The sequence below is a fragment of the Algoriphagus faecimaris genome, assembly GCF_900101705.1.
GTDB classification, from domain to species: Bacteria; Bacteroidota; Bacteroidia; order Cytophagales; family Cyclobacteriaceae; genus Algoriphagus; species Algoriphagus faecimaris.
Map to the genome: position 1 here is coordinate 1 of NZ_FNAC01000005.1, position 57,671 is coordinate 57,671.

The following is a 57,671-nucleotide window of genomic DNA, read 5'->3' on the forward strand; positions in this document are numbered from 1 at the left end:
CTTGGAGGCGAAAACCGCACAGCATTTAATCAAGGATTACATTGATTCAAACGCTGTGCTTCAAACAGATAAAAGTACCACCTTCTCAGACCTGAGTGATTGTATTGATGTTCATGTCAGAGAAATCTCTGGTACACAAGAAGGCAATTTTAACCTCAAATGGGTTCATATTGCCATCAGTAACTTAAAGAAACACCTGCAGACATACCATATGATCAGCGAACGAATGATGCAGAACTATCTGGATGAGTTTTGTTACAAGCTAAACAGAAGATACTTCGGTCAAAAACTCTTTGACAGACTCATTATTGCTTCAATTTACCCATACTGGCATGATTGCGGATAATCATATTTTTAAAAATCAATACCCATTTCTGGGTATTTTTTGAGGGTTTTCGTACTGGCTTGGATTCTGTACCTTTGTCCCATTCCTTAAAACTCTGCCATGAACCAATCCGAGCTTTTCTCCCAAATTCAACAAAAATCCTCCTTTCTCTGTGTGGGTCTTGATCCTGATTTGGAAAAAATCCCACGGCATTTGCTTTCCGAGAAGGATCCGATTTTTAGCTTTTGCAAAGCCATTATCGAAGAAACAGCAGATTTTGCGGTGGCTTACAAACCTAATATTGCCTTTTTTGAGGCTTTGGGGGCGAAAGGCTGGGAAACACTGGCCAAAGTATCAGAGCTCATTCCCAAGGATATTTTTACCATTGCAGATGCTAAGCGGGGAGATATCGGAAATACGTCCAAACTCTACGCAAAGGCTTTTTTTGAATCCATGGATTTTGACTCGGTAACGGTGGCGCCGTACATGGGTAAAGATTCGGTTTCTCCTTTCTTGGAATTTGAAAACAAATGGGTAATTCTGCTGGCTCTGACTTCCAATCCCGGTTCTATGGATTTTCAGTTGATCGAGGACAAAGCCGGAAAGCCTCTTTATCAATCTGTTTTGGAAAAAAGTCAAGAATGGGGCAGTCCCCAAAACCTGATGTACGTGGTGGGGGCAACACGTGGTGAATTGATCGGAGAGGTTCGTAAAATCGCCCCAGATCATTTCTTCTTAGTACCTGGAGTAGGAGCGCAAGGGGGCAGCTTGTCAGAAGTAGCCAAATTTGGGATGAATTCCTCCTGCGGACTATTGGTCAATTCTAGTCGAGGAATCATCTATGCTTCCTCGGAAAGGGACTTTGCCCAAGTGGCTAGAAAGGAAGCCGAAAAACTCCAACTGGAAATGAGGGAGTTGTTGGAAAAGTATTTGTGAATGCAGCACTCTACCCTCTAAAGGCTAAAAGTTCCTTGGAGGGTTTTTATTTTTTCGCCTACTTGAGGGGCATCACTCACGTTTTTCAAGGAGCGGATTGGATGATTCTTTTTAGACGTTAGGACTGGAGGATTTCTGTTCAATTTTGAATTTTTTGAATAGGTTGTGAGTGCAGACCTTCCTTCGGAAAAGGCAGGCACTCACAACGGCATAAGCACTTTCTTTAAGGAATATTTGCGTCCTTAGTTTGAAATATTTATATTCATAAGCTTTTAGTATTTAAGGAGTAAAAGTATAGCTGATGAATTTTAAGGAAGACTTTTTACAACTCGTTTGGAAGTATCAATATTTTGACCGAAAAAACCTCCAAACTTCCGATGGGCAGGATATTCAAATTTTGAAAGTAGGCTTCCATAATCAAACCGAAGGTCCGGATTTCAAGGATGCTACCATTGTCCTGGATGGAGTGACATTTCATGGGCATGTGGAGGTACATCGCTTAGCTTCTGAGTGGAAGCATCATGCGCATCATTCAGACCCTGCTTACAATTCAGTGATCCTGCATGTAGTTTGGAAAAATGACCGCGAGGTGGAGCGGAATGACGATACGTCAATGCCTACTTTAGAACTCGACGGGAAAATATTTTTAGAAATCTGGCGCAATTATGAGCGAATGCTTGACTATAATCAGGATTTGCCTTGTGCACATGGTCTGGAGAAGGTTCCGGAGATCATCCGTTTTTCCACTTTAGAAAAGGCTCTTGTAGAGCGGCTTCAGGAAAAATCTCAGCTTATCTTAGAGGTACTAGAACAAACCAAAGGCGATTGGGAAGAGAGCGCCTACCGATGGTTGTTCACTTGTTTTGGGTTCAAGGTGAATGCCCAAGCCATGGGACAGTTGGCAGGATTAGTTCCCTATAAGATTTTACAAAAACATAGAAATCAATTACCGGTATTGGAAGCAATGCTTTTCGGAAGAGCGGGTTTATTACCAGGACATTCAGAGGAGCCGTATGTACAGCACCTGATTCGGGAGTATGATTTTTATCAGAAAAAATTTGGTTGGAAAAATGAGCTGACCCGTCAGCATTGGAACTTTATGGGTGTGCGCCCCAGTAATTTTCCCACCCTGAGAATTGCGCAGCTTGCCGCGATTTTAGCTCAGGCCCCCAATCTTCTTCAGTCCGTGATGGAAGACAGCCGAGATTTTTCGGGATTCAAAAAACTACTTCAAGTCAAGCCCTCGGACTATTGGCGCTATAATTATTCCTTTGGTCAAAACTCTTCAAAAATGGCCTCCAAGGGTGTTTCGAGTACGGTTTTGCAACTATTGATTATCAATTTTGTGATTCCCCTGTGGTTTGCTTATGGAAGATATTTTCAAAATCCTGATTGGCAGGAGCGATGTTTTGATCTACTCCAGGAAGTGAGCGCGGAGAATAATTTTATCATCCGGAAATATTCGGAGTACGGCTGGAAAGCTCAGAATGCCTTTGACAGTCAGGGGATGATAGGGCTCTTTAAAAACTATTGTCAGCCTAAAAAATGCCTGCAATGCAAAATCGCACAAAGTCTAATCAAAGCCGAAAGCAAATGATTTTTGGCTAAGCCCGTGAATTCCCGTAATTTTGCGCACTGAATTCAGATTCATTATGGACAAACCAGTTATTATATTGGGCGCAAAGGGAATAGCCCATCCCGCTTTGGAGATTTTCAACAGTAATCAAGTCATCGTTTATGGCTTTTTGGATGAGGATGAAAGTCTGCATGGAACCGAGATCAATACAGTTTCGGTCTTGGGGCATCCCGAGGATGACGGCTTTCTCAAACTAATCGGAAAAAAGACAGAGGCATTCGTTGCCGTTGATGATAATAAATACAGACGCTTTTTGGTAGAATTGCTCAATGAGCGTAGAAAGGTGCAGCCGATCAATGCTATTCATGAATCGGCCTATATTTCTACTGATGCTCACTTAGGACACGGAAATTTTATCAATGCTCAAGTCACTATCGGAGCGGCAGCAGAGATCGGACATCATTGCATCTTGAATACCGGAGCGATTATCGACCATAAAGCAAAGTTGGGAGATTTTGTGCAAATCGGTGCGGGGACTATCATCAATTCTGAGGTGACGGTAGAGGAAGGAGCCTTTATCGGTTCGGGAGTGACAATCGTATCTGGCTTGACCATCGGGAAAAATGCCCGAATCGGAGCAGGTTCTGTGGTGATTTCCTCCGTAGGAGATAATGAAACCGTATTCGGAAACCCTGCTTCGAAAGTGAAGTAAGAAAAGATTGAAACCGTTTTCTTTCTCAAGTAAATTTTATACACCAAGAAATATCGAATGCTGAATGTCGAATACCGAATAATGAAGTGATTCATCGGACATCCAGCATCGGACATCAAACAGAAAACCAAACACCCTGCCGAAACAGGGCTTCAGTTATGGAACAAAACAAAGACTACCAAATCCTCCTCTACTATTGCTACGCAAAAATTGATAATCCTGAAGAATACAGAGAGCAGCATCACCTTTTCTGTGTGGAGAATAATATCCGGGGAAGAATTATCATTTCGGACGAAGGCTTAAATGGAACAGTTTCCGGTCTCAAGGAAGACTGCGAAAAGTACATGGCTTACATTCATGCCGATCCTCGATTTGCAAAGACTGAATTTAAAATTGATGCGCATGAAGCCCATGCCTTTACCAAAATTCACGTACGCTACAAGCCAGAGATTGTGCACTCTTCCCTGAGGCATCTCGATCCCAATGTCCGTACAGGAAAACATCTTGAGCCGGAGGAATTTAAAAAGCTAAAAGACCAAGAGGACGTGGTCATTCTCGACGTTCGGTCAAACTATGAGCACGAACTCGGTCGTTTTAAGAATGCTTTGACCCTGGATATTGACAATTTCAGAGACTTTCCAGAAAAGGTCAAAGAACTCGAGCATCTGAAAAACAAAAAAGTACTCACCTACTGTACTGGTGGGATCAAATGTGAAAAAGCTTCTGCTTTCTTGCTTGAGCAAGGTTTTCAGGATGTGTATCAGCTTCACGGAGGAATCATCAAGTACGGAATGGAAGCCGGAGGGGAAGATTTTGAGGGGAAATGCTACGTATTTGATAATCGAATCGCGGTCGAGGTCAATAAGGTAAATCCAACCATCGTGTCTCGCTGTCATATCTGCGACACTCCGTCAGATCGCATGGTCAATTGTGCCAATCCAACCTGCAATATCCACGTGCCCATTTGTGAGAAATGCGGCTGGGAAATGGAAGGAGCCTGCTCCGTGGAATGCAAAGACGACCCGGAGAAAAGACCCTATGACGGTACGGGCTACTACCAAAAAAAGACCAATGGGTATAACCCTTACAAGGGTTTGCAGCGTAAACCAAACAAAGAACAGATCCAAAAACTCCATGGAGAATCCAATCATTCCTGCATCTGAATTAATTATTAATTCTGACGGAAGTATTTACCATTTACACTTGAAGCCAGAGCACCTGGCTTCACTTGTTTTTACAGTGGGAGATCCCGACCGAGTCCCTATGGTCTCGGGTTATTTTGATGAGGTAGAAATCAAGATGCAAAAGCGGGAATTTGTCACCCATACCGGCTGGCTTCGAGGTCAGCGAGTCACGGTGATGAGTACCGGGATGGGTACGGATAATATTGAGATCCTGATGACAGAATTGGATGCTTTGGTCAACGTGGACTTGGAAAGCAGACAGATCAAAAAGGACAAGCAGCGCCTGAAGATTATTCGGTTGGGGACCTCTGGAAGCATGCAAGAAGATCTTCCTGTAGGTTCTTTGTTGGCTTCTATCTCAGGAATTGGCTTGGATACCTTAATGGAATTTTATCCTGCTCTTGGTGGAGATTCCAAATTAGCAGAAGCCGTAAAAGGTGAGTTGGGACTATCTTTTATGCCTTATCAAGCCGCCGCTTCTGCCCAATTATTGCATCAATTAGATAATCGATTTTTGAAAGGAAATACCATGACTTGCCCAGGCTTTTATGCGCCTCAAGGAAGGGAAGTAAGGCTAAAGCCAAAATTTGACAGAATGATTGAAAGATTGGCGGGGATAGCGCTTGGGGGGAATCGTCTTACCAATTTTGAAATGGAGACGGCAGGGTATTATGCTTTGGGAGAACTCCTCGGGCATGATATGTTGAGTTTAAATGCGATTGTCGCCAATCGACCGCTGAAAAAGTTTGATGAAAAAGCTGAAAAAACCGTGGATAATCTTATCCGCGCAGCTTTAGATTGTTTCGTTGCTAAAAATTGATCACCCTTACGCTAAATATCGGTTGTCTTTGAATACGTTTTCCATTCGAAAATCTTCCCATTCGTGGTAGTCAATGTGTTTGAGAATATTGGTCAGAAACTCTGCACATTCTTGTTTGCAAAGGTAAATACCAAAAAGGCCTTCGTTTTTGTTGACCAAAAAGGCTCTGCTACTGTCAAAGAGTTTCACAAGATCTTGCCAACAACCGAGAACAAGTAGTTCATCTCTGTTTTTGAGTGTTTGGATAATTTTAAAATCCCCTAAAGCACTTGAAATTTTCATGGTAGAAAAAATTTTAAATGATTGATGCTATAAAAGTATCCCAAGATTGAGCTTGAGGCAATACGTACAAATACGTATTTTTCATCTTTGTGAATTCAAAAATGCTTTTGATTAGATGATGTCTTTGTTTTTTTGCGCCCACACAAGTAGTGCATTGTGTTTTTTCTCCAAGTTGAGTTTTGAAATGATATTGGAGCGATGCTTTTCTACTGTTCGTTCTGAGATAAAGAGTTTTTTAGCAATATCTTTCGTAGGCAAACCCTCTGCTATCCATTTTAAAATCTTTTTTTCGGAAGGAGTGAGTGAGTTGTCCTCGGGCTTTTGGGCTGATACTTTTTGGACATGATCAAAGATTTCTTCACTAAAAAATTGTTCGTCATTGAGTACTTTTGATATCGCCTTGGAAAGATCTTTTAATGCAAATTCTTTCAGGATGTATCCCGATAGATTGAGCTCTTTGGCCTGTTGGTAGAGGTATAGCTCCTTGTGTAGTGTAAGTAAAATTATTTTGGTAGGAATATTTTCTTTTAGGCAGGCTTTGGCCACCTCAATCCCCGTGTATTCCGGCATTTCCAAGTCCAGTATTGCTAGATCAGGCACATAAGTACGGATGGCATTGAGGGCTGCCCCGCCCGTTGGGCATTCGCAGAGTATAGTTAAATCCATGTCACGCAAAAAGTCACCCAATCCTTTCAATAAAATGGGATGATCATCGGCAATAATCACACTAGTGTTTTTCTTAGACATAAATGATAAAATCCAGTTTGGCACCTTTTTCCTTCTCACTACTTACCTTCATACTACCTTGGATTGCTGCTGTACGTTCTTTGAGTGTTTTTAAACCTAGGCTTTGAAAATCCTGATATTTTTCTGAAAAATCAAAGCCCTTCCCATTGTCCTCAATACTCAGTATGACCTGGTTTGTTTCTTTTTTCAACAGTACTCTAAGTGCATCTGCTTCCGAATGTTTCAGGACATTATTAATGGCTTCTTGGGTAATTCGATAAAGCTGAAGTTCTTTCTCTTTGGGCAGTGCTGAGGTGATGTCCTCGATATCAGAGCTGACGAATATCTCTGTCTCTTGATCGATCTGATCGAGCATTTGCTCCAAAGCTTTCGAAAGTCCCAGTTTTTCGAGCTGCATGGGATGAAGCGAGCGGGCAATAGAGCGGAGTTCGCTTATCGCGGTATCCAGCATCTCGCCTGCATTTTCAGACTGATTGAGTGCTACTTTGTTTTTGATCAGGAGGAGACTTTGTCCCAAGCCATCGTGAAGGTCTTTGGAGATGCGTTTTCGCTCTTCCTCCTGCATCTTCAATAATTGCTGAGAAAATTCCTGCTCCAATCGCTTTTGTTTCCTCAGGTTGCGTAAGCGGTAATTGAAAAAAATCACGGTTGCCACTAAAGTCACTAGTAAAATTATTCCCAGCAAGATTTGTGTTCTCAGTCTTGAAGCGGCTTTGGTTTCCTCTAGCTCCACGGATTTTCGGAGAATTTCTCTTTCCTTTTTCTCAGTCTCATAGCGTGTCTGATAGTAGGCAAAAGAAGTAGCTTGATTCACTTCAAAAATAGAATCTCGATAGGACATGAGGTTTTGATTGGCTTTAAGGGCGGAGGAGTAGTCCCCTAGTTTTTCAGCACTTTCTGAGAGCAATTGATAAGCATTGATTTGATGTTCTAGATTCTCTTTTTCTTGTGAGTTTTGAAGTAGTTGTTCGGCCACCTGCCGAGCTTCCCTAGGATTTGCCTGATCCAAAAGAAGACGGGCTTTGGTCATTAGGTAAGCTCCATTTTCTTCATTGATTTGGGGGACGGTCTTTCTGACTTTTTCCCCTTTTTCAAAGTAGGATTGCTGGAGTGCAGGGTCATTTTGATTCCCATAGTACCTGGACAATGAAAAATAGAGCATAGCATTTAAGTAGTCATCAGCAGGTTCGCTATCGATCAACTCCTCGATTTCTTGCAAAATCAGTAACTGATCAGTGCCTTTATTTTGTTTACGGAAGGTTTCCGCCATGTTATACATTTGTATGCGCTGGTCAAAAATTTTGTCATTTTCCTTCGCATATTCGATCAATTCCCTCCTGATCTTTTGAGATTCATCATAGATCCCAAAACGGCTAAAAAGAATTGCCATTCCCCCCTTGACATAGTTGACATAGTCGATATCCTGCAATGATTCATAGATATCTCGAGCCTGCTGATAGTCTTCCATGGCATTGAGCATACCGCCTCGGTAATCCTCCGCCTGACCCCTAAAAAAATAAGAGTCTGCGATGTAGATGGAGTCTTCCTCTCCAAAATATTTGAGTGCATGGGTATAGGAATGAATGGCTGAGTCAAATTGCTGCAGATTGAACCATGCACCTCCGGTTTTCAAATGAAGAGTTGCTCTGATGAAAGAGTCTTTGATTTCTGATTCGTAGGCCAATACTTCTTGAAGTGTCTCAAGTTTATGTTGATCCACATCTTCTACTTCCACTGGATGATGAAAGTAACGACTAGCCAGGTCGGCCCACTTATCGTAGGCTTTTTCCTTAGGGTATCGTTTCAATAAGACACGATAAACCTGTTCCATTTGTGCATTGCTAATCGTTTCATCTTTTAGCCATTCCTCTAATCGAACGGTAGGAGCAGCGCTAAGGCTGTCCGGATTACTTTCCTGTACAAAACCAGAGAAGACGAAAAGAAAGAAAACGAAAAGGAAATGTATTGAAAAAGAGGGGTAAGCCATACTCGAAAGATACAAAGCAACCCTAAGAATTTTTTTACTTTTTCTTTTAAAATGAAAAGAAATGTTTCCAATGGTATCCGATCCTTTAATTCATTTACCGACTATCAAGGAAATGAAGGTTTTCAAAACATGTATAGACATTATTTGGTATATATTATTGATTAAGAGCCTATTGTGTTTAGCGGTAATTTTAGGAATAAGGCATTAATCAAAATTTTATTATACAATTCACTCTATAAGCATAGAAAAGTTTTACACCATGCTCCATTACAGAATTATTCTTAGTTTTATTTTAGTTTTCCATTTACCGAATTTGATTGCTCAGCAGGTAACAGTTAAAGGTAAAGTAATCGATGATACTGAAAACAGAGCTTTGGAGTTTGCGAATATTGCACTTCTGAGTCTTCAGGATTCTTCGGTAGTTACAGGTGGGATGAGTGAGCTGGATGGCTCCTTTGAATTTGATGCTAAAGCAGGAAATTATATCTTAAGAGTAGGCTTTATCGGTTACCTTAATTTTTTCGAGCCGATTCAATTGGGCGATCGAAATAACGTCAACCTAGGCACGATCAAATTAGCCTCAAGCACTGAAAATCTCGAAGAAGTGGTGGTTGAGGGGGTGACTTCCATGTTTGAGACAGATATAGACAAGCGAGTTTATAATGTCGAAAACAGTATAGTCTCGCAGGGACAAACCGCGGCCCAGTTACTCTCTACGCTACCTTCTATTCAAGTCGATGATGAAGGTGGAATTACTATGAGGGGCTCTGGAAATATTCTAATATATATCAACGGAAGACCATCCAATCTTTCAGGAGATGATACCGAAAGTATTTTGGCGCAATTTCCTGCAAATAGTATTCAAGAAGTCGAACTGATCACGAATCCTTCTTCACGCTATGATGCTACTGGTGTAGGAGGCATAATTAACATTGTCTTAAAGAAAAATGAAAAGCTTGGCTTCAATGGTCAGGTAAATGCATCTGTGGGCACCAGGGATAAGTATCAAGCCGGCTTTAATCTAAACTATGGTGGAGAAAAGACTAATTATTATGTGTCCTATAACTGGCAAAATCGGTACAGGTGGGAGCGTGGGTTTAGAAATCGGACGACTACTTTAGCAGACTTTTCGCCTAGACTGGACCAAGATCAAGATGGGTACGAAAAAGAAGTTACTCATTTGCTAAGGGCAGGTGTGGATTATACTTTATCTGAAAAGTCAGTGCTAGGACTCTATTTTCAAGGAAATTTTGATGATGAGGTTGAATTTGCTGAAATCGCCCAAAGAAACCTCAGTGAAACGGGAAGGCTCGACTCCACCTTCAATAGAATAAATGAGGAATTTAGTAACAGCAGTAATTATGAGGCAGGAATTAACTATGCCATAGACATCGATACTGCAGGCCAAAAATTATTTACTTCTTTGTCTTACTCTTACGACAACCGCACGCAAACGGAATTTTATGATCAGTTTTTTGTGAATAGCGAAGGTGTGGAGGATCCTACGAAAAGGTTGGCGCAAATTAATGATCGCCCTAGGGAATCTAGACTTTTGGTTTTTCAGCTGGATTACGAAAAGCCATTCGAATCCGGAGCCAAAATCGAGTCAGGACTCAAAGGCACCTTTACCAATTGGCTGTGGACTCAGGCTTTTTCACAAGGTGATCAAGGTAATGAGTTTATTCCAACGGTGGTTGATAGTCTTAGTAATGGCTATGATTTCACTGAAAATGTCTATGCGGGCTATTTTTCTTTCAGAGACAAAAAAGGAAACTTCGGCTATCAACTTGGCGCAAGAGCCGAATACACCGAGACCTTAGGAGAGGTGACCCAAGGAGATCAGCGAATTCCAAATAACTATTTTAATATCTTTCCTTCCGCTTTTTTGAGTTATACTTTAGGAACTGAAAATGAATTGACGGCCAATTATACCCGTAGAATTTCCAGGCCAAGAATCTGGGATTTGTCGCCGATTTATAGAATTAGAGATCAATATAATTTTAGTATAGGAAACCCTTTTTTGCAGCCAGAATTTACCGATAGTTATGAAGTTGGCTACACGAAAGGTTGGGAGCGCTACCTGCTCAATGCCACGGTCTATCATCGCTACAGCACCAATATCGAAACCCGAATCACACGTCTGACGGATGAAAACGTAGCCATTCAAAGTCGAGAAAATGCCGATACGCGATCCTCTACAGGCTTTGAATTGGTCAATCAGTTTCAGGTTTCCAATAATTTCGATGCTACCCTAACAGGAAATCTATTCTATTCCAGAGTGGATGGAGGAAATATCGAAGAGGGATTTACCAATGAAAACTTCAGCTGGACCTTGAATTTCTTAGGTAATTTGCTTGTGCCGGGTTGGTTTAGCATACAGACTCAAGGAAATTACCGTGGCCCAATCGTATTACCTCAGGGTCAGATCGAACCTCAATGGAGTTTGAATATCGGACTTAGTCGGGAAGTATTGGATGGCAAGGGGACAATTAGTCTTAATGTGAGTGACATTTTTAATACCCGAAATTTTAGAGTGACGACTGAAGACCCGCGATTTACCCAATTCCGACAGTTCCAAAGGGAAACCCGAATAGGTACGCTTGCTTTTACTTATCGTTTTGGAGGATTTAAAGATAAGCGGGAAGAACGGGGATCAAGTAGAGAAGGCGGAGATTTTGGAGATGACTTCTAGAAAAGTTTGAAGCTGGAAGATCTAGAGCTATCCTAACATGATCTATCATGCTAGAATTTTAAAAGTATGGATCATTTTAGGAAAAAAACACAAGTACCCTTAGATAGACAAAAGACGATCTTTTAAAGAGGTTGTTTTTTGTTTCGGTAATGGAGAAAAAATCAGCTAATTGCAAATATGAGTGAGCTGACGGAGCAAATTATTTTAACCTTGAAAGAAAAAGCCATTCCTGAAAAAGCGGCTTTTTTCCCGAAGTTTTTTAAAGCGTTTCCCGGAGGGTATGGGGAAGCAGATCAGTTTTTGGGAGTGAAAGTACCCGAACAGCGAAAGATCGCGAAGCAATTTTAAAGGGAGATCAGCTTAGATGAATTATCAGAATTGGTGAAAAATCCCTTTCACGAAGTGAGGTTGACAGGGTTTTTGGCTTTGGTGTATCGCTATGAAAAATGTAAAACAGAAGATCGAAAAAAAGAGCTGGTTGATTTTTATATAGCTCATTTGGACTATGTGAATAATTGGGACCTAGTGGATACGAGCTGTCATTCCATTTTAGGGGAGTATTATTGGAAAAGGGAGAAGGACTTATTTTACGAGCTAGCAGATTCAGGCCATCTCTGGAAACAGCGGATTGCGATAATCAGTAGTTATCATTGGATAAAAAAGGGAGATTTTACCGATGCCTTGGATTTAGCCGAAAAACTCAAAAACCATACTCATGACCTGATGCACAAGGCAGTCGGCTGGATGCTGCGGGAAATTGGTAACCGGGATTTCGATACAGAATTGGAATTTCTAGAAAAGCATTATCAAACTTTACCAAGAACAGCTCTTCGCTATGCCATTGAGAAGTTCCCGGAAGAATTGAGGCAGGATTTTTTGAAGGGGAGGATATGAAATACAATAGAAATACATTTCATCTGTTTATAATTTGTTTTTTAGAGGTCAGATGGAATCTCGCACAACCTACAATCATCCCAGTGAGTGTCACTTGCGTCGTGCTCGATTTCATGAAATCTGACTCCCTTCGGGAGTCGAAATAGCCTCTCTTGCCTACTGAAAGCAAGTTTGTTCCCAAAGTATTTCACCGGCCAGAGGGAGGTTTATTTTTATTGTAGTTCTACCATATTTCAAGGCTTTAGCCTTCTATCCCATCCAATTCACTCAGCTCCAACCAAACCATCTCCAATTCTTCCAATGCTGAATCGATTTCGGCAATCCGATTGGAAAGTTTTAAAAGCTCCTCATGATCTTCGATGCCGGCTGCGATTTGAGCAGTGATTTTTTCCTTCTCGCCTTCTAGCTTTGCGATCTGATCATTGGTCTTTTCAAACTCCTGCTTCTGTTTATAGCTTGCTTTCACCTTGGGCTTGGATTCTGTCTCCTCGGTTCGTGGTTCTTGTTTCTCAATCTTAGGTTCTTCGGTCTTCGCCTGCCCGCCGTGATGGGGTCTTCGGTCCTCCAACTGATTCTCCTTTTCCCACTCTCGGTAGTCTGTATAGTTCCCAGGAAAGTCTTTAATCATTCCTTCTCCCTCAAAGACAAACAAATGCTCTACCAAGCGATCCATGAAATAGCGATCATGTGAAACGATGATGAGGCAGCCTGGAAAATTATCCAAAAACTCCTCTAGAATGTTCAGAGTCATCAAGTCCAAATCATTGGTGGGCTCATCGAGAATCAGGAAGTTTGGATTTTTGATCAGTACCATCAACAGCTGTAACCTTCTTCGCTCTCCACCACTCATCTTGCCGATGGGGGTAAACTGCTGCTTGGGCGGAAAACCAAATTGATTCAAAAACTGACTGACTGTGATCGTTTGTCCCTTATTGAGGGTCACTACTTCAGCGACTTCCTTGACTACATCGATGAGTCGTTTTTCCTCATCAAATCGATCCTCTTCCTGTCGGTAATAGCCAAATAAGGTGGTTTGACCTTTCGTGACTTTTCCCGAATCCGGCTCCAATAAGCCAGTGATCATTTTTAGAAAGGTCGTCTTTCCGGCACCGTTGGGTCCGATGATTCCGATTCGGTCTTTTTTCTTGAAGATGTAAGAAAAATCTTCGATCAGCTTCTTGTCATCGTAAGATTTGCTGATTTTTTCGATTTCGAGAATCTTGTTTCCGAGGCGCTGAGTGGAGACGGACAATTCGATGTCCCGTTCCTCACGCTTGGTGAAGGCCTTTTCCTTGGTTTCTTCGAAAGCATCTACCCGATACTTTGCCTTGGTTCCCCGAGCCTTAGGTTGGCGGCGAATCCAATCCAGTTCTTTTTTATACAAGCTTTTGGCCTTTTCTATTTCGATGTCCTCGATCTGCATGCGCTCCGCTTTCTTGTCCAGAAAATAGCCGTAATTCCCTTGGTAACGGTGGATTTTTCCCTGATCGAGTTCAAGGATTTCATTGGTGACTTTCTCTAAAAAATACCGGTCGTGGGTCACCATAAACAAAGCCAAATTGGCTTTGGCCAGGTATTCTTCCAGCCATTCGATGGTTTCCAAATCGAGGTGGTTGGTGGGTTCGTCGAGTAGGAGTAGATCAGGTTTTTCCAAAATCCCTTTGGCCAAAGCCACGCGCTTCCGCTGCCCTCCTGATAGATTTCCTACAGAAAGATCGGTATCGTGGAGTCCCAGTTTCCCCAAGACTTCCTTGACTTGATATTCAAAATCCCAAGCCTGCAGTGCATCCATCTTTTCGAAGAGGTTAGACATTTGGTCTGAGTTATCAATGCCTCGCTCGGAGTCCAGCATGGCCTTGTGATAGTCCTCGATGACGCGGAGCACTTCCGAATTGCTTTGATCAAATATGGTCTGATAGATGCTGAGATTAGAGTCGAAAACCGGGTTTTGATGCACATAAGCGATCTTTACGGCATTATTCAAGGCCACTTCTCCTGTGTCAGGGATTTCCAATCCCATGATGATTTTCATGAGTGTAGATTTGCCTGCGCCATTGATACCGACGAGTGCGATTTTTTGGCCCTGAGAGATGCCAAAGGAGATATTAGAAAAAAGTTTGCGTTCGCCGAAGGCTTTACTTAGGTTTTCAACTGAAAGGTAATTCATGCTGCAAAAGTACGGGAAAATCCTGTGGAAATACGGTTGAAATATGATAGAAATAGGTCCTGACAAGTCAGGATGAAATACGGTGGAAATACACCCTCCTTCGGAGGTTGAAATACAGTGGAAATAGGGGGGTGGATCAAATTCAAGGTATAATGAGCCAAATTCTATGATTTCATTTTATTAACTCGATCAACTCAAACCGAAAAGCATCCTCCTCAGCTTCTGGATTTTCGGGATTGTTGGTAGAGAGATAAAGGCCTTTTTCGGTGATAAAATGATTGTTGGGAAAATAAATTCCGCCTTCGAAATAGCTTTCAGTAATCAGCTTCAAATCTTGGTTGAATACCTGAATCACAAAAGGCCCTGGATTTTCTCGTAAAGCGAGTAGATCTTCTTCTTTTTCAATGGTCAAGGTGGGATAGGCAAAGCGATAATACACTTTCTGATATTCATCGTAGACTAGGGTCTCATATCGGGAGGACGCGGTTAGGTATTTTTGGGTTTCAAAACGCTCACCATCCACTGGGAAATAGGGGAGAGACTCATCTAAATATTGGCTTTTGCCATCGAATGTTTCTAAGTCCCCAAAGCGAATTTGTTTGTAAAGTCTATGGTCGCCAAAGAGAGAATAAACGGTGTATTCAGGATGGAAAACCAGACTGGGTTCGAAAAATTTCAATCCTGAATTTAAATAGCCTTCAGGGTAGGTTAGTTCTGTGGATTGATATGCCCCATCCTCAAGATTAATTCGATAAGCAAGCAAGGATTTATGGAGACGCTCTTCCGTCATTTGTCTGTAATTCCCCTCTGCATGTGTTTTTACCAGCATTTTTCCATTTTGCAAGGTAGGAGTGCTTCCAAAATAGGCATTGTGTACAAAGGCATTCGTATGGCCCTCTGGTTTGGTGTATTGGATTCGATTTTTGATAATTCCCGTCGTATCGGTCAGGGTGATGACGGGTACTAGTTGAGTAAATAGAAAGATGCTGTCAAGGCTGTGGATATGAATTCCAAAAATGCTCCCTACTCCCTGCGGACCCTCATATTGATAAAAAATTTCTTTGCTGAGTTTTTCTGAGTTTAGATCATAAAACTGCAGGGAATTGGTATTCCAGTTGACATTGACCAGGTAGTTTTCATAGCGAACTAAGCCGGTACTGATATTGGCGGTCAGGCTGTCAATGGGGATACGGAGGACTTCTCCACTCACTTGAAGCTTACTGCTTTCGTTAAGCTTTGTGGATTCCGTGCATGCAAATGTGATGAATAGTACTACTATCAGTGAAAAAAGGCAAGAATTTCTAAAATAACGCATACTCAAAACTAAAGAATTGTCAGCAAAAAAAAGACTTAATTGGAAGATTTGATGTTTTCTATTAATTCCAATGAAACAAAAATAATCAGATCATCCATGAGATTTTTTTTTCATTTAGGCTAAATCATTCAAAATGGCAGCTCGCTAAGCTATCTTCGAAGTACCTTAACCGATTTACTTTTATGAAAACCATCCACGATATCCTCAAGCTAGGCGATCCGAGATTGTATCAATCTTGCGAGCCAGTACTTCAATCTGAACTTCCCCAAGTTTCCGAATGGACACAGCAGCTCCATGAAGCCATGAAAGATATACGTCGGGTTTATGGATTTTGAAGGGGAATCGCTCCAATATATTCCACTCATCTATTATCTTACAGAGGTTATTTGGAGGGGATTTTTTTGAGGTTAAGGATTTTTCATTAATTCTTGAATAGTATCTTTCACTTTGAAGGATATTAAAAGCGTTCGATCTTCGATTAAGAGGTCCTTATTTTTTTGAAAAAAATCGTGAATGTTTCCTGCTTCAATAGAAACCTTTTTTCCAGTGAATCCGGCTACATATTGGTTATAGAAATCAATTGATTTCAAAAAATAATAGATACGGCTACCATCTGTGGTCCAAGGGAAATTCAGAGCGATGGGAATGATGTCATTTTCCGGTTCTGAAATTAAAACGGTTGATTTTTGATCTTGAGATAGGTGGAGGTAATACCGTTTTTGAAACCCCCTAAAAAATGAAATGAGTGTACCATTTGAGGTGGGTAGGACAGATGTAAAATTAGGGACTAGATTTCTTTCCGTAAGTAGTTTATTTCGTTGGACAATAGACACCACATGTTGTGCAGGGGTCAATTGAGCCTCTCCAAAGTCAAAAGAAATACTTTTTTCAATTCGCCCCATTTTCAAATCTAGATAATTCATTTGGTAGGTATAGGGGCGATAGAAAAGAAACCTTTCCCCTCCCAGTGGTACGAAGCTGTTAGCTAGAAGAAACTTTCCTGAGCCTTCAAGTTCGGTTTCGATGGGTTGAAGTCTGGCGCTAATTTCCCCGTCTTCTTCGATGAGGAAGTTCCTGCCGTCAAATTCAGGATCGTTTGCCATGTAATAGACAAACTTGTCGGCTGAAAAAGCAAACCTTGAATTGTTTATCAGATGTTTTCTTTCTGAAGTAAAATTCCCCTCATGATCAAATACTATGATTTTTCGTAGAAATGTGTCTTGGATAATGACTTGGTCTTCAGTTACGAAAAAATCATTGATCTGAATAAATTCTTGAGGTCCCTCACCAGAAGAAAGAATGGCATTTAAGAACTCTCCGTTTTTAGAATAAACGTGAATGTTATTGTAGTCTAAATCTCTGACAAATATTTTATTGTTTTTGAATTGAAATTGATAAGGTGTGACCAGTAGTGTCTCCGGTGGATCTTTAAGCAGAATGAAATCGGGGTCCTCTAGGAATGAGGATAGCGTGAGGCCTGTGAGGGCGTTATTTAAATCGACTTGGATAGTTTCTGATTGACCTTGAACCTTTTCTGATTGACAAGAGCAAAACACTAAGCCGAAAACGAGCATGGAGAAGACAGCTAGTCTATTCATAGAGAGTATCGACGGCTTTTGAGTCCGTCGGGTTTTTAATTTAACATGGAATTTGTCCAGCTACATCGCAGGAGGTTAATGAATTTGGAATACATCGGTGTGTTTCGATTCCTGAATTTGCGCAAGTCTTAGGCTCAGCTTTATAACCGGGAGTTTCAAATCCACTTTGAGCACTCAGTAAGAGCGGTGCGAAGGCTAGAGCAATAATTCCTGCGCTTAGAATAAACTTTTTCATAGAAAATAAATTAGGGTTCTCAAAATCTCTAGTTAAGCTAGAAATAACTAGTCGATTGACTACCTTTTGCTAACATATTATTATTATTATGCAAATTTTCCTCAGCATTTTTATAAAACATCTCTCCTGTTCAGTGAACCCAAAATAGTCTGATCATCTTTGTGTTTTACTTTTAGTTAGGCCGAATACTTTAAAAAAGTAGCTTTCAGAACTATATTCGAAGCATCTTAACTGATTTACCTTTATGAAAACCATCCATGATATCCTCAAGCTCGGTGATCCGAGATTGTATCAATCTTGCGAGCCAGTACTTCAATCTGAACTTCCCCAAGTTTCCGAATGGACACAGCAGCTCCATGAAGCCATGGAAGATATCCGGCGGGTTTATGGATTTGGAAGGGGAATCGCTGCTCCTCAGTTGGGAATCATGAAGCGGCTATTTTATCTCAATCTCGACCGGCCCTATGTGATAATCAATCCGGAATTGAAAAATCTAAGTAGTGAAAAATTTGAACTCTGGGATGACTGCATGTCCTTTCCCCATCTTTTTGTCAAAGTAGAAAGGCATCAAAGTCTAACCTTAGCCTTTTTAGATGAAAACTGGCAAAAGCAAAGTTGGAAAGTGGAGGGAGCAATTTCAGAGTTGATTCAGCATGAGTACGATCATCTCAATGGGGTACTGTGCACGATGCGGGCGATTGATGAAAAGAGTTTTAAGTGGAGGGTTTAAATTGGAAATACACTTTTTGAAATACAGTAGAAATACACCTCGCTTCGCTCGGTGAAATATTTCGATCAGTCGCTTGACTGATATTTCGCTCCGATTTATCGGAGCCTATTTCCATCCTATTTCAATGTGTTTTAATTATTCATGGCTCCATTTTTGACCCATATTAGAAAAATCCATTTATGTCCAAAACCTGGGAATCGTATAACAAACAATTTCGGCATTACCTGAAAATCGAGCGTTCTCTGAGCGAAAATTCGATCGAGGCCTATTGTCGGGATGTGCAGCGATTGTCCGAATTTATGGAAATGAATTTTCAGAGTTTGAGTCCCTTGGAAGTAAGCTCAAAAGAGCTTCAGGCTTTTGTAAGGACGATTGGCGAATTGGAACTCTCCGAATATACCCAAGCCCGGATGATCTCCGGGATCAAGGCTTTTTATCGCTTTTTGATGTATGAGGAGTTGATTTCCAAAGATCCCGCCCAATTACTAGAAGCGCCTCACTTAGGTCGTAAGCTACCGGACACCTTGAGTTTCCACGAAATCAATCAAATCTTAGAGGGAATTTCACTCGGCGAGGCTCAAGGTCATCGTAACCGAGCCATGCTGGAATTGCTATACAGCAGTGGTTTGCGGGTTTCGGAACTGATTAATTTGAAAAAAAGCCAGATTTTTGAAGATATCGGCTTCCTACGAATCGTGGGAAAAGGAAATAAAGAACGCTTGGTTCCCTTTGGAAAGGATGCATTGAAATACCTGAAAATCTATCAAGAAGAAGTACGAAATCATCAAGATATTGCTCGAGGTCATGAGGAATACGTTTTTCTCAATCGACGAGGCAAAAAACTGAGTCGGGTGATGATTTTTATGATTATCAAAGAGGCGGTGGAGCGGGTAGGCATTCAAAAAAATGTGAGTCCCCATACTTTTCGGCATTCCTTTGCAACGCACTTGATAGAAGGTGGGGCTGACCTTCGTGCCGTACAGGAAATGCTTGGCCATGAAAGCATCACGACCACCGAAATCTATACCCATTTAGACCGAGATTACCTCAGGCAAGTATTGACGGATTTTCATCCGAGAAATCAGAAAAACGCATAATCGGTGATTGTATTCACCAAAAATCAGTTTTTTTGGTGATCATATTCACCAATTGTACATAAAGCAATAAATCAGGATAGTTAGGGACTGATTGAAATAAAAAAATCCCCGAGGAAATCCCCAGGGAAGTTTAGAATCCAGATGAAAATTTAAGTTCATCGGACATCCGACATCCGACACCGGACTTAGAGCATTATTTCTTCAACACTTCTCTTGAAATCACCAATTTCTGGATCTCTGAAGTACCTTCACCAATAGTGCACAATTTGACATCTCGGTAGTATTTCTCCACCGGATAGTCTTTGGTAAAGCCATACCCACCAAAAATCTGAACCGCCTCATTTGCCACAGAAACAGCAATTTCGGAAGCATATAACTTGGCCTGAGCACCGGCTAAAGTCACTTTTTCACCTCGGTTTTTTAGATCTGCCGCCTTGAAAGTCAACAGATTTGCTGCTTCTACCTGGGTGGCCATATCGGCTAGCTTGAATGAAATCCCCTGAAACTTACTGATCGGCTGATTGAATTGTTGACGCTCCTTAGAGTATTGGATAGAAGCTTCCAAGGCTCCCTCGGCAATGCCCAAGGAAAGCGCTGCAATAGAAATTCTACCTCCATCTAAAATTTTCATGGATTGAATAAAACCTTCACCTACTTCACCTAGAATCTGACTTTCATGGACCTTACAATCTTCAAAAATCATCTCGGCCGTCTCAGAGGCACGCATGCCGAGTTTGTCCTCTTTTCGTCCACCTTTGAATCCTGGAGTTCCTTTTTCGACCACAAATGCCGTCATGCCATGTGAATCGCCCACCTCACCTGTACGAGCAATGACTACTGCTACATCACCGGAATAGCCATGGGTGATGAAGTTTTTGGCGCCATTGATAATGTAATATTCTCCTTCTTTTTTGGCAACGGTCCGCATATTTCCGGCATCCGAACCTGTATTGGGCTCGGTCAAGCCCCAAGCCCCAAGCCATTCACAAGTAGCGAGTTTGGGAAGGTATTTTTTCTTTTGCTCCTCATTGCCGAACATCATGATGTGACCGGTACATAGGGAGTTGTGGGCAGCCATGGAAAGACCTATAGAAGGATCCAATTTGGAAAGCTCTACGATCGCTGTGACGTATTCAAAATAGCCAAAGCCGGAACCTCCGAATTCGGTAGGCACCAAGACACCCATCAGTCCAAGTTCTCCGAGTTTTTTGAAAAGTTCGATCGGAAAATGTTGATTATCATCCCAATCTTTGCGGAAAGGGGTGATTTCCTTTGCTCCGAAATCCCGGATCATCTCAGCGATCATTCGCTGATTTTCGTTCATGGTAAAATTCATGGTATTCTTTGGGTTTATATACTGTAAATCAAACCCTAAGTTTCACATTTAGTTTGGTTTCCGCAAATCCATCAAAACCGTATAATATTAGGTTAATTGATAAGAAGAAATATTTTCTAATGTGAGGTAGGCTAAAATTCTCTTATTTTTTGGTTTTATTAAGCATCCTGTATGGGTTTTATTTGCTTTTGCCACCCATCAAAAAATCTAATTCATTTATCGAAAATACTGGACTCCTCTTATTGTGACTCTCCGAATTTTTTTTGAATAAAACGGAAGGAAACAAATAGATAATAGATAATTAAGAATATAAGTTATGACTGGAAAGTAGATGAATTTCTAGTTATAAATAGGTCTTTTGTCGTATGTGGCTTTTGGTCTGTGAACTCTAAATTTGTTTATCTCTTGAATTTAGGATGAGAGAAATGAAAACGAATGGTAGATTTTGTCTTTGAACCTCAGCTGCTAAAACTGCTTGTCTTGCTCATTTTAGTTACCCTTTTGAGCTTGCATTTTTTACTTTTTCGGGAGTACGCTAGACAAGAAAAAGTGCAGCGGAAGCGATTATTGGATTTAGAAAAAATCGTCCAAACAGAAATTAAAAGGTCAGGAGATTTGCTTCAAAACAACTTGAGTCTATCAGAACTGAAAATCAAAACTCAGGAAAAACTCGACCTGATCAAACTTCAGCTAGGTGCACTTCATTCGCATCATAAAAAGTGAAATTTACAGATTGGTCTTCAATGGCTCGTAAGACATCCAATCTACTTCTAGTTCAAATCGATGTTTAGATTTTTCCAATGATTTGGGATTGGTCTCTACCGCCCAATTGTCGGTATGCCAAAAGTTCATCAAATATTTGCTGGGATGCTGGGGAATACCCCGCTTGCCCTGATAGTCCCAAAGCACCAAAGTGTCCCCTTTATGCGGATGAATCATCCACCATCGGATGCGATCAGGATACCAGTCAAATCCATAGGTGTGAAAATCTTTGGAAGCATCAAAATCCGGAATGGTTTCTATCATGAGAGGCTGATGCTGTTCTCGAGTTAAGTCTTCGCGAATTCCATTGGCATCTTCCCGATATTCATTGGCATAGATTAGTCCTTGTGCTAGATTGATAGTTCGACCGACCCGTTTCAAATTCCCACTTTTTCCAGTCCATGTACCGAGGTAAATTACTTGCGGGTCAGCGAGTAGCCATTCGAAGTCGATCTCACTTAATCCCAATTCTGAATCATTTGTATAGGTGAAATATCCTACCACTGCTCCTATGTTTGGCTGTCGAAAAGTAGCATCGGGAACTTTCAGCCGAGCTGCAAAGTGACCAAAGTGAACTTGTTTGTTGGAACTGATCTCTGGTCCCCGTCCAGGACCGGCGGGGTCCTTTGGGTCAAGTTTGAAAGATAATACAGAGGTACTTTTCTCTTTTTGAGAAGTAGTGCCTGAAGTCCATTTGAAATCGGCATCACTTCCACGAGAGACGTAGGTGAAATTTTCGAGTGTTCGAGAGTCAAAGTTCTCGACAAAGGGCTGATGAAATTCGCTGAACATCCAGATAGGCAAAATAAGGCTAAGAATCAGTAGAACGCTGGAAAGGAATAATTTGGTCATAGTTTATTTTTTAGTCAGGTAGGGCAAAGGCCACATAAGCATCTCCACTTTTTGTGCCTTTTCCGCCGCCACAAGCTATGACTAGGTATTGTTTTCCGTTTTGTTCATACACTGCAGGAGTAGCATGTCCAGCTGCGGGTAATTTTGCTTCCCAAAGTAAGGTACCGGTTTCTTTGTCAAAAGCTCTAATTTTCTCGTCTTTGGTAGCTGCTATGAAGAGCAGACCTCCTGCTGTTACAACTGGTCCACCGTAGTTTTCTGTTCCTGTATTTTTAAATCCTTGAGCTACCAAAGAATCGATTTCTCCCAATGGGACCTGCCATTTTTTCAAGCCCGTTTTCATATCCAAGGCAGTCAATAGTCCCCAAGGGGGATTGCTGCCATACAGCCCTCCATCAGTCAATAATTTTTTATAGCCATTCATATAGTATCGGGGACTGAGATCTGTAGCCTCTGACTCTAGCTCTTGTTTGTCTCCTTCGGTAGCTTTGCCCAGCAAGTAATCCACCAAGACCTGCCGAGTCTCTGCGGCTAGGTAGTCAAAGGCCGGCATAGCTCCTCGACCTTTCTGAAGGAGTAAGTCAAGTGAATCCGGAGTGTATTTCTCAGCAATATCCAAAAGTCCGGGAATGGCAGGTAGATTACCCTGTCGCTCCAGACCATGACAGTTTCCGCAGTAATTCGTATAGGCAGATTGCCCAACATTTTCAAATTCGGCATTGGGGGTCATTTCTATGAGCCAGGGGATTTGATTGGCATTGACAAAGAACGTTTGAGTTTCCGGATCAAAAGCGGCCCCTCCCCATTCAGCCCCACCATCCATTCCCGGGAAAAGTACGATGGGGTGTTCTGCATTGGGAGGAAGCCAGGTATCCCCATAAAGGGCGTTTTGTAATTGATCCCGAATAGCTGCTTCCCACTCAGGCTTGAGATTTAGAATATCTTTTTCTTCAAAGGTTAACTTCATAAATGGCTCTGGAAGGGTAGGGATGGGCTGGGTAGGACTTGTCAGCTCTCCGGGTAGGCTGCTTTGGGATACTTCTTTTTCCTCGATAGGCCAAATAGGCTCCCCTGTCTCTCTATCAAAGACATAAGTATATCCTTGCTTTGAAGGCTGGGCCACGGCATCGATCCATTTGCCTTCTTTTTGGATGCGTATCAGGGTAGGAGGGGATGGGAAATCTCGATCCCAGATATCATGATGTACTCCCTGAAAATGCCAGATTCGCTTGCCCGTTTTTGCATCTAAGGCTAGAAGGGAATTGGCAAAAAGATTGTCACCATGTCTGTAGCCACCCCAAAAGTCATAAGTGGCGGAACCTGTGGGGACAAATACAATCCCTCTCTGATAGTCTACTACCATACCCGCCCAATTGTTGGCACCGCCCATTTTCTGAATGTAGTCGGGATCCCAAGTTTCATAGCCCAGTTCTCCTTCTTGAGGGATCGTATGAAAGATCCACTCCAAGTTTCCAGTTTGAATATTGTAGGCCCGAATATGGCCGGGGGCAGCATCCAAGCCTTCGGAGAGCCGCATTCCTATAATTATAAAGTCCTCATAAACTACACCGGGAGCGTTAGCGACTATCAAAAAATCCTCCCGATCAGTTGCCAAGTTTTTTCGAAGATCTACTTTTCCCCCTTCACCAAAGTCAAGATTGGGTTTTCCGGTTTGGGCATCTACCGACATAAGCCAGTTACCGGCTCCAAAAAGAATGCGTTTTTCCTCCCCTTTTTCCCAGTAAGAGACACCTCTGTTGGTTCCAGCCCAAGAGTTTTCCCCACCTAGGATTTCAAAAGGGTCAAAGCGCCAAAGCTCCTCACCTGAAGCGGCATCAAGAGCGAAAACATTCAGTCGGGGTGTACTTCCATAGAGAACCCCGTCCTTGACTATGGGCTGACATTGAATCTGAGAGCGTTCTGTAGCATCTCCAGTTTGATAGACCCAGGCTACTTGGAGCTGATTCACATTTTCACGGGTGATTTCGGTAAGTGCAGAATATCGACTTCCGTCCTCAGGACCGCCATAATGAGACCAATCCCTGTAGTCGATCTTTTGTTTTTCGCTTTGGCACGCAAAGACAGCTAAGAAAAAGAGGAAAGTAATTGGAGGTCGATTCATAGAATTATACTAATTCAAAACGGGGGATAATTTCGGCTGAGCTTGTCTTTTTGGTAAGTGTCAAACCGAGCATAATTTCGGAATTTTATTTCAAGTCTACTCATTCTACTCCATTTATCGAGCACAGGACCAGGAGGGTCTCTACTCTACTCTTTCGCGGCATATGGAAAATCCAAGGGATTGGGATAAAGGAATTCAAATCCTGCTTGGATTATTTTTTCTCCTGAGACGATTCGCTGTCCCTGATCGGATTCACTTTGATAGCTTTTTGGTGGAGCAATTTTCAATTCTCGAGCATTTTTTTCGTAGACCTCTTTGCGCAAAGGATGCATTGGGGCCACTCCGTTGAATGTTTGTCCCCAGAGTTCTTTATGGATGATAAATTGCATCGAGCGGACGGCATCAGTTTGATGAATGAAATTGACACGCGTATGGCCGACCACGTTCTCCTTTCCTGAAAAATATTTTCCAGGGATTCGATCCTGACCCAATAAGCCTCCAAATCTAAGGATACAGAGCTCTTGCGAAAGCTGTTCTTTAAGGTAATTTTCAGCTTTCCATAAGTTAGGATTTCCAGAATCAGTAGAATTAATTTCCTCCTGCTCGGTATAAGGAAAGCTGCGGAGCTTTTCAGGATAAACACCCGTTGAGCTGACGTAAAGTACTTTTTGGATGGGCGAATTAGAAATAAGCTCTTTCAGAAATTTCAATTGCTCGAGGTATTTCTCTCCTCCATCCTGCCTGCTGCGTGGCGGAATATTTACCACAAGTATTTCAGCTTGAAAAAGTGCATGAAACCCAGTACCCTGAGGATGTGGGTCCAATGAAAACTGTATGCTTCGAATACCCTCTGACTGAATTTTTTCTGCTTTTACTTCTGAGGTCGTGCTGCCAATGACTTCATATTTTTGCTCCTGAAGGGCTTTTGCCAAAGGTAAGCCTATCCAGCCCAGACCTATTATTGAGATATTTTTCATAGACCTAAAAATAAAAAAACCTCTCGGTAAGGAGAGGTTAAAGTTTTATTCTTTTTTAGGCATCGTACCTAAGATAATATCCCAGAGTGGAGTACTCACCCCAAAGGCTACATCAGGATCTTTGTAATGGTGGATGGCATGATTCACCCAGAGGACTTTTAGGAAATTTTTGGGAGGGTTAAAAGCATGCACAATGTAATGTACTCCCAAGTAACTGGCATAACCGATCAAGAATCCAGGAAGGAAATAAAAGGCAAAATCTCCCATGATCAATTTGAAAACCAAATAAGCGATAACTGCATAGGCTGCGCTGACAAAAGGAGGCATTGCCAACCTGTCTTTATCTTTGGGATAGTCATGATGAACCCCATGAACGGAATATTGCAATTTATCCTTAGTCGGAGTATTGGGTTCCATGTGGAAGAAGTATTTGTGCATCATGTATTCCACAAATGTGAAAAAGATGTATCCTGCAAAAATCACTAGAAGTCCGGTACCCAAGGGTATAGCGGTGTCCAAAGCATAAAAAAAGGATACGATGGATAAAATCCCAAACATGGAGATGGGAATGCTGATGTGGGTCCTTGATAAGCGCTCTAATATCGGGTTGTCGAACATCCTAACTGAACCAAAATTGTCGGGTCTTTCGAGTCTTCCAATCTTTTTCATTTTTCTTACGGTAAATTATTTCCTATAAATAGTTGGCTCTTACAATATGTCGCAAAAATAACCCTTTAAGAATTAAACAGCGGGTGATTTTTGTCATTTAATTTCATGTGTCTATAATTGTATTTTAAAGGTCACCCCGAATAGTCGGGGCAGGCTATGGAATCTCGCATGGTTGATAGTCATACCAGTGTGTGACGGCTACGTCATGCTCGATTTCATCCTAAAAAGCTGCTAATGCTTTTTCAATCGTTTTTTGATAATAATCCACATATCGGGGTAGTATTTGGGAAATATCAAACTCCTTTGCCCTTGCTAAAGCATTGGTTTTGAAAGTAGCTAGGTTTTCCTCAGAAAGTATTTTAAGTGCTTTCTCTTTCATATCTTGAATATCACCCACCTCACATACATGCCCTGTCACTCCATCAATATTTAGTTCGGGTATACCTCCTGCATTAGAGGTCAAAATTGGTACTTCACAGGCCATCGCCTCCAATGCCGCTAGACCGAAGCTTTCCTTTTCCGAAGGCATCAGGAATAAATCTGCTACAGAAAGTACTTCTTCTACCGCATCTAGCTTACCCAAAAACCGTATATCATCACAAGTACCCAATTCTCTACAGAGTCTTTCCATCTTGTCTCTTTCGGGACCATCACCGACCAATAGCAGTTTGGCGGGGATTTCTTTTCGTACTTCGTAGAAGACCCGAACTACGTCTTCAACGCGTTTTACCTTCCTAAAGTTTGAGGTGTGGACAAGCAGTTTTTCATTATTCGGGCAAATGGCCATCTTGAAGTGCTCTTTCTTCTGCTTTTTGAACCGACTTAAATCGATAAAATTCGGGATGACTTCTATTTCCCGCTGAATATCAAAATACTTAAATGTTTCTTTTCTAAGGTCTTCGGAGACGGCCGTGACACCATCGGATTTATTGATACTGAAGGTGACCACGGGCTCATAGCTTGGGTCTTTACCTACCAAAGTGATATCTGTTCCGTGGAGCGTAGTGACCACAGGAATATGAATGCCCTGATCTTTGAGAATTTGCTTGGCCATGTACGCGGCAGAAGCGTGAGGTATGGCATAGTGAACATGCAAAAGGTCCAAATGCTCATATTTCACCACCGAAACCATTTTGCTAGCTAAGGCCAATTCATAAGGTGCATGCTCAAATAACGGATAGCTTTTGATATCTACCTCATGGTAGTAAAGGTTTTCACTGAAAAAATCGAGGCGAGAAGGCTGACTGTAGGTGATAAAATGAATTTCATGACCCACCTTGGCCAAGCCTTTTCCTAATTCTGTCGCCACTACCCCGCTCCCACCAAAGGTAGGATAACATACAATTCCAATTTTCATAGCTCTGATTTCTGCCTATTTTGGCTAATCTGACTTTAAACACGCATTCACTATACTTTTGTTCAAAATAAGGATAATTTATGCATATCGCTTAAGAGTGTTTCTTTTAGTTAAGTAAATATAAACTGATTATCAATATTTTGGGCTTGGTATTAAAGACATTTCAAAAGAAAAATGAATTTATTTCTTTAGATTTTGAGCGAAAAAGATCGCCTGTAAGCCAATAAAATGGAATTGGAAAAATATTAACTCTCAAATAAAAACTAAAACATGAAACGAATTTTACCCATTTTGCTGCTACTCTTTGCCTTTAGTCTTTCCTGTTCGCCCCCTGTGCAAGAGACACCCAAGCCTGCGGCTGACTGGTCGGACAATCCCTGGCCAGAAATCAGAAAGGAGCGTATCAATCGACTACTTCCTGAAGCCATGCGTGCTGCTCGGGTAGATTGCTGGCTAGTCATTTGTCGGGAAAATCATAATGACCCCATCGCCTCCCATATTGGAGGAGAAAATGCAGGAGGGACAGCTGTTTTTTTATTTTATCTCGATGAAGAAGGCTTTCATTCTTTGGTTTTTTCTCCGGATGGAGAAGCCACGGCATTAGACGAGCTCGATATTCATGAAGAAGTTAGAAGGGTAGAAAGAGGGGTTTCTACCTTGGAAGAAGCGGCAGCATTTATCCGTGGGAAAAATTTTGAAAGCATCGCCGTTAATAGCTCGGAGTCCAATGCCTTAGCCGATGGGCTATCGTACAGTCAGCGACTGCAGTTGGAGGAGGTCTTGGGAGATGAGGCAAGAAAATTAATTTCCTCTACCGATTTGGTCTACGAATGGCTTTCCATTAAGCTACCCGCAGAAGTCGAGATTATGCGTCAGGCGGCGCAATTGGCTTCCGACTTTCAATATGAGGCCTATGCGATGATTGAGCCGGGGAAGACGACGGATGCGGAGGTAGCAAAGTTTTTGAAAGCAAAAATGGCCGAATATGGCGTGAAGGATGCTTGGCATCCGGACCAAAACCCCAATGTGAATTCTGGGCCTGATCGAGGACATTCCCATGCGACGGATAAGGTGATCATGCCAGGCGATGTGATTCAGATCGATTTTGGGGTGAAGCTTTATGATATTTGGGTGAGCGATATACAGCGCTTTGCCTATGTGCTGAAAGAAGGAGAAAACGAAGCGCCAGCCGATATCCAACAGCACTGGCAGCATGGAAAGGCGGGTTCGCGGGTAGCCTTGGCAGCGATGAAGCCTGGAGTGAAAGGAGTGGAAGTAGACCGCGCTCAGCGAGTACTTATGGAAGCGGCCGGTTCAGAATATGTCATGTGGAGTACAGGCCATCCAGTCGGTTATGTAGCTCATGATGTAGGGCCTAATTTAGGAGGGGCTCAAAGTCCATCGATCCGACCCGCTGCTCAAAAGGAACTAAAAAAGGGAATGGTCTTCGCATTTGATGGGTTTCATGCCTGGAAGCGGGCGGATGGCACGACCAAGACCATTTCTGTGGAGGAGATGGCCGTGGTTACCGAAAATGGTGCCGAGTATTTGATCCAACCACAGGAAGAGTTGATTTTGGTGAAGTAGATTTTAGCCAAACCTTTGAGTCCGCCGCGGCGGACTCAAAGGTTTAAAAGAGGATTAAAATCTCTAAGGTTTATAAACCCCAAAGGTTTACAAAGACCTAGCAAATGTTCAAAAATTTAGCAGTGAATTGGGTAGTGGGAATTCAAATGGAAGTTCAAACCGCATTCAGAAAAGACCTTAATTAGCAATTTTAGAATCTTTTCATAAAATATTTTTAGTAAACTCTTGACTTTTTTATGGGCGGACAGTATATTTAGTTCAGCTTTTCGGGCCTGAGAGCTTTTTAATCAATTTGTTTTACTTAAAATTTTATTGAAATGAAAAAGGCGTTCCTTTATTTCTGCGGGCTACTTATGCTTGCCTGCGTTCCTGAAAATGAACCAAGTGTCTTAGAAGATGCCTTGGAAGAAGCTTTAAAAACTCCGAATAATGGAGTAGTAACTTTTGGAGAAAAAACTTACATCTTCAATCAAGATTCCAATCAGACCATAAGTAAGTTTGTTAAGTCTTCCAAAGCTTATGATTTCACTATTTCACCGGAATCTATGCCAATTGATGTAAATTCTACTTTGGAAAATTATAGAACTTCAGGAGAATCTTTTTTGATTGAAAACGAGGAAACTGGAGAATTTATTCGCTTAGTAAATATTCAAGAAGTTTCAGCCAATGAGATTTCTTTTGATGTAGAGGCGAGTAATGGAGTAAATTTGGAAGGGTTCAATTTGCAATTGAATAACATTTCATCTGAAAACTCTAACTTACGAACGACTACTTGCTGGTGGTGTATAGCACTTCCTGTGCTTAAGCTCGCAGAGGCTATCATTGATTCTCTTGGACCAAATATTGATAGTAATTGTGAGCTTGCTATTACTACCTGTGCGAGTACTGGTGGAATTCCAGAGGTAGAATTAACGGATGATTGGTTTGGAAAATCTTGTTCTGTTGAATGTAAGATACCTTCCTAGGATGAAAAAGAATTGGTTAATTGTCAGTGGAAGTGCTTTACTTTCACTGGCAATTCTTTATTTGATTATTTTTAAAGTAATGCCACCGCTGGATCGAAGCCAGCCTGGCAGTTTTACAAATTTTTATTTTGTGACATTTATTCTTCCTGTTTTAGTAGCACCGATTTTGGAAGAGATTCGGTTTAGAGGGTTTCTGACAAATAATAAAGTGCTTCAAGCGCTCTTCCTTTTTCTTACACCCTTGGGCTTGATTCTATCCGGCTGGAATACATTCATTTTTTTCCTAATGGTGATGGTATACAGTCTTTTTTTTATTTATAAATACTTAGGTCACAATTGGATTTTGGACATACTTATCATTGTTTCTGCTCTTTATTTCAGTACTCATCATTTGTCCTTAGAAGCAAGCTTAACTAGATCTTGGCTTCCTTTTTTAGCCATTTCTTTTTCCTTAGGCCTCATACTTAGTTGGCTGATTATCAATAAATCCATTTGGTGGGCCATGTTATTTCATGGGGCATGGAATCTATTAATGGCTATTATTATTTTGTTGAGTCTTCAATTTGTTTCGGATGATTTACACATCGTGGAAGGTGATGGTTTCAAGCTTGAATGGAAGAGAGTGCCTTTTTTAGAATCAAATGTGAGCTCCTACAGCCCAGAAGGGGACGAGTTGCAGATTACCAATATGAATCTTCAGGATATTCTTGGGATCGTGAACCCAAGTTTATTGGATTCTTTTGCTATTTCGGAGCCATTTATGAAGTATGAAATAAAACTGGAATCTGAAGGAGGATACGATGTGATGAAAGTGAATTTAATTAAGGCGCTTGAATCGGACTCGCTTCTTGTAAGGAGATAAAGAGATAGCAAATCACTCGTAGTTTTTTCGGTTTTGTAGAAACTTTTAACGCTACAAGAACTCAAGTTCAAAACCGGATCAGACTTTTCGATTGCACCGCAACATATTCGAAGATTAAAAATATCGAAATAAACCTTCAGGGTTTCTAAAACCCCAAAGGTTTAGCGCAGCCGCCAAATGTTCAGCAATTTGGCCAAAAGCCAGGAATTTGGAAGTTGAGTAAAGGATCAAACCGTATCCTGAAGGGAATTTAACTAGCAACTTGAGGCTGTTTTAAAAAAAATAGAAAAAAATATTAGTAAGCTCTTGATTTTTTCATGGGGGGGGCACTACTTTTAGTTCAAGTTTTCGGCGCTGAGAGCTTTTTTAATCAATCGTTTAATTTTAAATCTCTTTAAAAATGAAAAATTTCATCAAAAGTATTTGTATTGGATTGCTTTTCCTTCCTATGGTCATGTCTCAAAAGTCAATGGCAGAACCTACTGTTATTTGTTGTGTTGAAAATCCTTGGCGAGACTGTGCCGTCGTTGTTTATCTTGACTCTGATAGTAACCCAATCAATGTCAATGTAGCAAAAGGAACCGAAGTTCGCTGTCCATCTTACATGTAACCTGATCTTTTATTTAGCTTGTTTTCTTTACCGATCATGAAAAATAGTCTTCTTTTCTCTTTTGTAGTTTTAATTTCACTATTTGTTTCTTGCAGTAAAAAAGTCGAATTGACAGATCCTTTGGAGGAGTTTGACCGGTCAAGAAAACTGAATGCTATACCCTTATCCTCCGCCGATTCACTGTTCCGGGCATGGAACATGTATTTGGTGGAGGATAAATTATTGATTAATGACGATGGTTTGGATTATATCTATCGATTGATCGATCCTGTCGAAGATAGATACTTGGGGAAGTTTGGCCGCTCAGGTCAGGGTCCCTGCGAACTAAGTGCTTCTGTATTTTTGAACAGATACGGAAGTGAAGGGGAGAATATGGGAATATTTGATGCGTCGCAAATCCGATTTCTGAGCTTTACAGTCTCCTCTCTTGAAGACTCAACAGAAACAGCTGATTGTGAACCTTATTTGTTTCCAATTAACGGTCTTTTAAGACAGTTTGTGAAGCTCGATTCAGTTAATTTTTTAGGGTCGACTTTTTTTGAGCAACCCTATAATTTATTTAGAAAAGCTGAAAATGTTCAGTCTTTGGGCGCATATCCCTTTGAAGCTGATTTTCCTGGTGTTCCTGATATTAATTTAGCTTTGGCTTATCAGTTTGCTTTTTTTAAGAACCCAAAGAGTCCCAAAACTTTAAGCACTTCTTCTTACTCTTTTAATATGGATGTACTACAACTGAATAAAAATGGGGAATTAGATCTATCAGCATCACGACATTATTGGCCTACGTTATTTGATCCATCGGAAAACTCCGCAAGGGTTTCTTCCACCATTCTCCCCGATGCAGTATTTGGAAATATCAGTACCGCAGTCTCTGTGGATAAAATCTACGTACTTTACAATGACTTACCTTGGAATAACGAACAATTTCAAACGAGTAAGCGGATTCTTGTTTATGACTGGGATTTGAATCCCATTGAAATTCTGGAATTAGATCAAGAGGTCAGCCGTATTGCCGTACATGAAGGTGATAACTACCTGGTGGGATATGTCGATGATGGAAAGGCTAATCTTTTCAGGTTTGATTTGAGATAAAAGTCTGGATATAAAGCTTTCGGGCTCAAAGATTAAACCAAACCTTTGAGGTCTTTTTTGACCTCGAAGGTTTTTTAAAAGAAAAGAAACCTTCAGTGTTTCTAAAACCCCAAAGGTTTAGCGCAGCCGCCAAATGTTCAGCAATTTGGCCAAAAGCCAGGAATTTGGAAGTTGAGTAAAGGATCAAACCGTATCCTGAAGGGAATTTAACTAGCAACTTGAGGCTGTTTTAAAAAAAATAGAAAAAAATATTAGTAAGCTCTTGACTTTTTCATGGGGGGGGCACTACTTTTAGTTCAAGTTTTCAGCGCTGAGAGCTTTTTAATAAATCGTTTAACTTTAAATCTTTGAAAAAATGAAAAACTTCATTAAAAAACTTATTGCCAGCTCTTTTATGATTCTTTTTTTAGGTGCTTTGGCAAGTACATCGATGGCTCAGAACAATGTTAAACTGTGTAGCTGGTCCGAAGAGGTTCAGTTTTGTTTAATGTCAGCCCCAGACGGTTATTGTGCTTATGGAGGTGCTGATTGTTCTACAACCTATCCTGTAGTTGAAGAATCAGGACTTTAATTCTATAATTTCTCAATCAGGTCTTGTTTGAAAGATTAAACGAGGCCTGATTTTCTTTGAATCGTAATAGTCAATGAAAAAAAAGTTATTATTCCTTCTAGCTTTAGGACACTTTTCTTGTTCTGAAATTAAAACAGCTTCTGATAATCCCTTAGATTATATTACTGATACGACCTCAATCTCCATTGACTTAAAAGTTGATCCTTACACAAGAACATTGCAGTATTTAGATGGAGATTTATATTGGTGGAATGCCAACCGTCAAACTATTTCAATCTTCGATCTTTCTAAGAAAACTATAAAGAAATCAATAAAATTAGAGCAGGAAGGTCCAAATGGACTGGGAATGCCTCTTGGGTTCTTTGTTGTCAATAATGACAGTATTTATATTCCTACCATGGCATATCAATTTGCATTGATAAACGGAGAAGGAAGAAAGCTTAGTCAATATGATTATTTCAATGATTCAAAGCTAGGTGGAGTTTTTGTTTCCATGACTAGGTTCTCGAATACTGTACAAGCAGATGGAAATGGTGAGTATTTCTTTCTAATGGGGGACTTAAAAAACATTTTACCTTCTGAGTTGAATGAAGAAGCACTAAAGAATTATCCGCCAATTTTCTCGTTTAATCAGAAAAAAGAAGAGTTTGATTATTTAGAATTTAAAGCCCCAAAATCCCTTTTGAGATTTAATAACTCAATAGATTTTGGTTTAGCTGCCACTTCTAATTCCCTACTTCTTATAAATGATCAGAGTAATACTTTATTTGAAATTGATTTTAATGGGTTTGACTACAAAGAATTTACCTTGAAATCTGATCTGATTCAGAATTTTTCCAACGAGTATTGGAATGCTCCTAGAATGTCTCAATCACCCTCTGAAAATATCAACCTTTTGTATAAGAGCTCAATAAACTTAGGTGTAGTATTTGATCCTTATAATAATCTTTTATTTCGCTTTGGATGGCCTGGAGAGGATATTTCAAACGATGAAGATGCTATGAAATTCGGATATACACCTAGATATTTCATCATTAGTATTTATGATGGAAAAGACTACACTTTGATAAAAGAGCTTACTCTTCCTAGAAACACATATTTAAGCCATCATTATTTTATTAATGAAAAAGGCTTGAATTTATTTCCGATGCATCCCGATAATCCTTCTTTTGAAGAAGATAAACTGGTATTTCACACCTTCAATTTTGCTAGTTTGAGATAGTTGAATTAAAACTTATAAAACCCATAATTGGATATTTCTCACTCTCCTGCTTCTCCAGAAGCAGCACAAGGAAAAAAATGACAAAAACCCCAAAGATTAATTTCCATGAATCATAAGGATAGATTCTTGAGGGAAGTTGAACCGAACAAATGATAGGAAAAAAATTAGTGCTCCTAACTGTTCTTATTAGCCAAGGCCTGATATATAATATCGTGAATATCCGTCCTTATACCTTCTTTCAATAATCTGGTATTCTCAGCTTCTGGATACACCCGATTGGATAGAAAAACATAAATCAAGTTGTTTTCAGGATCTGCCCATACGCAGGTTCCCGTGAATCCAGTATGCCCAAAGGTGGATTTTGGGGCTAAATCTCCAGCAGAACCTCCTTTTCCCTCCTCTGGTTCGGGCTTGTCCCATCCCCAGCCTCTTCGGCTTTGGGTAGATTGTCGCTGAGTAAATGCCGCCACCGTGGCAGGTTTGATCAGAGAGAGATCTCCATAATACCCTTGGTTGAGCATGAGCTGCATCATGACAGCCAAGTCATTTGCTTTGCCAAAAAGTCCCGCATGTCCAGCTACGCCTCCGTACATGGCTGCGCCAGGATCATGAACATAGCCCCGGACTTGCCTTTTTCTAAATGCAACATCATTTTCTGTCGGGGCGATGTTTTCCAGAGGCATCTTCTCTGCAGGGTTAAAGGTCAACGTATGTAGACCCAAAGGCTGATAAAAGTTTTGGTCCAAAAACTCATTCAGCGGTTGATTGACAATGCGCTCTACCACAGCCTGCATAAAATACATGGTCAGATCGGAGTAGACATAGCGATTTCTACCTGCTGACTTGGGAAGTAGCTCAGACTTTACCGTCCAGTGCCAAATACTGTCCCGTAGATGATCGGTAGAGTACATGTCATTGGAGACGGGGCTGCTGAATCCCGGTTCTGGCGCTGGCTTATAATAATCTCCTCGCCATTGTCCCCGCTCTACGGTATTGACGTAGTGTGGAATAAATGCCTTCAATCCTGCCTCGTGGGCCATGACATCCTTGAGCTGGAGATTCGCTTTATTACTTCCTTTAAGTTCGGGAAGATAATCTCCCAACGTTTTGTTCATGTCTAATTCACCTCGACTTTGCAAAAACATCACCGCTTGAGTTGTGGCGAGGACCTTGGTGATGGATGCCAGATCATAAACGGTCTCGGAATTCACCTTCGGACTGTTCCGGTACTCTAATTGTCCGTAGGACCGCTCAAAAATCACTTTTCCATCTTTGACGACCAATACATTTGCTCCGGGTGTAGCCTGGATTCGAATGGCTTTTTCGGCGATTTCATCGATTTGATCAAGAATTTTACTATCCATTCCCACACTTTCGGGAGTGCCGTAGGTAAGTCTATTCATCCCTTGTAGAAATCCCCCCACGCCATAGCTAAATTGATGACTTACGGATACAGGTAGGATCCCTTGAGCTGGCCGACCACCAAACAGGACTTGGGGGCTTATTTTCTGAGTGAGCTCATTGTTTTCAAAGGCGAATACCACATTCTCAAGACCTTCAAAAAACTGTGAAGCGTAGGCATTTCCAAAAAGGACGGTGACTACCTTTTGTCTTTTTTGGAGGGTTTTTAGTAATGAAATGTCTCCTGGTGCTATTCCAAAAGCTCTTCTTGGACTATTGGTCACCCCCATAAAGCCTACGACTACCACATCGTAGTCTTCCAGCTTTTTCATCAGGTTGTAATGTGCGGATTCGCTGGATGCTTTTTCGATTTCGAAATGATCAAATTGGGTGTATTTGCTTAAGTATTTTTGAAATTCTTTTCCATCTCCTCCCAGGCTGAGGCTGGCAAAACGCTTCATATCCAATTTTTTAAATGGAATGACATCGTCCTTGTTTGCGGCGACGGTGATGGCATTGGCATAAAGTCGCTCTCGGATTTCCTCCGTTTTCGGGGTGTTGAGGCGATCCAATAATCCTGAGGTATTGATGGGGCGGTATTTGTGGAGTCCTGCCTGGTATTTTGCCCTGAGAATTTTCTTAATTTTTCGTTCGACTTCTTTTTCAGAGATTTTTCCGGAGGCCATGGCTTCTTTAATGAGGGCTTTGGCTTTGGGTACGTTTTGAGAATAGAGGAGCACATCATTTCCTGCTAAGAGTGCTTTCAGATCGACCTCTCCCGGGCTGCTGGATTGCAAGACCCCCCGCATATTCAATGCATCGGTAAAAACCAGCCCTTGGAAATTCATTTGATTTTGAAGTAAATCAGTGACTACCTTTTTGCTCAAGCTTGTGGGCGTATTTCCGGAATTATCCAAGGATGGAATATTGAGATGAGCCACCATGACGGATTTGAGGTTTTCTTTGAAGAGCTCCTGATAGGGATAGAGATCAATGTCCCAAATTCTATTTTCAGGATGCTTGATTACAGGTAGGTCGTAGTGACTGTCAGCTTCGGTATCGCCATGTCCAGGGAAATGCTTGGCATTGGCGATTACGCCATTGTCTTGAAGCCCTTTCATGTATGCCACAGCGCGCTGCGCTACCGCTTGTTTGTTTTCACCAAAAGCCCGGTAGCCAATGACTGGATTATTGGGATTGGAGTTCACGTCTACCACCGGCGCGAAGTTGATGTGCATTCCCAATTCCTTGAATTGTCGGGCCATCTCTGCCCCCATGTCATAAATCAAGTCTGTATTTTGGATGGCGCCAAGGGTCATGGCTTTCGGAAAATCCGGAATGGAATCCAAGCGCATACTCAAACCCCATTCAGCGTCCATGGCGATGAAAAGCGGAGTTTTGGATTGTGCCTGGTAGTAATTGGTCAGTCGTGCCTGCCTATCGGGGCCGCCCTGAAAGAAAATCAAACCTCCCAGATTTTCATTTCTAACCAAAGTGCTGATTTCATTGACATGTGCTTGGTCCTTATTGGAATAGGCGGCGACCATAAAAAGCTGTCCCAAACGATCCTCAGGGCTTAGACTTTGATAGACAGAGTCTACCCAGTTGAGCTGGGCTATAGGATCGGTGGCGATTAGGGGATCTTCCACCAATAGGGCCTTGTCCATTTTGCCTGAAGTGAAAAATAAAGCGATCAAGCAAATGCCTAAACCTCTCCAAAGCGTGTAATGCATATTCGAGATAATTTTTAATCCTTAACTTTTGAGATAAATTTGTGATGCAGACCTTTGAACGTCACGATGTTCATTTAGGTATGAATTCCCTTACAGCCTTTTCAATCCTTGGGTTAATCCAAATAGTGAATTGAAGATAGCAAAGAAAGGGCAACAAAGAGCTGCTTTTCGGGTTTAAATTGATATAAATTTGATTGTCGGCAGTAGCTTACTCCAAACATTCCCCGTGGTGTTTTTTGAAAATTCCACGAATGAAAAAATCAGTAGATAATGAAATTTCCTTCCATATTTCGCACAGCTTCTCATTCAAGGTTTGATATCAAGCCTAGATACTATGATCCGGTCAAAGAAGAACTGGAGCAGCGGACATCCCGCATCAAGCAAGAGCTCGAGGCGGAAGGGAAGCTTGGTGAAATCACCGAAGAGGAGCGCTTGAAGCGTTATGAGACGGGAATTCGCGGTGCTTTTGCGCAGCATCAGGGTATTCGGGAAAGAAATACCAGCATCATGACCTCCACGGCAATGATCAGAACTTTAATTTTCTTGTTTTTGATCACGGGGCTCAGTGGATATATCTACCTCGGCCCAGTTATATTTGAATATCTCCTTTACCTTGCAATGATCGTAGTGGCGATCTATTATTTTACCAAGCTCAAAAATAACCGCAAATGAGTGATGTCATCCAGCTTTTGCCTGATGCGATAGCCAACCAAATCGCTGCAGGTGAAGTCGTACAGCGTCCCTCTTCTGCACTGAAGGAGTTGCTCGAAAATGCTATCGACGCAGGTGCAAGCAAAGTGCAAGTGGTCGTAAAAGATGCGGGGAAGCAGCTCATTCAGGTGATTGACAATGGGAGGGGTATGTCTGCCACTGATGCTCGGATGAGTTTTGAGCGACATGCCACATCCAAAATTAGATCAAGTCAGGATTTATTTGCTATTCGCACTTTTGGCTTTAGGGGAGAAGCATTGGCCTCTATCGCTGCAGTGGCCCAAGTCGAGCTGAAGACAAGACAGTCTTCTAGTGAACTAGGTACTTTGATTCAAATAGAAGGGTCTGAAATCAAAAAACAAGAACCCATCGCCACCACACCAGGGACTTCGGTTCTGATGAAAAATTTATTTTTTAATGTACCCGCCAGAAGGAATTTTTTAAAATCCAATCCAGTAGAAATGCGCCATATCGTAGAGGAATTCCAGCGCGTGGCTCTTTCTTATGCAGAGATCGGGTTTGTCCTTATGCAAAACGACATGGAAGTATTCAATCTTCAACCGGGAAAGCTCAGTCAGCGGATTGTAGGGCTTTTTGGCAAAAATTACCAAAGCAACCTCATTCCCTGCGAAGAACTGACTCCTCATGTCAATGTAAAAGGATACATAGGAAAGCCAGAATGCGCAAAGAAAACACGTGGTGAACAGTTTTTCTTTGTGAATAATCGGTACATCAAAAGTAGCTATTTGAATCATGCGGTATCGACAGCTTTCGAAGGCTTGATTCATTCGGATCAGCATCCATTTTATGTGCTGTTTTTGGAAATCGACCCCTCGCACATCGACATCAATGTGCATCCCACCAAAACAGAGATCAAGTTTGACGATGAGCGGACGGTTTATGCAGTGATAAGATCGGCCGTCAAGCAAGCCCTAGGCGCTCATCATGTAGTACCAGCCTTGGATTTCAATTATGATGTGAATTTCACAGAAAACTGGAGCAAAGACGAAAGCAAAAAAGAGGCGGTGGATAGGGAGTACAGTTATAAAACTTTCAACACGCCGGAATTTAAAAAATCCAGCGTTAGTGGTTGGGAACGCTTATTTGAGGGGAGCCAAAACCCTATGCCGAGATCTTTTGACAATGAAAAGCATTCAGATCCCGAAGTATTGACCTTCAAGAGTAAAGCCAATCAAGAATCAGATGCTCCCGTACTGCCTCGACCTCAAGAGGAAGAGGTGACAGGAACTACCTTTCAGGTAGAATTAAATTACATCGTGGCTCAGATGTCTACGGGCTTATTGATTGTCGATCAGCAGACGGCTCATGAACGTATTCTCTATGAGCGATACCTCAGACAGCTCAAACTCGCCCAAGGCCCCTCCCAGCAATGTCTCTTCCCCCCTGTGATCGAGCTAAGTCCGGGGGATTACGAATTGGTTTCTGGCCTGATGGCCGAATTGAACAGCCTTGGTTTTATGATCTCAGAATTTGGAAATAACACTGTACTAATACAAGGCGTACCCGCGGATATCCAATTAAAAAATGAAAAGGACCTTTTTGAAGGGCTCATTGAGCAATTTAAAAACTTCAAGAATGAACTTTCATTGGATAATCGGGAAAACCTCGCCCGGTCTTTGGCACGAAAGTCAGCACTGAAACGAGGGCAAAAGCTGAATAGTCAGGAAATGGAGACTCTCGTCGGTCAGCTTTTTGCCTGCCAAAATCCAAATTATGGTCTCGGCGGGAACAAAACCTTTGTCAAATTGGATTTAACCAGCATCCACTCTTTTTTCGGAAAATAGCATGTTTAGAAATATTACACCCGTAGTCCAGAATCTTTTACTGATCAATATTGTCCTCTTTGTGGTGAGTGGATTTCTTTTTCCACAGCTCAATCAATGGTTTGCTCTCTATTACATAGGTAGTCAATACTTTAAGCCATTTCAGTTTCTGACCTACATGTTTATACATGCCGATTTTTGGCATTTGTTCAGCAATATGTTTGGGCTTTTTATCTTTGGACCACTATTGGAGCAGTTCCTCGGGCCAAAGAAATTACTCATTCTCTGGATGGTCTGTGGGGTAGGTTCTGGGGTTTTATATTCAGGCTACAATATCTACCGAATGAATAGCTTTGAGTCTACAGTGGAGCAATTCCAAGCTAATCCTGACCCGGAGCGATTTAATCAAATAGTGATCGAAAATCGAGGTTTTTTCGATCGAAAAGTTTTTGATTTTGTTGATGAGTTTAGCCGTAATCCTGAAGATCCGATGAAAATCACTCAGGCGAATCAGACCCTCAATGCGATTTTGGATATCAAGGGGAATATTCCAATGGTAGGAGCTTCAGGAGCTTTGTTTGGGGTATTGATTGCCTTTGCTATGCTTTTCCCCAATACGCAGCTCTTTCTGCTATTCCCTCCCATGCCAGTCAAAGCTAAATATTTGGTCCTCTTTTATGGACTTTATACGATATACAACGTATTGAATAATAACCCAATGGACAACGTGGCGCATTTTGCTCATTTGAGCGGGCTGCTAATCGGCGGGATCTTGGTATATAAGTGGAAAAAAGATAGAAATAGCTTTTATTGATCATGTACGGAAATTTTTGGGAAAATTTAAAAAATGCTTTCAAGCATAGCGACAACAGTCTTTTTAAGCTAATCGCTATCAACCTCATTCTTTGGGGTGTTTTCATCGTGCTCAATGTCTTCATGACCATTGGTGGCTTTGGAGAGGTATACGCCAAGCTGATTTCTTACTTTATGCTTCCTGCCTCCTTATCTAAGCTATTGTACCAGCCTTGGAGCTTATTTACTTATATGTTTTTGCATGAAGGCCTGTTTCATATTCTCTTCAATATGCTTTTTCTATATTGGTTTGGGCAATTGATTCATCAGTATCTAGGGAGCCGGAAGCTGGCTAATTTATATATATTGGGAGGCTTGGCAGGAGGGCTGTTCTATTTGTTGATCTATAATTTGGCGCCTTACTTCAGCAATTCAGTGGATACTTCACTGATGCTTGGTGCGAGTGCCGGGGTATTTGCCATTGTGGTCGGTGCTGCCACCCTAAGTCCCAATACTACCTTTTTCCTTTTGCTCCTTGGTCCAGTGAAGATCAAATACATTGCGATTTTCTACGTGGTCCTGTCATTTGTAAACTCTGCCGGTGCCAATGCTGGGGGAGAACTGGCGCACCTTGGAGGGGCTTTACTAGGTTACTTGTATATCACTCAACTTCGACGGGGAGTCGATTTAGGTATTCCTGTCCAGAAAGTAGGTTTGTTTTTTGAAAATCTCATCAAGAATAATCCGACTAAGGTGAAAGTAAGCTACAGAAGAACCAAAGACCAAACGGGATCTTTCTCTACTTACTCCAAGCCCTCTTCTTCTGCCAAGTCCAGTCCTTCCAAAAATTCCTCAGAGGAAACAAGCCAAGAGGAAATCGATAGAATCCTGGATAAAATAGCGGACAAGGGTTATGAAGCCCTCAGCAAGGACGAAAAGAGAAAGCTTTTTGAGTTTAGTAAAAAGTAGTTTGGCTAGTCCAGTTTTTTAAAGGGGAAAGGCAAAACCAAAACGGAATCCAGCTTCTCTCGGATTTTGGCTCTGTACTCGAAACTCGGTGCTCAAACCAACCCAATCAGCTAGGCTGATATAAGCTCCTACGCCGACATTTGCCCCTTTGAATGAGCGCGTCACACCAGGAGCTCCCACTGTATTTGGAGTTTCCCAGTTCTGACTGTAGCCCCCCATAAAATACATTTGTGAGCTTCCCTCTGAAATATAATAGCGAAGGTCTAAACTGAAATTGGAGCCTTGACCTACTCTAGGGAAAAGTCGGGTATAACTGGGCTTGATGGCAAATTGATCCATAAAAAAGTATTCTAACCCGGCGCCAGCTCCGAAGTTTTTCCAACGGAGTCCGTAACTCCCAAAGGCGTGAGCTCTTACGTCCCCTTGGTTTTGGGTTTGTGCAAAGAGACCTGTGGAGGATATCCCCCAAATAAAAATAATCACCAAAGCCTTTTTCATTTCTATGTTATTGTGTTTCGAAAGAAAATTAGAAGGCTTTGGTGATTAAAGCAAATACTTATTTCAAAAGGCGGGTCAAATGCCTCAAGTTTCCATTGGAATCAATTCCCTCAATAATGAGTAGATGATTTTCTGCTACATCCGTATTGTAGTATTCTATGCTAAAAACTTCTGAATCCTTGAGCTCGACTAAGGGGTTCCAGTAGATGGTGGCTCGCTGATCGGAAATGGCATTTTCGGTAGTTTTCTCAGAATAATCCGGTTGATAAAACTCCCTAGCGACTGCGTAGCCCTGATAGTCAGTGACAAGGGTACCTCCCACACTTCGTTGGATTCCTGCTCCGGTTTTGGTATACACTGCGATGACACCATTTGCTCCTTGAGATCCGAAAATTGAGGTACTAGCGGGGTCTTTAAATACATCCAAACTAGCCACATCCCTTGGGTTGATCTGAAGTAAAACATTGATATCTACAGGAATATTGTCCAGAAGGAATAAGGGGCTAGTGCCTGCAGTAGCTGAGCCGACACCTCTAATCTGTACATCGGCACCCATTCCTGACAGAAAGACCTGTACACCTGCTACTCTTCCCTGAAGCATTTGCAGAATATTGTTGAATGCAGCAGATCCGGGGATTTTATCCGGATCGATGGAGGCATCGCCAGAGCCATAGACCTTTTTAATACGATCCTCTTCCTGTTGAATATTTTGTCCCTCTACGGTAAACTCTTCCAAATCCACCAAATCAGGGTCATCCGTCATTTGCTGCATCATCCTTCGCACTTGCAGACTTTCAGCCAATTTTTCAGGCCAAATGATTTGACTCCAATAGGAGGGGTAGAGTTCTGAGAAGGTAGCTTCAGGCTGTACCAGTTCCACATCAATGAAATTGGCCTTTCTTTCATCTTCTGCAGTGAAGGTAATTTGATCTTTCCCATCAAACTCCAAGTCCCGAATTAGAAATCGACCATTGGGGCCGAATTCTGAGCCAATAAACTCTTGGGTACTATTGACTAAGGCCGATATTTTCCCACCTTTCAATCCTCTATTACTCTGGGTTTGTTCGGTGATTTGACCTTCTATAGAGATACCTTGTTCGATGAAATGGGCAATCTCCACCTGCTTATTAGTCAATATGTCCTCCCAGGTAAATCTTCTCCATCCGTGAGTCAACATGACTAGATCCAGTTCTTCTTTTGTAGCAGCAGGATCTGTAAAATAGTAAGCGGGGTTATGTACTTTCCCCTTGAGATCGGAGCTCATCAGGAGGTAAGAGTAAATATTGTCCCCTTTGTCTTCATCTGTGAAAAGTTGATCTGCATCCAAAATTGAGATAGCATAGGAGCCAATATTTTCCGCGAGATCAGAGGTATAGGCCATGTCTATTTTGACATTTGATCGGCTTGTAAGCGCTCCGCTTTGCTCAATTTTCCAGGCATTTTCCTCGATTTGAGGCTGAATAAATAGTAAGCGCTCTACCAGTGGACGCCCGTCCAAAGTGAGAATAGTAATCTGATTGATTCCAGGGATGAGTGTTTCTCTAGGGATTCTTGATCCCCAAACCCCATTGACTAGCGCTCCTTTGATCATGTAATTAATCAATCCTCTCGTCTGACTGACAAGTAGGAGCGAATCCTGTACTCCGGCTCCTTGAGCAAAAACCGTCAAATAATCTGCCTGACTATTATCCACTACTGTGAGGCTAAGTCCTTCTGTTTTTGCCTCAGGCAAATCAAATGTTAGTTCCTGCCCAGTATTGAGGTCCTTGACACTTACTGAGTTTTGGGTTTGACTAGGCGTAAATTCAAATTTGCCTAACCCAGCAAAATTACTTGCAAAATTAATGTCTTCTCCTGCTACTTTTCCCTCGATTTTTAAGGGTGAGCCATCAGGTGCGACAGCGCGAAACGCCAGGATTGATTTTTTATTTAGTAACCAATTGCCACCTTCGGGTAGGAATTTGATGTCCGCTAAGCTCAGACTGTAGGGCAGCTTCAGGTTGTTGACTACGGGATAATCCCCATTTTCGAAATGGGTAATCTCTAAGCCCAAGCTTTGGAAGGCTTTTTCGGGTATTTCAAAACTGAAGTCAACTTTACCTTCCGGATTTAGTTCCAGCGATTGATTTAGTAATTCTTCTCCTTCTCCCAATACTCGGATTTCAACTTTCTGAGCAGGAACAGCTTGTCCATTCTTGGTGATAGCCTGCAGCTGGGATTGGTAGCGGACGGTATTACCTAGTTTTTCTACTTTGGAAATGCTAAGACTAGGAAGAAAATCCCCACCCTGTCCATCTACCACATTGATGGTCTTTTCGAAAAAATAATCTTTCCCAAAGTTTTTCATCCAGGCCGTATAGGCTTTGATTCTGTACTCTCCGGGTTTACCATATTCAGGAATCCGGAAGTCTCCTTTTCCCCTTCCTTCGGAGATTTTGATAATTTTCTGCTCGATGAGTTGGCCTTCCCCATCAAAAAAATCTACATAGAGTGTTTTGCTGAGTGGCGAAAGGATTTGAGTGCTTCCGACGACCAAGAAAGAACTAAACCACAAATCCTCACCCAGTGTGTAGGTTTCTTTGTCTAGCATTAGATAAGCTTTCTCTGGAGGGTTTTCTTGCTGATAACTTTCAAAATAGCCTTGAATTTGGCCCGGTAGGTCCTGTTGAGCTACTATTGTCTGGGAAAAAGCGATTGAGATAAGGCATCCCAAAAGTAATTTTTTCATAAAATAAGTTGGTTTAGTGCTAATAAGTCGTAAATAAACTAAAGGCCACTTAAAAAACAAGTCAAAAAATCTTAAATTTTTGTTAACTCGGCCACTTCGTTCTTATTAGCGAGCTGTCCGCAGGCTGCATCGATATCTTGACCGCGGGATTTACGGACTTTGGCAATGATTCCATGGTTTTCGAGTATTAGCACATACATGGCCACTGCCTCAGGGGATGCCTGACGAAATTCTCCTTCATCGATGGGATTGTATTGAATGATATTGACTTTGGAAGGGATAATTTTGCAAAACTTAGCCAGTGCTTTCGCATGCTGCTCGTCATCATTAATCCCTGCCCAAATCACGTATTCGTAGGTGACTTTTCGCTTGGTCTTTTCATACCAATAGGACAATGCCTCTGCCAAATCTTCTAGAGGACTCTTGTCATTGATAGGCATGAGACGTGATCGGGTTGCATTGATGGCTGAATGGAGAGAAATAGCCAAGTTGAATTTTACTCCATCGTCGGCCATTTTTTTAATCATCTTAGGGATTCCTACAGTGGAAAGAGTAATCCTTCTCGGTGCCATTCCTAGTCCTTCAGGGGAGGTGATTTTTTCGATGGCATCAATCACATTGGAATAGTTGAGTAAGGGTTCGCCCATACCCATAAACACGATATTGGTAAGAGGTCGCTGAAAATAGGTTTCGGCCTCATCTTTGATTGCCACCACCTGATCGTAGATTTCATCAGCATTGAGGTTTCGCATCCGCTTGAGTCGGGCGGTCGCACAAAAATTGCAGTCCAAACTACATCCTACTTGAGATGAGACACAGGCGGTAATCCGCTTGCTGGTGGGGATCAAAACCGATTCTACTATCTTATCATCGTAGAGTTTGACCGCATTTTTGATCGTACCATCTTGTGAATGCTGCATCAAATCCACGAGGATGTGATTGATAATAAAGTGCTTTTTTAAAAGTTCTCTGGTGGGAAGCGAAATATTGGTCATTTCGTCAAAATTCTTCAAGGACTTGTTCCATAGCCATTCGTAGACCTGCTTGGCTCGGAATTTTTTATCACCCTGTGCCAAAAAGAACTCTTCTAGTTCTGCCAGACTGAGTTTTCGGATGTCCCTTTTCTGAATTTCTTCCATGCTGCAAAGCTACGAATTTGAATGCGGAATGCTGAATTCCATTCTTTTAAAAATAAGAGCAGCTAATTTTAAATTTCTTGGAATACTGTCACGCACTTAGCTGAATATCTGTACTTAGTTTTTAACTTTGATTTAAAATATGCCTTAATCTCTAATCGAACGCTCGTGAAAATTCAAATCATTAACGGTCCCAATCTCAATCTTTTGGGAAAGCGAGAACCTGAAGTGTACGGTAGCCAATCTTTTGAAACGTATTTGGATACGCTCCGAGAGCAGTTTCCTCAGATTCAGCTGGATTATTTTCAAAGCAATATTGAGGGAGAGATTATTGACAAAATTCATGAGGTGGGCTTTTCCTACGAGGGGATCTTGCTCAATGCAGGAGGCTACACGCATACCTCCGTGGCAATTTCTGATGCGGTGTCGGGGGTAAGTACGCCTGTTCTTGAGGTTCATATTTCCAATATTTACAAACGTGAGGAGTTTCGTCATAAGAGTATTATTTCTAAGTCTTGTGTGGGTATGATCTCCGGCTTGGGACTTAAGGGCTACGAACTCGCCATCCGATATTTTCTCTAAACCTATTTCGACCATGTTGACCTTTGCAGCCGGACCCTCTAAAGTCTACGATACCCTTCCTCAATACCTTGCTGAGGCCTATTCTCAGGGGATTTTAAGTGCCAATCATAGAAGTGCTTCTTTCATGAATCTCTATCAGGAAACTGAGCGATTGATGAGGGAGAAGCTTCATGTACCCGAGGATTATAAGTTACTTTTCACCTCTTCTGCGACGGAAAATTGGGAGATTATTTCCCAATCCATCGTTCATCGAGCGAGTTTTCACCTATATTCCGGTTCCTTCGGAAAAAAATGGATAGAGTTTGCCAAATATATTTTGCCGGGTACCGGGGGATTAAAAATGGCAGCTGATGAAGTGATCGATGTGGCAGGGCTGGATATCGCCGAGGAGTTTGACCTGATCGCTATTACCCAAAACGAGACTTCTAATGCCACTCAAGTTGGGATGGAGTATTTGGAGCAAATCCGTGAAAAATATCCCGAAAAACTGATTGCGGTGGACACTACCTCAAGTATGGGCGGGATTCATTTGAATTTTGAGCTTGGAGATATCTGGTATGCCTCAGTTCAAAAATGCTTCGGGTTGCCTGCTGGACTCGGTTTGTTGATTTTAGGACCAAGAGCAATAGCTCAAACTCAACAAAAAGGAGAGCGAGGTCGATACAATTCTTTGAATTTTATGCTTGAAAATGCAGCTACTTTTCAAACGCATTATACGCCAAATGTTTTAGGAATCTATTTGCTTAATCGTGTCTTGCATGATATCCCTGAAATCCAACATACAGATAAAAGTCTCAGAGAGCGGATGCTGAAACTGGAGACTTGCATTGCCCAAACGTCCTCTCTTCGCCTGTTGGTTGCCAATGAAAAGAGTAGAAGCACCACTGTACTTGGGGTTTCCGGTCCGGAAGAATTGATCAGCAGGGTGAAAAAAGAGGCTGAAAAAGCAGGTATGCAATTGGGCAGTGGATATGGTCCTTTAAAACCGACTTCTTTCCGAATAGCTAATTTTCCTGCTATCACAGATGCAGAAATGGATAAGTTGATAGGTTTTTTGGCCAACTATTAAGTCTTCAGTATATTCCAAAATGAATCTTGAAGGAATCCCAAATAGGTCCTCAGTTGTAAAGAAATGGGAAGGGATTTTATTCCTTCCCGCTCTTCCCATCCTAATTTTCTCATTTGCTATGAGCTGGCAATTTTTGGCTTTGGGACTCCTAGGGTATGCGATTTTGACCCAAGGATTTATTTTTATGCTTTATCGCAAAGAAGGTAGAGGAAAGGAGTTTCTGACCAGAATGATCGTTCCTTTGCTTGGCGCATTGATATTACTCGGTTATTTCGGATGGAAATTCGTTTTCCCTTCCTAATTTTTTTGACAAAGTAGAACTTCCTCGCTTTTCCGCTTAGGTAAAAATTTGATAATCTCACTTGCTTTCATTTCCGATAAAGAAATGCCTACTTTTGCGGCATGATTGACTTGAAGCAAATCCTTTCGGTTTCACTGATTCTTTTTTCTGTGATTGATATACTCGGATCCATACCGATCATCATCAATTTGAGAAAAAAAGTAGGTCATATTCAGTCCGAGAAAGCCACCTTAGCTGCAGGGGTATTGATGATTTTATTCCTTCTTGCGGGTAAGTCCATCTTAGGGCTCTTTGGAATCGGAGTGGAGGATTTTGCTATTGCAGGGGCCTTGATCATTTTTGCCCTTGGAGCGGAGATGATCTTGGGGATTGAGCTTTTCAAGCCTGACCCGGAGGCATCTTCCGGTGCTTCCATTGTTCCTATTGCCTTTCCACTTATCGCAGGTGCAGGGACTTTGACTACGATTTTGACATTGAAAGCAGAGTTTGACCAAGTCAATATTGCAATCGGGATTTTACTAAACTTGGTCTTTGTCTACACGGTGCTCAAAAGCACGACTTGGCTAGAGCGGAAGTTGGGAAAAACGGGTTTGGACGTGCTGAGGAGAATTTTTGGTATAATTTTATTGTCTATTGCCGTTAAAATTTTCAAATCCAATGCATTCCCTATGGACATTGTATAGGGTATAGGAATAATCCTTTTCTTTGTTTTATGATTACGATTTATACCGATGGCGCTGCCAAAGGCAATCCCGGTCCGGGAGGCTACGGGGCTGTGCTCAAATTTAATAAACATCGAAAGGAACTTTCCGAAGGCTTTCGCCTGACGACCAATAACAGAATGGAGCTTCTTGCTGTCATTCGGGCACTTCAGGAATTGAAATTAACTGGGATTCCAGTGACGATTTATTCGGATAGTAAGTACGTGGTCGATGCGGTGGAAAAAGGCTGGCTATGGGGCTGGCAGAAAAAAGGCTTTAAAGACAAAAAAAATCCCGATCTCTGGCTTCGATACATTCCCCTTCACCTGAAGTATAAACCTAAGTTTGTCTGGGTAAAAGGCCATGCCGGCAATATCGAAAACGAGCGCTGTGATCAACTCGCAGTTGCCGCAGCAGAGGGACCCGGGCTGAAAGTGGACGAGGGGTATGAGTCAAATACCAAATAGTGCTTTAAGACAGGTAAATCTTTTGGAAAGCCCTAACAGGAAGGATCCGAATCATTTTTCCATCTACAGAAAGGCTGTCTTCTTGATCCAGGGTGAGTATAAAACCTTCTTTCAGGTCAAAAAAACTCATCGCTTCAAAAAGGCCTTCTATTTCTCGATTTTTATTTTCGGAATGAATTTTTTCAGAAACTTGAATGGCCCATCTACAGGTTTTCTCTTCAAAAACCACAAAATCACATTCTTTCTTTTCTCTGAAATAAAACAACTGAAAACTTGTTTTTCGAAGGATTAAATAAACTAAATTCTTCAATAATCTTCCCTGATCCTTTGAAAAGCTCAGGGAATTAGCCCTAGCAAAACCGGTATCTATGCAATAGACTTTCTTGGGGTTTTTGGATATGCTTTTGGCTGACCAGCTGAAACGCGGAAGAAAAAATAAGAGATACGCATCCTCCAACCAGTTTAGATAATCAGAGACGGTATTGGCTGATCCGACTGCAAAGGTTTTTTTTATTCCGTTGTAGCTTATTTCTTTTCCCACATTGGATATCAAGTATAAGGTGATGTCCAAAAGTGTTTTGGTGTTTTTGATACTGTAGCGTATGGCAATGTCCCTGAACACGATATCCTTGAGCAAGTTTTGGAGGATTTCAGGATTTCTGTCTCGTAGATACTCCGGGAACCCGCCTAAGTCTAAGTAATTTTGGAAGTTTTCAGCATTGTCTTCCCAATTGCAATAGGCTAAAAACTCAGAATAGGAAAATGGGAATATTTCATAAGCCAAATATCTTCCAGTAAGTCGTGTACCGAGTTCCCGGCTGAGAAGCGAAGCATTGGATCCAGTGATGAAGACTTTTTGTCCTCGATCATGCAATTGCCTAACATAAACTTCCCATCCTTTAACGTTTTGAATTTCATCAAAAAAATAAGGGGGGCCACTTGATTCTAATATTTCATCCAATTTGGAGAAATCAACAACTGTAAAATCAAATATCCGAGGGTCTTCAAAGTTCAAATAGGAGAAGTTCGGAGAAAATTCATCTATGAGTTGTCGCATCAGCGAACTTTTCCCTGATCTTCTGATTCCGGTGATTACTTCTATTTGACGGCTTCCTTGATTTATTTTGCTTTTTGCCTCTCTACGAGTGAGTGGCAAATTTTGGTCAAAAAGCTTTTTTTGCCGATTGACTGCTAGTTCTATTTCTTCTTTGAGTAGCATAATTCTACCAATTATATTACTCAAAGGTAAGAGTTTATTTTGACAATGTAAACAAGTTTATATTGTCAAAATAAGATTTTATATTTTAACAATATAAACTCTATCCCTGTAAGTCTTCCATTGTCACCAATGGGAGGCCCTTTCGATGGACTTCTTTCAAAGGTCTATATTCAGATTTTGGATATACCCACCCTTCCTCTGTAAGTTCATAAAGTAAAGGAGCCAAATTCTGTACAGCGGCTTTGCATCCCTGTACGATGGCACCCATTTTTCCGGTTTGTTTGGAGAGTAAAGCCTCATTTTCGATTTCAAATGGCCCCTCAAATCCTTTTTCTTTGAGCACATTGACAAAAGCTCTCCAGTCCATCGAATCTCCCAATCCAAAACCCGGTAAGGTCGCTTCATAGTGATGTCGATCCCATGGATTGGTACTCGATGGAATTCCGGCACTTTTCGCCCAATCTTCGGGAACTTGATGCATAGGGTACATATTTCCCCAGAAGGGATCCGGATTGTTTCGGGTCGATTTGACGTGAATTCGCTTTAGCCGGGACAGATCTGTATTTCTGATCACTTCCACCGGGTCGGTATGCTGCCAAATGTCATGCGAAGGGTCATAAATCTCCCCGTGATTGGGTGAGGGGATGAGTTCGTACATGAGCTTTCGGGCAGCCAATACTCCTGGTAAATTATTGTAGGTCCCAAAGTGTCCTGAGCTTCTCCAGCCTTCCATGGGGCAGTTTTCATAGAGGATGCTGACTCCCAAATCGGCGGCGTAGTTTATGATCGGGGTAAATATTCTCTGGTATTCTAAAAGATTTTTTTCAAAACCACCCTCTTCATTTCCTAATTCATGATTGTAACCGACGAAGGTTCCGACTTTAACATCGTTTTGGTCTCCTCCCATTAAATAGGCCATCCGGATCAATCGCAACAGATGATTTTGGTTTTTGATCCGCTGCTCAGGATCTCCGCCGATGAGGTTTTCAAACGCTCCGATGGAAAGTCTTAACTGAGCACCATTAAATTGAGCAATGAGTTTTTTTGCATCTTCAGGTCCAAAATTCTCATAATCCAAGTGGGTAGCCACAAAATCATCTCGGGTTCCATCTCTTCTAAATACACAAAGATCCAGTCCTTGAACGCCGATTTCTTTTGCTTTGATGAGGATTTGTTCCAAGTTCAGCTGATCAAAAGCCGAAGTCATGATCCAAATGGGATTTGCCATGATTTAATAGGTTTTTGGGTTAAAAGGAAGCTATTACAAGAGCCTGATTTTTCATATCGAGTACTTGAGAGACGATTGTCTCAAAATCGGAATATGAGCCTAGCATGGTGCTTAAATTATGCTGGACAAAGACGAATTTTAAGTAGTGTCAGGCTGAGCGGAGTCTAATTATTGTCAGGCTGAGCGGAGTCGAAGCCCTTCCTTCTTAGATTTCGAAATAAAAACCTTCGACTTCGCTTATTGTGACCACGATCTTTTCTCAAATATTATTTACCCTTAATTCTTTTTATAAGATTGTAGAATATTTTAGAATCAGGCAGACCATAGAACGTATTTTGAAACCGCCTCACTCAATTTATTTGTTTTCCGCCAAGTTTTTGGGTTTGGTACTGATTCGTGACCAAAGGAGTTCTCCCACTTTTTGCCCTTGCCACACCCCTTCTTCGATGGCGGGCATGTAGTGAATGCCACCATAGAATCGGGAAATAGCAGCTTCTTTAGAAGCTTCCATAAATGAATTGTATTCCCGGATAGGCAAGCCATAATTGACCTCCGAGCTATCCACAAAATGAAAATCTTCTCCGAATAACTGAGTCAAAGTGTAGGCCGCAGCCGTGGAAGCTACACTATGTCCGCTCGTATGTTCGGGAAATGGTGGCGTTTGTAATACGGGTACCCATTCCTCGTCAATGTACTGATTGATAAAGGTTTCTGGTCTCACGAGCTTGCTACGGTACTTTTCATCCCAACAAGCCACAAAGGCATCATGAAGCGAAATACCCGTAAGGGCTAAAGCCTCAGCGGATTTTTTCCAGTCAGCCTCCGCTGTTTTTGCTGCAATCGCCGCAATACTCATCCAATGTCCTCCCGGTGTGATCTTCTTCTCAGCAAACATGACATGGCCTTTTACATTCATTTTGTAAGGATTGCAATCCCAAAACATGGCAATATCAAGTTCATCTTTGGATGCGTTATTTACCGCTTCGTAGACTTCTTGAGCCAAACGGAAAAATTCCGAATCAGGATCGGTGGAATAAGGCGGAGGTGGTGAAACTTTAAATTGTGCTGCAGAATCAATCGCAAAAGTTCTGATCTTATTCCAATGTGGCTCAATTCCCTCCATATAAGCCGGAGGGGTAGGTTCCCAAGTTCCAGGAAGATTTGTTACTGTGTATTTTGGAAAGGAACGACTCTGATGGTAATTGTCCTGTGCGGAATACGCTTTAACTGCTTCGGCCACCTCTTTTCCGAAATTGATAGAAGACTCAAAGACATCTTTTGGAATACCTTTTTCTCTCAATTCTTCAAAGGCTTTATCCCGATGGGCATTGACCATGTCTTCTGAAAAAATCAAATGTGTACCCATGGCATAATATGCTGCCAATGAAGCTAGTGGAGGGTAGACCTTCTCAGGAATTGTAAATTTTACTTCTTCCGAACCTTTGAGTTGACCAAGGAGAGATTGATAATTGGGATCTACTGCTGCTGCCACTTCGTATGCCGCAAGAGAAGAATAGGAGTAAATCCTTGCAGCTACCGGAGGTGAAAAGATGTCATGAATAATCACTTCGGTGATCCTGTCTTGAGCCTCGCTTAGGTAATGTCCATCTGTAATGGCTTGACTATAATCTACCGGCTCCGAACAGGAAAATGCCAAAGCAAATATTCCAAAATAAAGCAGGCTTTTTAAACGATTCATATTTGATTGGTTTTCTTATTTTTTAACTCCAAAGCTAAACATCAAAATGCTTTTGGTCCTAGGAGTAAGAGTTCAAATTCAATGGTTAGAATTGGTTTTAAATTTAAGCAATGCCTTACAAAGCTCAAATTCTAATCGCCAATCGCATTGAAGGGGATCCAAAGCTATACTCATTTTTGAGTTGCGCAAATGACTTTGATCAATTTTCCTCAAGTTTTACTTGATAGACAGGTCCATTATTTGTAAGCACCCAGATTTGAGCCTGATTTTGGATTTTGAGAGAAAGGATCTCCCGAACTTCGGCGTGGAGTGGAACTTGGTGGGAGAGGGGTAAATTTTCCCAACCGAAACTCGTCCATTTTAATTGATAAAAAGACTGAGCACTTGACCTTCCCAAATCCACTCTAAATCCCTCCTCGTTTCCTCCTAAACTGAGCGTATGAGTGGATTCATTCCAATGAATGACTTGTATGGGACTTAACTGATTTTCCCATGGAAATGGTTCAAAATCAAAGCTTCCGTCAGCTTGTTGGAAATATACCCCTGACCTGAGCTCTACTGCCTTTTTTGGGTTTACGCCTTGAATCAATTCAGCGCCAAATAGAGATTCGGGGGATTCTATTTCTGCATAAGTTGCATAATTGGGGTGCAGGCGCTTTACCGAAGGGATTTGTTTGATCAGATCATCACGAGTAGCAAAAGGTACCAGTTTCTCCTCCATGTAGTGGAAAATCAAAGGATCGGATTGACCATTTTGATCAAAATCTGCATGGTAAAGCCAAAGGGGTTGTTCTATACTTGCTTTGAGTTTGGAGTTTAGCCCAAGGTTGCCGACAATCAAATCCACAAGTCCGTCTCCATTGACATCTGCTGGTTTTAGGGTATTGATCCAGCCCGAAGAGTTCTCAAGGCCTGCAAGCTGCACTTCCTTAATCTTATTTTCTACCAAACTGAAAACGCGAATATTTTGCCAGTCTCCTGTGAGTATCAGTTCCTTTTTACCGTCCTGATTGACATCTGTCCAAAGGGCTGAATTAATCATCCCTAAGTCTGAATCAGTTTCCAAAAACTCAGATGTAGCTTCTCTAAATCTGCCTGCACCATTATTGATCAAAAGATAGCTTTTTGGATTCGCACCATAATCTCCCGATACATTAGACACCCCTACAAAAATATCCAAGGCTCCATCTCCATTTACATCTGACATCGCAATGGCCGAGGTGTTTTCTCCGATAGGAGGCAATGAATTGGGCGAAAAGCTGAAATTGCCTTTTCCATCACCAAAAAACACCCGGTCAAACAAGAATAAATTGCCGGATTCCACTTCATTTCCGCCACTTGCTACGTAAAGGTCAAGCACTCCGTCTCCGTTTAAGTCAGCAAATTCAGCAACTACATCCTCAGCTTTTGCCAGTTGCTCAAAAAAGGGATTGGCAACAACCCGAAAACTCCCGTCTTCCTGTTGAATGAACAGACTTCCTGCCTGATCCTTGGCCCCGCCCAAGTAAAGGTCATCTAAGCCATCTCCATTGACATCTGCCATGGCGACAGCAGGTCCTCGATTGGCAAAGCTTTTTGGAATCAGGTACTCTCGGGTGGATTCGTCGAGTTCGGTATTTTCCTGATGCGTCCAAGCTATAGGAAAAGAGTAGGTTCTAATCTCATCTTTACTTTTTTCGCTTTTGAGGATAATGCCACTTCCTTGTTCTATAACTAGTTCCTGATTGCTTGCACTTCCTTCAAATCGCTCCAAAATCCCTTCAGGCCACTGCACAATAATAGAGTCTATCTTTGCCGTTTCCCCTAAGCCAAAAACCAATTCGGGTGGAGTTCCTGATTGGAAGCCTCGACTAGTACTCAGTCGCTGCCTCCAAGTATTGTTTCCGGCAAAAACCTTAACCTCGGCCCCAATTGCCTGAGAGTTTCTGCCAGAAGATTTGAGTTTGATTTTAAGAAAGTGATGATCGAGTCTTTCACTTCTATTTTGATAGATAAAAGCCTCTTGATCGATGTTGTTGATGATCAGATCTAAGTCGCCGTCGTTGTCTAGGTCTGCATAAGTGCTCCCATTGGAATAGCTAGGCTGATCCAATCCCCATTTTTCAGCAACCTGTTCAAATTTCAGCTTCCCCGTATGTTGAAAACTGTAATTAGCAAGCTTGACCTTGGGCAGCATGTCAATCTGCTTTTTGCGGATTTCTTCCAAGCTGAGGGTAGGATCGACCGTTTGAGAATATTGGATAAAATCCAGATCATTTGCACGCTTGACGATGCCATTGCTAATATGCAGGTCAGTGAGTCCATCATTGTCCATGTCAAAGAGAAGGGGAGACCAGCTCCAGTCTGAGGCAAATACCCCGGCATAAAGTGCTATTTCGCTAAAGCCTTGCTCTCCTCGATTGAGTTGGAGATGATTTCTGACGTATTGATCTCCATATTTCAGATTTTTTTTGATTTTATAGACTTCCGACTTGTCCTCACCGACAGACTTCATCCAGATTTCGGGAACCTCAGGAAGCATATCGGTGGTGATGATTTCGGGAAGTCCGTCCCCATTGAGATCGGCTGCATCATTTCCCATAGAATACCGGGAAGTATTGGAGATGAATTTTTCTAGGGATTCGGTGAAGGTCCCGTCCTGATTATTCAGGTAGAGGTAATCGTTTTCGGTAAAATCATTGGAAACGTAAATATCCGGCCAGCCATCACCATTGAAATCTTCTATGCTCAGCCCCAGACCAAAGCCCAAAATGCTAGAATATATCCCCGCTTCCTCAGTTACTTCCTCAAACCCAAGGCCTCCTTCGACGGTAAGATTTTTAAACAACTTATCTCCGCTCTCATCAGGAAGGCTTCTATTCTCAGCTTTCACAAAAACCTCCGGGGACTTGATCCCATGATTCAAGAGGTAGAGGTCCAAATCCCCATCTCTATCGTAATCAAAAAATGCAGCATGAGTACCAAAGCCTTGGAAATCTATTCCGTAATCTGCAGCTGATTCCTTGAATGTCAAGTCTCCCTGATTGATGTAGAGTTTGTTTTTTCCCTGCAGCCCAAGATAATTCCCTACCTGGGTTACATAGATATCCAAGAATCCGTCACCGTTTACATCTGCCATGGTAACTCCTGTGGACCAGCCTCCATCCCCACTGACCTCTGCCTGATCTGTGATGTCTTTGAATTTAAAATCTCCTTGGTTGAGATAAAGCTTATTTGAAACTTGATTTCCGGTAAAGTAAAGGTCAATTAGACCATCATTATTGATATCCCCGGCAGCGACTCCTCCACCATTGTAGAAATAGAGGTAGTCGAGGATATTCAATGCTGAGGTCGATGTGAGCTCATTGGAAAAGCTAATCCCGGTTTTTTCGCTCGGGAGTAACTCAAATAATTTGTCCTCTTCTTTTGGCTTTTCGCAGGATGAAAGAAAGAGTCCAATTAGCCCTAATCTAATAAATAGCTTATTCAATCGCATATTCCCAGATTTCCGCAGCCGCGTCGTTTTTTACAATCAATAGCTTTTTATTCGATAAAGTTGAAATACTTCTAATATCTCCCTCCAGTTTTAGCTTATGTTTAGCGTTAGGTAGGTAGGTAAATGTGCCATCTCCATTTCCCAAGAGGACTTCACCGAAACTCGCATCTGCTTTTCCGATTTCCGGTTTGATTCCGTACAGGTTTCCACCCAAAATCAAATCTAAGATTCCGTCCTCATTGAGGTCCAGTACAGCTATAGCAAAAACCCAAGAACGTTGGGCCATTATAGGAAAGGGCTTCCAGTCAAACTTCCCTGAGCCTTGATTCATCAATACACCCGATTCAAAATGATTGACTTCCTGAATGATGGATTTGGAAAGGATTTTCTCATCAAATACCTGATCCAAACTTTGATTATTGTAGCTACTGTAGCGAACGTATTTTTTTCTGATTTCGGGGATTTGCTTTTCTAGCTCATGCTTAAGTGCAAAAGGATATAGCTTTCCATTTTCTTCAGTAGTAAAAATCTGCTCTATAGATCCATTTTGATCAAAGTCATTCAAGTACATTCGAATCGGGCTATCGCTGCTAGCTTTAAATCGAGAATTTAACCCTTGGTTACCCAATAGGATATCAGGTAAACCGTCTCCATTTAAATCCGCTATTTCCAGGGTTCTATACCAGCCTTTCAAAGAATCAAGCTCAGGCATTTCTATTCGTTCTAGCTTTCCTCCTGTATTTTTGAAGAAAACAGGAGCCATCCAATCACCCACCATCACTACATCTTCTAAACCATCTTGGTCCCAATCGATAACTTTTGCCTGGGTGATCATTCCCAACTCTTTGAATTCGGGTGCTAGAGTGGAGGATTCATTGATGAAATTACCCTCCCCAT

At 41.7% G+C, this 57,671-nt stretch carries 49 protein-coding genes and 1 pseudogene (1 of these 50 running past the window's edge); 28 read left to right on the top strand and 22 right to left on the bottom strand.

The window, feature by feature from the left end:
• The 6 genes from BLQ57_RS03615 to BLQ57_RS03640 all read left to right on the top strand — a co-directional run.
• The coding region (locus BLQ57_RS03615; RefSeq protein ID WP_139162656.1) for an IS1595 family transposase at positions 1-346 on the top strand (346 nt) is incomplete at its 5' end.
• Between the two features lie 99 nt (positions 347-445).
• Positions 446-1,261: an orotidine-5'-phosphate decarboxylase gene (gene pyrF / locus BLQ57_RS03620; protein ID WP_087938104.1), complete on the top strand. Its 816-nt coding sequence runs from the start codon at positions 446-448 to the stop codon at positions 1,259-1,261.
• Positions 1,262-1,562: 301 nt separating this feature from the next.
• Entirely contained in the window at positions 1,563-2,858 is a 1,296-nt protein-coding gene (locus BLQ57_RS03625; RefSeq protein ID WP_087938103.1) for a DUF2851 family protein, read from the top strand.
• A gap of 55 nt (positions 2,859-2,913) precedes the next feature.
• On the top strand, positions 2,914-3,549 hold the full coding sequence (locus BLQ57_RS03630; protein WP_087938102.1) for an acetyltransferase: 636 nt from the start codon (positions 2,914-2,916) through the stop codon (positions 3,547-3,549).
• A 158-nt stretch (positions 3,550-3,707) separates the two neighbouring features.
• Entirely contained in the window at positions 3,708-4,712 is a 1,005-nt protein-coding gene (gene trhO, locus BLQ57_RS03635; protein ID WP_087938101.1) for an oxygen-dependent tRNA uridine(34) hydroxylase TrhO, read from the top strand.
• Entirely contained in the window at positions 4,684-5,553 is an 870-nt protein-coding gene (locus BLQ57_RS03640) for a nucleoside phosphorylase (protein ID WP_087938100.1), read from the top strand. Before trhO ends, BLQ57_RS03640 begins: the two co-directional genes overlap by 29 nt.
• 6 nt (positions 5,554-5,559) lie before the next feature.
• On the opposite strand, the gene BLQ57_RS03645 is transcribed toward BLQ57_RS03640, so the two are convergent.
• The 3 genes from BLQ57_RS03645 to BLQ57_RS03655 all read right to left on the bottom strand — a co-directional run bounded on the left by BLQ57_RS03645 (position 5,560) and on the right by BLQ57_RS03655 (position 8,569).
• Complete coding sequence (locus BLQ57_RS03645; RefSeq protein ID WP_087938099.1) at positions 5,560-5,835, bottom strand: hypothetical protein; 276 nt, start codon at positions 5,833-5,835, stop codon at positions 5,560-5,562.
• A 111-nt stretch (positions 5,836-5,946) separates the two neighbouring features.
• Positions 5,947-6,582 carry a response regulator gene (locus tag BLQ57_RS03650; protein WP_087938098.1) on the bottom strand — a complete coding sequence of 212 codons (636 nt, stop codon included), beginning with the start codon at positions 6,580-6,582 and terminating at the stop codon, positions 5,947-5,949.
• Positions 6,575-8,569, bottom strand: coding sequence for a tetratricopeptide repeat-containing sensor histidine kinase (locus BLQ57_RS03655; RefSeq protein ID WP_087938097.1), 1,995 nt, complete (start codon positions 8,567-8,569; stop codon positions 6,575-6,577). Before BLQ57_RS03655 ends, BLQ57_RS03650 begins: the two co-directional genes overlap by 8 nt.
• Positions 8,570-8,828: 259 nt before the next feature.
• On the opposite strand from BLQ57_RS03655, the gene BLQ57_RS03660 reads away from it, so the two are divergent.
• Positions 8,829-11,261 (top strand): TonB-dependent receptor, encoded by a 2,433-nt coding sequence (locus BLQ57_RS03660; protein ID WP_087938096.1) that lies wholly within the window; start codon positions 8,829-8,831, stop codon positions 11,259-11,261.
• Positions 11,262-11,438: 177 nt separating this feature from the next.
• A pseudogene (locus tag BLQ57_RS03665) lies at positions 11,439-12,155 on the top strand (DNA alkylation repair protein).
• Positions 12,156-12,396: 241 nt separating this feature from the next.
• Here the strand turns inward: BLQ57_RS03665 and BLQ57_RS03670 are convergent.
• Both BLQ57_RS03670 and BLQ57_RS03675 read right to left on the bottom strand, forming a co-directional pair.
• Positions 12,397-14,322, bottom strand: coding sequence for an ABC-F family ATP-binding cassette domain-containing protein (locus BLQ57_RS03670; RefSeq protein ID WP_087938095.1), 1,926 nt, complete (start codon positions 14,320-14,322; stop codon positions 12,397-12,399).
• Between the two features lie 172 nt (positions 14,323-14,494).
• A complete protein-coding gene (locus BLQ57_RS03675; protein WP_087938094.1) occupies positions 14,495-15,637 on the bottom strand; it encodes a DUF4221 family protein in 1,143 nt (380 codons plus the stop codon).
• A 182-nt stretch (positions 15,638-15,819) separates the two neighbouring features.
• Here BLQ57_RS03675 and BLQ57_RS03680 point away from each other — a divergent pair, with 182 nt between their 5' ends.
• A complete protein-coding gene (locus BLQ57_RS03680) occupies positions 15,820-15,972 on the top strand; it encodes a peptide deformylase (protein ID WP_175444642.1) in 153 nt (50 codons plus the stop codon).
• Between the two features lie 72 nt (positions 15,973-16,044).
• On the opposite strand, the gene BLQ57_RS03685 is transcribed toward BLQ57_RS03680, so the two are convergent.
• Positions 16,045-17,235, bottom strand: a complete 1,191-nt coding sequence (locus tag BLQ57_RS03685) for a BF3164 family lipoprotein (RefSeq protein WP_087938093.1) — start codon at positions 17,233-17,235, stop codon at positions 16,045-16,047.
• A 40-nt stretch (positions 17,236-17,275) separates the two neighbouring features.
• Positions 17,276-17,470 (bottom strand): hypothetical protein, encoded by a 195-nt coding sequence (locus BLQ57_RS03690; protein WP_087938092.1) that lies wholly within the window; start codon positions 17,468-17,470, stop codon positions 17,276-17,278.
• Between the two features lie 244 nt (positions 17,471-17,714).
• Here BLQ57_RS03690 and BLQ57_RS03695 point away from each other — a divergent pair, with 244 nt between their 5' ends.
• Together BLQ57_RS03695 and xerD are read left to right on the top strand one after the other, a co-directional pair.
• Positions 17,715-18,200 carry a peptide deformylase gene (locus tag BLQ57_RS03695; protein WP_087938091.1) on the top strand — a complete coding sequence of 162 codons (486 nt, stop codon included), beginning with the start codon at positions 17,715-17,717 and terminating at the stop codon, positions 18,198-18,200.
• A 179-nt stretch (positions 18,201-18,379) separates the two neighbouring features.
• Complete coding sequence (gene xerD, locus BLQ57_RS03700; RefSeq protein ID WP_087938090.1) at positions 18,380-19,297, top strand: site-specific tyrosine recombinase XerD; 918 nt, start codon at positions 18,380-18,382, stop codon at positions 19,295-19,297.
• A 193-nt stretch (positions 19,298-19,490) separates the two neighbouring features.
• Here the strand turns inward: xerD and BLQ57_RS03705 are convergent, their stop codons facing one another.
• Positions 19,491-20,633 (bottom strand): acyl-CoA dehydrogenase family protein, encoded by a 1,143-nt coding sequence (locus tag BLQ57_RS03705; RefSeq protein WP_087938089.1) that lies wholly within the window; start codon positions 20,631-20,633, stop codon positions 19,491-19,493.
• Between the two features lie 435 nt (positions 20,634-21,068).
• On the opposite strand from BLQ57_RS03705, the gene BLQ57_RS03710 reads away from it, so the two are divergent.
• Positions 21,069-21,356: a hypothetical protein gene (locus BLQ57_RS03710; protein ID WP_087938088.1), complete on the top strand. Its 288-nt coding sequence runs from the start codon at positions 21,069-21,071 to the stop codon at positions 21,354-21,356.
• Positions 21,357-21,359: 3 nt separating this feature from the next.
• Here BLQ57_RS03710 and BLQ57_RS03715 read toward each other — a convergent pair whose 3' ends face one another.
• From BLQ57_RS03715 to bshA, 5 genes are all read right to left on the bottom strand, one after another.
• Entirely contained in the window at positions 21,360-22,247 is an 888-nt protein-coding gene (locus tag BLQ57_RS03715) for a glycoside hydrolase family 16 protein (protein WP_087938087.1), read from the bottom strand.
• Positions 22,248-22,257: 10 nt separating this feature from the next.
• Entirely contained in the window at positions 22,258-24,369 is a 2,112-nt protein-coding gene (locus BLQ57_RS03720; protein ID WP_087938086.1) for an outer membrane protein assembly factor BamB family protein, read from the bottom strand.
• Positions 24,370-24,515: 146 nt separating this feature from the next.
• A complete protein-coding gene (locus BLQ57_RS03725) occupies positions 24,516-25,346 on the bottom strand; it encodes a Rossmann-fold NAD(P)-binding domain-containing protein (RefSeq protein WP_087938085.1) in 831 nt (276 codons plus the stop codon).
• A 45-nt stretch (positions 25,347-25,391) separates the two neighbouring features.
• Complete coding sequence (locus BLQ57_RS03730) at positions 25,392-26,015, bottom strand: sterol desaturase family protein (RefSeq protein ID WP_087938084.1); 624 nt, start codon at positions 26,013-26,015, stop codon at positions 25,392-25,394.
• Positions 26,016-26,235: 220 nt separating this feature from the next.
• A complete protein-coding gene (gene bshA, locus BLQ57_RS03735) occupies positions 26,236-27,372 on the bottom strand; it encodes an N-acetyl-alpha-D-glucosaminyl L-malate synthase BshA (RefSeq protein WP_087938083.1) in 1,137 nt (378 codons plus the stop codon).
• A gap of 270 nt (positions 27,373-27,642) precedes the next feature.
• Between bshA and BLQ57_RS03740 the strand changes: the two genes are divergently transcribed.
• From BLQ57_RS03740 to BLQ57_RS03775, 7 genes are all read left to right on the top strand, one after another.
• Positions 27,643-28,959, top strand: coding sequence for a M24 family metallopeptidase (locus BLQ57_RS03740; protein WP_087938082.1), 1,317 nt, complete (start codon positions 27,643-27,645; stop codon positions 28,957-28,959).
• Positions 28,960-29,276: 317 nt separating this feature from the next.
• Positions 29,277-29,924 carry a hypothetical protein gene (locus BLQ57_RS03745; RefSeq protein ID WP_087938081.1) on the top strand — a complete coding sequence of 216 codons (648 nt, stop codon included), beginning with the start codon at positions 29,277-29,279 and terminating at the stop codon, positions 29,922-29,924.
• Between the two features lies 1 nt (position 29,925).
• Positions 29,926-30,786, top strand: coding sequence for a CPBP family intramembrane glutamic endopeptidase (locus BLQ57_RS03750; RefSeq protein ID WP_169712702.1), 861 nt, complete (start codon positions 29,926-29,928; stop codon positions 30,784-30,786).
• 400 nt (positions 30,787-31,186) lie between these two features.
• A complete protein-coding gene (locus tag BLQ57_RS03755; protein WP_024284724.1) occupies positions 31,187-31,396 on the top strand; it encodes a hypothetical protein in 210 nt (69 codons plus the stop codon).
• A gap of 36 nt (positions 31,397-31,432) precedes the next feature.
• Entirely contained in the window at positions 31,433-32,488 is a 1,056-nt protein-coding gene (locus tag BLQ57_RS03760) for a BF3164 family lipoprotein (RefSeq protein WP_087938079.1), read from the top strand.
• 355 nt (positions 32,489-32,843) lie between these two features.
• The gene (locus BLQ57_RS03770) at positions 32,844-33,059 is read left to right on the top strand and encodes a hypothetical protein (protein ID WP_026945168.1); all 216 of its coding nucleotides are present in this window, start codon (positions 32,844-32,846) and stop codon (positions 33,057-33,059) included.
• 73 nt (positions 33,060-33,132) lie between these two features.
• A complete protein-coding gene (locus BLQ57_RS03775) occupies positions 33,133-34,281 on the top strand; it encodes a DUF4221 family protein (protein WP_087938077.1) in 1,149 nt (382 codons plus the stop codon).
• 173 nt (positions 34,282-34,454) lie between these two features.
• Here the strand turns inward: BLQ57_RS03775 and BLQ57_RS03780 are convergent, their stop codons facing one another.
• Entirely contained in the window at positions 34,455-37,415 is a 2,961-nt protein-coding gene (locus BLQ57_RS03780) for a serine hydrolase domain-containing protein (RefSeq protein ID WP_087938076.1), read from the bottom strand.
• A 270-nt stretch (positions 37,416-37,685) separates the two neighbouring features.
• Here BLQ57_RS03780 and BLQ57_RS03785 point away from each other — a divergent pair, with 270 nt between their 5' ends.
• The 4 genes from BLQ57_RS03785 to BLQ57_RS03800 are packed head-to-tail and all read left to right on the top strand — an operon-like array spanning position 37,686 to position 41,671.
• On the top strand, positions 37,686-38,087 hold the full coding sequence (locus BLQ57_RS03785; RefSeq protein WP_087938075.1) for a hypothetical protein: 402 nt from the start codon (positions 37,686-37,688) through the stop codon (positions 38,085-38,087).
• Positions 38,084-39,931 (top strand): DNA mismatch repair endonuclease MutL, encoded by a 1,848-nt coding sequence (mutL, locus tag BLQ57_RS03790; protein WP_087938074.1) that lies wholly within the window; start codon positions 38,084-38,086, stop codon positions 39,929-39,931. Before BLQ57_RS03785 ends, mutL begins: the two co-directional genes overlap by 4 nt.
• Position 39,932: 1 nt before the next feature.
• Entirely contained in the window at positions 39,933-40,724 is a 792-nt protein-coding gene (locus BLQ57_RS03795) for a rhomboid family intramembrane serine protease (protein ID WP_087938073.1), read from the top strand.
• Between the two features lie 2 nt (positions 40,725-40,726).
• Positions 40,727-41,671 (top strand): rhomboid family protein, encoded by a 945-nt coding sequence (locus tag BLQ57_RS03800; RefSeq protein ID WP_087938072.1) that lies wholly within the window; start codon positions 40,727-40,729, stop codon positions 41,669-41,671.
• Between the two features lie 18 nt (positions 41,672-41,689).
• Here the strand turns inward: BLQ57_RS03800 and BLQ57_RS03805 are convergent, their stop codons facing one another.
• The 3 genes from BLQ57_RS03805 to rlmN form a co-directional block, all read right to left on the bottom strand.
• Positions 41,690-42,169, bottom strand: coding sequence for a hypothetical protein (locus BLQ57_RS03805; RefSeq protein WP_087938071.1), 480 nt, complete (start codon positions 42,167-42,169; stop codon positions 41,690-41,692).
• A gap of 58 nt (positions 42,170-42,227) precedes the next feature.
• Positions 42,228-44,897, bottom strand: a complete 2,670-nt coding sequence (locus tag BLQ57_RS03810) for a TonB-dependent receptor plug domain-containing protein (protein WP_087938070.1) — start codon at positions 44,895-44,897, stop codon at positions 42,228-42,230.
• 71 nt (positions 44,898-44,968) lie between these two features.
• On the bottom strand, positions 44,969-46,036 hold the full coding sequence (rlmN, locus tag BLQ57_RS03815) for a dual-specificity RNA methyltransferase RlmN (protein WP_087938069.1): 1,068 nt from the start codon (positions 46,034-46,036) through the stop codon (positions 44,969-44,971).
• Positions 46,037-46,201: 165 nt separating this feature from the next.
• Here rlmN and aroQ point away from each other — a divergent pair, with 165 nt between their 5' ends.
• The 5 genes from aroQ to rnhA all read left to right on the top strand — a co-directional run bounded on the left by aroQ (position 46,202) and on the right by rnhA (position 49,153).
• Positions 46,202-46,615 carry a type II 3-dehydroquinate dehydratase gene (aroQ, locus tag BLQ57_RS03820; RefSeq protein ID WP_087938068.1) on the top strand — a complete coding sequence of 138 codons (414 nt, stop codon included), beginning with the start codon at positions 46,202-46,204 and terminating at the stop codon, positions 46,613-46,615.
• 13 nt (positions 46,616-46,628) lie between these two features.
• Positions 46,629-47,684, top strand: coding sequence for an aminotransferase class V-fold PLP-dependent enzyme (locus BLQ57_RS03825; protein ID WP_087938067.1), 1,056 nt, complete (start codon positions 46,629-46,631; stop codon positions 47,682-47,684).
• Positions 47,685-47,802: 118 nt separating this feature from the next.
• Positions 47,803-47,985, top strand: coding sequence for a hypothetical protein (locus tag BLQ57_RS20860; protein WP_139162657.1), 183 nt, complete (start codon positions 47,803-47,805; stop codon positions 47,983-47,985).
• Between the two features lie 101 nt (positions 47,986-48,086).
• Positions 48,087-48,668: a MarC family protein gene (locus BLQ57_RS03835; protein WP_087938065.1), complete on the top strand. Its 582-nt coding sequence runs from the start codon at positions 48,087-48,089 to the stop codon at positions 48,666-48,668.
• A 29-nt stretch (positions 48,669-48,697) separates the two neighbouring features.
• Complete coding sequence (gene rnhA, locus BLQ57_RS03840) at positions 48,698-49,153, top strand: ribonuclease HI (protein ID WP_087938064.1); 456 nt, start codon at positions 48,698-48,700, stop codon at positions 49,151-49,153.
• A 4-nt stretch (positions 49,154-49,157) separates the two neighbouring features.
• Here the strand turns inward: rnhA and BLQ57_RS03845 are convergent, their stop codons facing one another.
• The 5 genes from BLQ57_RS03845 to BLQ57_RS03865 all read right to left on the bottom strand — a co-directional run.
• The gene (locus tag BLQ57_RS03845; RefSeq protein WP_240507734.1) at positions 49,158-50,396 is read right to left on the bottom strand and encodes an ATP-binding protein; all 1,239 of its coding nucleotides are present in this window, start codon (positions 50,394-50,396) and stop codon (positions 49,158-49,160) included.
• Positions 50,397-50,472: 76 nt separating this feature from the next.
• Positions 50,473-51,600, bottom strand: a complete 1,128-nt coding sequence (locus tag BLQ57_RS03850; RefSeq protein ID WP_087938062.1) for a sugar phosphate isomerase/epimerase family protein — start codon at positions 51,598-51,600, stop codon at positions 50,473-50,475.
• Positions 51,601-51,955: 355 nt separating this feature from the next.
• Positions 51,956-53,299 (bottom strand): vanadium-dependent haloperoxidase, encoded by a 1,344-nt coding sequence (locus tag BLQ57_RS03855; RefSeq protein ID WP_087938061.1) that lies wholly within the window; start codon positions 53,297-53,299, stop codon positions 51,956-51,958.
• A gap of 199 nt (positions 53,300-53,498) precedes the next feature.
• Positions 53,499-56,774: a VCBS repeat-containing protein gene (locus BLQ57_RS03860; protein ID WP_087938060.1), complete on the bottom strand. Its 3,276-nt coding sequence runs from the start codon at positions 56,772-56,774 to the stop codon at positions 53,499-53,501.
• Positions 56,761-57,671: the 3' portion of a VCBS repeat-containing protein gene (locus BLQ57_RS03865; protein ID WP_087938059.1), read on the bottom strand. The gene runs 2,392 nt beyond the window's last position; the window shows 911 of its 3,303 coding nt (coding positions 2,393-3,303); the start codon falls outside the window, past its right edge; the stop codon is at positions 56,761-56,763. The genes BLQ57_RS03860 and BLQ57_RS03865 overlap by 14 nt, the downstream gene beginning before the upstream one ends.

What these genes read in the sequence shown, in the direction of transcription:
- BLQ57_RS03825 (WP_087938067.1), top strand. Translation starts at nt 46,629, where the DNA reads ATGTTGACCTTTGCAGCCGGACCCTCTAAAGTCTACGATACCCTTCCT.
- BLQ57_RS03720 (WP_087938086.1), bottom strand. Translation starts at nt 24,369, where the DNA reads ATGAATCGACCTCCAATTACTTTCCTCTTTTTCTTAGCTGTCTTTGCG.
- BLQ57_RS03670 (WP_087938095.1), bottom strand. Translation starts at nt 14,322, where the DNA reads ATGAATTACCTTTCAGTTGAAAACCTAAGTAAAGCCTTCGGCGAACGC.
- BLQ57_RS03715 (WP_087938087.1), bottom strand. Translation starts at nt 22,247, where the DNA reads ATGACCAAATTATTCCTTTCCAGCGTTCTACTGATTCTTAGCCTTATT.
- BLQ57_RS03805 (WP_087938071.1), bottom strand. Translation starts at nt 42,169, where the DNA reads ATGAAAAAGGCTTTGGTGATTATTTTTATTTGGGGGATATCCTCCACA.
- BLQ57_RS03645 (WP_087938099.1), bottom strand. Translation starts at nt 5,835, where the DNA reads ATGAAAATTTCAAGTGCTTTAGGGGATTTTAAAATTATCCAAACACTC.
- BLQ57_RS03710 (WP_087938088.1), top strand. Translation starts at nt 21,069, where the DNA reads ATGGTAGATTTTGTCTTTGAACCTCAGCTGCTAAAACTGCTTGTCTTG.
- BLQ57_RS03770 (WP_026945168.1), top strand. Translation starts at nt 32,844, where the DNA reads ATGAAAAACTTCATTAAAAAACTTATTGCCAGCTCTTTTATGATTCTT.
- xerD (WP_087938090.1), top strand. Translation starts at nt 18,380, where the DNA reads ATGTCCAAAACCTGGGAATCGTATAACAAACAATTTCGGCATTACCTG.
- BLQ57_RS03655 (WP_087938097.1), bottom strand. Translation starts at nt 8,569, where the DNA reads ATGGCTTACCCCTCTTTTTCAATACATTTCCTTTTCGTTTTCTTTCTT.
- BLQ57_RS03750 (WP_169712702.1), top strand. Translation starts at nt 29,926, where the DNA reads ATGAAAAAGAATTGGTTAATTGTCAGTGGAAGTGCTTTACTTTCACTG.
- BLQ57_RS03760 (WP_087938079.1), top strand. Translation starts at nt 31,433, where the DNA reads ATGAAAAATAGTCTTCTTTTCTCTTTTGTAGTTTTAATTTCACTATTT.
- BLQ57_RS03675 (WP_087938094.1), bottom strand. Translation starts at nt 15,637, where the DNA reads ATGCGTTATTTTAGAAATTCTTGCCTTTTTTCACTGATAGTAGTACTA.
- bshA (WP_087938083.1), bottom strand. Translation starts at nt 27,372, where the DNA reads ATGAAAATTGGAATTGTATGTTATCCTACCTTTGGTGGGAGCGGGGTA.
- BLQ57_RS03625 (WP_087938103.1), top strand. Translation starts at nt 1,563, where the DNA reads ATGAATTTTAAGGAAGACTTTTTACAACTCGTTTGGAAGTATCAATAT.
- BLQ57_RS03745 (WP_087938081.1), top strand. Translation starts at nt 29,277, where the DNA reads ATGAAAAAGGCGTTCCTTTATTTCTGCGGGCTACTTATGCTTGCCTGC.
- BLQ57_RS03680 (WP_175444642.1), top strand. Translation starts at nt 15,820, where the DNA reads ATGAAAACCATCCACGATATCCTCAAGCTAGGCGATCCGAGATTGTAT.
- BLQ57_RS03810 (WP_087938070.1), bottom strand. Translation starts at nt 44,897, where the DNA reads ATGAAAAAATTACTTTTGGGATGCCTTATCTCAATCGCTTTTTCCCAG.
- mutL (WP_087938074.1), top strand. Translation starts at nt 38,084, where the DNA reads ATGAGTGATGTCATCCAGCTTTTGCCTGATGCGATAGCCAACCAAATC.
- BLQ57_RS20860 (WP_139162657.1), top strand. Translation starts at nt 47,803, where the DNA reads ATGAGCTGGCAATTTTTGGCTTTGGGACTCCTAGGGTATGCGATTTTG.
- BLQ57_RS03660 (WP_087938096.1), top strand. Translation starts at nt 8,829, where the DNA reads ATGCTCCATTACAGAATTATTCTTAGTTTTATTTTAGTTTTCCATTTA.
- BLQ57_RS03640 (WP_087938100.1), top strand. Translation starts at nt 4,684, where the DNA reads ATGGAGAATCCAATCATTCCTGCATCTGAATTAATTATTAATTCTGAC.
- rlmN (WP_087938069.1), bottom strand. Translation starts at nt 46,036, where the DNA reads ATGGAAGAAATTCAGAAAAGGGACATCCGAAAACTCAGTCTGGCAGAA.
- BLQ57_RS03800 (WP_087938072.1), top strand. Translation starts at nt 40,727, where the DNA reads ATGTACGGAAATTTTTGGGAAAATTTAAAAAATGCTTTCAAGCATAGC.
- BLQ57_RS03630 (WP_087938102.1), top strand. Translation starts at nt 2,914, where the DNA reads ATGGACAAACCAGTTATTATATTGGGCGCAAAGGGAATAGCCCATCCC.
- BLQ57_RS03650 (WP_087938098.1), bottom strand. Translation starts at nt 6,582, where the DNA reads ATGTCTAAGAAAAACACTAGTGTGATTATTGCCGATGATCATCCCATT.
- BLQ57_RS03725 (WP_087938085.1), bottom strand. Translation starts at nt 25,346, where the DNA reads ATGAAAAATATCTCAATAATAGGTCTGGGCTGGATAGGCTTACCTTTG.
- BLQ57_RS03795 (WP_087938073.1), top strand. Translation starts at nt 39,933, where the DNA reads ATGTTTAGAAATATTACACCCGTAGTCCAGAATCTTTTACTGATCAAT.
- BLQ57_RS03730 (WP_087938084.1), bottom strand. Translation starts at nt 26,015, where the DNA reads ATGAAAAAGATTGGAAGACTCGAAAGACCCGACAATTTTGGTTCAGTT.
- BLQ57_RS03705 (WP_087938089.1), bottom strand. Translation starts at nt 20,633, where the DNA reads ATGAATTTTACCATGAACGAAAATCAGCGAATGATCGCTGAGATGATC.
- BLQ57_RS03775 (WP_087938077.1), top strand. Translation starts at nt 33,133, where the DNA reads ATGAAAAAAAAGTTATTATTCCTTCTAGCTTTAGGACACTTTTCTTGT.
- BLQ57_RS03780 (WP_087938076.1), bottom strand. Translation starts at nt 37,415, where the DNA reads ATGCATTACACGCTTTGGAGAGGTTTAGGCATTTGCTTGATCGCTTTA.
- BLQ57_RS03685 (WP_087938093.1), bottom strand. Translation starts at nt 17,235, where the DNA reads ATGAATAGACTAGCTGTCTTCTCCATGCTCGTTTTCGGCTTAGTGTTT.
- pyrF (WP_087938104.1), top strand. Translation starts at nt 446, where the DNA reads ATGAACCAATCCGAGCTTTTCTCCCAAATTCAACAAAAATCCTCCTTT.
- BLQ57_RS03690 (WP_087938092.1), bottom strand. Translation starts at nt 17,470, where the DNA reads ATGAAAAAGTTTATTCTAAGCGCAGGAATTATTGCTCTAGCCTTCGCA.
- BLQ57_RS03740 (WP_087938082.1), top strand. Translation starts at nt 27,643, where the DNA reads ATGAAACGAATTTTACCCATTTTGCTGCTACTCTTTGCCTTTAGTCTT.
- BLQ57_RS03835 (WP_087938065.1), top strand. Translation starts at nt 48,087, where the DNA reads ATGATTGACTTGAAGCAAATCCTTTCGGTTTCACTGATTCTTTTTTCT.
- rnhA (WP_087938064.1), top strand. Translation starts at nt 48,698, where the DNA reads ATGATTACGATTTATACCGATGGCGCTGCCAAAGGCAATCCCGGTCCG.
- BLQ57_RS03755 (WP_024284724.1), top strand. Translation starts at nt 31,187, where the DNA reads ATGAAAAATTTCATCAAAAGTATTTGTATTGGATTGCTTTTCCTTCCT.
- BLQ57_RS03855 (WP_087938061.1), bottom strand. Translation starts at nt 53,299, where the DNA reads ATGAATCGTTTAAAAAGCCTGCTTTATTTTGGAATATTTGCTTTGGCA.
- BLQ57_RS03860 (WP_087938060.1), bottom strand. Translation starts at nt 56,774, where the DNA reads ATGCGATTGAATAAGCTATTTATTAGATTAGGGCTAATTGGACTCTTT.
- trhO (WP_087938101.1), top strand. Translation starts at nt 3,708, where the DNA reads ATGGAACAAAACAAAGACTACCAAATCCTCCTCTACTATTGCTACGCA.
- BLQ57_RS03850 (WP_087938062.1), bottom strand. Translation starts at nt 51,600, where the DNA reads ATGGCAAATCCCATTTGGATCATGACTTCGGCTTTTGATCAGCTGAAC.
- BLQ57_RS03695 (WP_087938091.1), top strand. Translation starts at nt 17,715, where the DNA reads ATGAAAACCATCCATGATATCCTCAAGCTCGGTGATCCGAGATTGTAT.
- BLQ57_RS03785 (WP_087938075.1), top strand. Translation starts at nt 37,686, where the DNA reads ATGAAATTTCCTTCCATATTTCGCACAGCTTCTCATTCAAGGTTTGAT.